The 56,953-nt window shown below is 61.0% G+C and carries 51 protein-coding genes (1 of these 51 cut by a window edge); 22 read left to right on the top strand and 29 right to left on the bottom strand.

The features are described 5' to 3' along the window. Positions 1–178: 178 nt before the first annotated feature. The 4 genes from DYL59_RS13365 to minC form a co-directional block, all read right to left on the bottom strand. Positions 179–814, bottom strand: a complete 636-nt coding sequence (locus tag DYL59_RS13365; protein ID WP_005789965.1) for an RluA family pseudouridine synthase — start codon at positions 812–814, stop codon at positions 179–181. Between the two features lie 196 nt (positions 815–1,010). Further along, positions 1,011–1,265, bottom strand: coding sequence for a cell division topological specificity factor MinE (minE, locus tag DYL59_RS13370; RefSeq protein ID WP_010208824.1), 255 nt, complete (start codon positions 1,263–1,265; stop codon positions 1,011–1,013). Positions 1,266–1,268: 3 nt separating this feature from the next. Continuing rightward, positions 1,269–2,081 (bottom strand): septum site-determining protein MinD, encoded by an 813-nt coding sequence (minD, locus tag DYL59_RS13375; protein WP_034099397.1) that lies wholly within the window; start codon positions 2,079–2,081, stop codon positions 1,269–1,271. Between the two features lie 201 nt (positions 2,082–2,282). After that, positions 2,283–3,020, bottom strand: a complete 738-nt coding sequence (minC, locus tag DYL59_RS13380) for a septum site-determining protein MinC (protein WP_135289613.1) — start codon at positions 3,018–3,020, stop codon at positions 2,283–2,285. A 119-nt stretch (positions 3,021–3,139) separates the two neighbouring features. On the opposite strand from minC, the gene DYL59_RS13385 reads away from it, so the two are divergent. Then, entirely contained in the window at positions 3,140–4,075 is a 936-nt protein-coding gene (locus tag DYL59_RS13385; protein ID WP_135289614.1) for a lipid A biosynthesis lauroyl acyltransferase, read from the top strand. A gap of 30 nt (positions 4,076–4,105) precedes the next feature. After that, a complete protein-coding gene (locus DYL59_RS13390; RefSeq protein WP_135289615.1) occupies positions 4,106–5,230 on the top strand; it encodes a patatin-like phospholipase family protein in 1,125 nt (374 codons plus the stop codon). A 122-nt stretch (positions 5,231–5,352) separates the two neighbouring features. On the opposite strand, the gene DYL59_RS13395 is transcribed toward DYL59_RS13390, so the two are convergent. From DYL59_RS13395 to puuE, 7 genes are all read right to left on the bottom strand, one after another. Beyond that, a complete protein-coding gene (locus tag DYL59_RS13395; protein WP_135289616.1) occupies positions 5,353–6,138 on the bottom strand; it encodes an outer membrane protein OmpK in 786 nt (261 codons plus the stop codon). A 229-nt stretch (positions 6,139–6,367) separates the two neighbouring features. Beyond that, positions 6,368–7,717 carry a nucleobase:cation symporter-2 family protein gene (locus tag DYL59_RS13400; protein ID WP_135289617.1) on the bottom strand — a complete coding sequence of 450 codons (1,350 nt, stop codon included), beginning with the start codon at positions 7,715–7,717 and terminating at the stop codon, positions 6,368–6,370. 178 nt (positions 7,718–7,895) lie between these two features. Then, positions 7,896–9,179, bottom strand: a complete 1,284-nt coding sequence (locus tag DYL59_RS13405; RefSeq protein WP_135289618.1) for a urate hydroxylase PuuD — start codon at positions 9,177–9,179, stop codon at positions 7,896–7,898. A gap of 51 nt (positions 9,180–9,230) precedes the next feature. After that, positions 9,231–9,734, bottom strand: a complete 504-nt coding sequence (locus DYL59_RS13410; protein ID WP_135289619.1) for an ureidoglycolate lyase — start codon at positions 9,732–9,734, stop codon at positions 9,231–9,233. Between the two features lie 148 nt (positions 9,735–9,882). Further along, positions 9,883–10,878, bottom strand: a complete 996-nt coding sequence (gene alc, locus DYL59_RS13415) for an allantoicase (protein WP_135289620.1) — start codon at positions 10,876–10,878, stop codon at positions 9,883–9,885. A 41-nt stretch (positions 10,879–10,919) separates the two neighbouring features. After that, the gene (gene uraD, locus DYL59_RS13420) at positions 10,920–11,435 is read right to left on the bottom strand and encodes a 2-oxo-4-hydroxy-4-carboxy-5-ureidoimidazoline decarboxylase (RefSeq protein ID WP_135289621.1); all 516 of its coding nucleotides are present in this window, start codon (positions 11,433–11,435) and stop codon (positions 10,920–10,922) included. After that, the gene (gene puuE, locus DYL59_RS13425) at positions 11,432–12,358 is read right to left on the bottom strand and encodes an allantoinase PuuE (protein WP_016976357.1); all 927 of its coding nucleotides are present in this window, start codon (positions 12,356–12,358) and stop codon (positions 11,432–11,434) included. The genes uraD and puuE overlap by 4 nt, the downstream gene beginning before the upstream one ends. Before the next feature lie 398 nt (positions 12,359–12,756). On the opposite strand from puuE, the gene uraH reads away from it, so the two are divergent. Next, on the top strand, positions 12,757–13,110 hold the full coding sequence (gene uraH / locus DYL59_RS13430) for a hydroxyisourate hydrolase (protein ID WP_135289622.1): 354 nt from the start codon (positions 12,757–12,759) through the stop codon (positions 13,108–13,110). A gap of 157 nt (positions 13,111–13,267) precedes the next feature. After that, positions 13,268–18,619 carry a dermonecrotic toxin domain-containing protein gene (locus DYL59_RS13435; protein WP_135289623.1) on the top strand — a complete coding sequence of 1,784 codons (5,352 nt, stop codon included), beginning with the start codon at positions 13,268–13,270 and terminating at the stop codon, positions 18,617–18,619. Here the strand turns inward: DYL59_RS13435 and DYL59_RS13440 are convergent. The 3 genes from DYL59_RS13440 to DYL59_RS13450 form a co-directional block, all read right to left on the bottom strand. Continuing rightward, a complete protein-coding gene (locus DYL59_RS13440; RefSeq protein ID WP_135289624.1) occupies positions 18,558–19,184 on the bottom strand; it encodes a LysE family translocator in 627 nt (208 codons plus the stop codon). The genes DYL59_RS13435 and DYL59_RS13440 overlap by 62 nt on opposite strands. 10 nt (positions 19,185–19,194) lie before the next feature. Next, complete coding sequence (locus tag DYL59_RS13445; RefSeq protein WP_135289625.1) at positions 19,195–20,541, bottom strand: NCS2 family permease; 1,347 nt, start codon at positions 20,539–20,541, stop codon at positions 19,195–19,197. Between the two features lie 160 nt (positions 20,542–20,701). Beyond that, entirely contained in the window at positions 20,702–21,136 is a 435-nt protein-coding gene (locus DYL59_RS13450) for a MarR family winged helix-turn-helix transcriptional regulator (RefSeq protein WP_135289626.1), read from the bottom strand. An 81-nt stretch (positions 21,137–21,217) separates the two neighbouring features. Between DYL59_RS13450 and DYL59_RS13455 the strand changes: the two genes are divergently transcribed. Further along, positions 21,218–22,384, top strand: coding sequence for an aminotransferase-like domain-containing protein (locus DYL59_RS13455; RefSeq protein ID WP_135289627.1), 1,167 nt, complete (start codon positions 21,218–21,220; stop codon positions 22,382–22,384). Between the two features lie 10 nt (positions 22,385–22,394). Beyond that, positions 22,395–22,997 carry a glutathione S-transferase family protein gene (locus DYL59_RS13460; protein ID WP_135289628.1) on the top strand — a complete coding sequence of 201 codons (603 nt, stop codon included), beginning with the start codon at positions 22,395–22,397 and terminating at the stop codon, positions 22,995–22,997. A gap of 45 nt (positions 22,998–23,042) precedes the next feature. Here DYL59_RS13460 and DYL59_RS13465 read toward each other — a convergent pair whose 3' ends face one another. Continuing rightward, complete coding sequence (locus DYL59_RS13465) at positions 23,043–23,939, bottom strand: LysR family transcriptional regulator (protein ID WP_135289629.1); 897 nt, start codon at positions 23,937–23,939, stop codon at positions 23,043–23,045. A gap of 111 nt (positions 23,940–24,050) precedes the next feature. Here DYL59_RS13465 and DYL59_RS13470 point away from each other — a divergent pair, with 111 nt between their 5' ends. From DYL59_RS13470 to DYL59_RS13480, 3 genes are read left to right on the top strand one after another with little or no spacing between them, the layout of a single operon-like run. Continuing rightward, positions 24,051–25,343 (top strand): CitMHS family transporter, encoded by a 1,293-nt coding sequence (locus DYL59_RS13470; protein ID WP_135289630.1) that lies wholly within the window; start codon positions 24,051–24,053, stop codon positions 25,341–25,343. 1 nt (position 25,344) lies between these two features. Then, the gene (locus DYL59_RS13475) at positions 25,345–26,667 is read left to right on the top strand and encodes an acyclic terpene utilization AtuA family protein (protein ID WP_135289631.1); all 1,323 of its coding nucleotides are present in this window, start codon (positions 25,345–25,347) and stop codon (positions 26,665–26,667) included. Beyond that, positions 26,664–26,981, top strand: coding sequence for an AtuA-related protein (locus DYL59_RS13480; protein WP_135289632.1), 318 nt, complete (start codon positions 26,664–26,666; stop codon positions 26,979–26,981). The genes DYL59_RS13475 and DYL59_RS13480 overlap by 4 nt, the downstream gene beginning before the upstream one ends. A 123-nt stretch (positions 26,982–27,104) precedes the next feature. Here DYL59_RS13480 and DYL59_RS13485 read toward each other — a convergent pair whose 3' ends face one another. From DYL59_RS13485 to DYL59_RS13505, 5 genes are all read right to left on the bottom strand, one after another. Next, positions 27,105–27,476, bottom strand: a complete 372-nt coding sequence (locus tag DYL59_RS13485; RefSeq protein WP_135289633.1) for a glutathione S-transferase N-terminal domain-containing protein — start codon at positions 27,474–27,476, stop codon at positions 27,105–27,107. Positions 27,477–27,578: 102 nt separating this feature from the next. Continuing rightward, positions 27,579–28,124, bottom strand: coding sequence for a GTP cyclohydrolase I FolE (gene folE, locus DYL59_RS13490; RefSeq protein ID WP_003236739.1), 546 nt, complete (start codon positions 28,122–28,124; stop codon positions 27,579–27,581). 78 nt (positions 28,125–28,202) lie between these two features. Then, a complete protein-coding gene (locus DYL59_RS13495; protein ID WP_017735883.1) occupies positions 28,203–28,760 on the bottom strand; it encodes a Smr/MutS family protein in 558 nt (185 codons plus the stop codon). Between the two features lie 75 nt (positions 28,761–28,835). Next, positions 28,836–29,156, bottom strand: coding sequence for a hypothetical protein (locus DYL59_RS13500; RefSeq protein WP_135289634.1), 321 nt, complete (start codon positions 29,154–29,156; stop codon positions 28,836–28,838). Positions 29,157–29,292: 136 nt separating this feature from the next. After that, positions 29,293–29,883 carry a cysteine hydrolase family protein gene (locus DYL59_RS13505; protein ID WP_135289635.1) on the bottom strand — a complete coding sequence of 197 codons (591 nt, stop codon included), beginning with the start codon at positions 29,881–29,883 and terminating at the stop codon, positions 29,293–29,295. Positions 29,884–30,123: 240 nt separating this feature from the next. Between DYL59_RS13505 and prmB the strand changes: the two genes are divergently transcribed. Then, entirely contained in the window at positions 30,124–31,032 is a 909-nt protein-coding gene (gene prmB / locus DYL59_RS13510; protein ID WP_135289636.1) for a 50S ribosomal protein L3 N(5)-glutamine methyltransferase, read from the top strand. Between the two features lie 73 nt (positions 31,033–31,105). Here the strand turns inward: prmB and DYL59_RS13515 are convergent, their stop codons facing one another. After that, positions 31,106–31,912, bottom strand: a complete 807-nt coding sequence (locus DYL59_RS13515) for a hypothetical protein (RefSeq protein WP_135289637.1) — start codon at positions 31,910–31,912, stop codon at positions 31,106–31,108. 99 nt (positions 31,913–32,011) lie between these two features. Further along, positions 32,012–32,971, bottom strand: a complete 960-nt coding sequence (locus DYL59_RS13520) for an alpha/beta hydrolase (RefSeq protein ID WP_135289638.1) — start codon at positions 32,969–32,971, stop codon at positions 32,012–32,014. A 142-nt stretch (positions 32,972–33,113) separates the two neighbouring features. Between DYL59_RS13520 and aroC the strand changes: the two genes are divergently transcribed. The 4 genes from aroC to DYL59_RS13540 all read left to right on the top strand — a co-directional run bounded on the left by aroC (position 33,114) and on the right by DYL59_RS13540 (position 36,435). Further along, complete coding sequence (gene aroC / locus DYL59_RS13525; protein WP_017735877.1) at positions 33,114–34,205, top strand: chorismate synthase; 1,092 nt, start codon at positions 33,114–33,116, stop codon at positions 34,203–34,205. Positions 34,206–34,263: 58 nt separating this feature from the next. Continuing rightward, a complete protein-coding gene (locus DYL59_RS13530) occupies positions 34,264–35,427 on the top strand; it encodes an MFS transporter (RefSeq protein ID WP_135289639.1) in 1,164 nt (387 codons plus the stop codon). Then, entirely contained in the window at positions 35,424–35,954 is a 531-nt protein-coding gene (locus DYL59_RS13535; RefSeq protein WP_135289640.1) for an acireductone dioxygenase, read from the top strand. Before DYL59_RS13530 ends, DYL59_RS13535 begins: the two co-directional genes overlap by 4 nt. A 211-nt stretch (positions 35,955–36,165) precedes the next feature. Further along, positions 36,166–36,435, top strand: coding sequence for a response regulator transcription factor (locus tag DYL59_RS13540; RefSeq protein WP_135289641.1), 270 nt, complete (start codon positions 36,166–36,168; stop codon positions 36,433–36,435). A gap of 59 nt (positions 36,436–36,494) precedes the next feature. Here DYL59_RS13540 and DYL59_RS13545 read toward each other — a convergent pair whose 3' ends face one another. After that, the gene (locus tag DYL59_RS13545; protein ID WP_010208870.1) at positions 36,495–36,773 is read right to left on the bottom strand and encodes a DUF3509 domain-containing protein; all 279 of its coding nucleotides are present in this window, start codon (positions 36,771–36,773) and stop codon (positions 36,495–36,497) included. 354 nt (positions 36,774–37,127) lie between these two features. Here DYL59_RS13545 and DYL59_RS13550 point away from each other — a divergent pair, with 354 nt between their 5' ends. From DYL59_RS13550 to DYL59_RS13570, 5 genes are all read left to right on the top strand, one after another. Further along, entirely contained in the window at positions 37,128–38,954 is a 1,827-nt protein-coding gene (locus DYL59_RS13550) for a long-chain-acyl-CoA synthetase (RefSeq protein WP_135289642.1), read from the top strand. Between the two features lie 111 nt (positions 38,955–39,065). Continuing rightward, positions 39,066–39,581, top strand: coding sequence for an ankyrin repeat domain-containing protein (locus DYL59_RS13555; protein ID WP_135289643.1), 516 nt, complete (start codon positions 39,066–39,068; stop codon positions 39,579–39,581). A gap of 41 nt (positions 39,582–39,622) precedes the next feature. Continuing rightward, on the top strand, positions 39,623–40,153 hold the full coding sequence (locus DYL59_RS13560) for a hypothetical protein (protein WP_135289644.1): 531 nt from the start codon (positions 39,623–39,625) through the stop codon (positions 40,151–40,153). A 68-nt stretch (positions 40,154–40,221) separates the two neighbouring features. Then, on the top strand, positions 40,222–40,413 hold the full coding sequence (locus tag DYL59_RS13565; protein WP_003172956.1) for a PLDc N-terminal domain-containing protein: 192 nt from the start codon (positions 40,222–40,224) through the stop codon (positions 40,411–40,413). Positions 40,414–40,827: 414 nt separating this feature from the next. Beyond that, on the top strand, positions 40,828–42,915 hold the full coding sequence (locus DYL59_RS13570; RefSeq protein ID WP_135289645.1) for an LTA synthase family protein: 2,088 nt from the start codon (positions 40,828–40,830) through the stop codon (positions 42,913–42,915). A gap of 53 nt (positions 42,916–42,968) precedes the next feature. Here DYL59_RS13570 and DYL59_RS13575 read toward each other — a convergent pair whose 3' ends face one another. Continuing rightward, complete coding sequence (locus DYL59_RS13575) at positions 42,969–43,121, bottom strand: DUF3309 family protein (RefSeq protein ID WP_015885095.1); 153 nt, start codon at positions 43,119–43,121, stop codon at positions 42,969–42,971. A gap of 319 nt (positions 43,122–43,440) precedes the next feature. Between DYL59_RS13575 and DYL59_RS13580 the strand changes: the two genes are divergently transcribed. Continuing rightward, a complete protein-coding gene (locus DYL59_RS13580; protein ID WP_135289646.1) occupies positions 43,441–44,256 on the top strand; it encodes an SDR family oxidoreductase in 816 nt (271 codons plus the stop codon). Positions 44,257–44,509: 253 nt separating this feature from the next. Beyond that, a complete protein-coding gene (csrA, locus tag DYL59_RS13585) occupies positions 44,510–44,707 on the top strand; it encodes a carbon storage regulator CsrA (protein WP_135289647.1) in 198 nt (65 codons plus the stop codon). A gap of 6 nt (positions 44,708–44,713) precedes the next feature. Here csrA and DYL59_RS13590 read toward each other — a convergent pair whose 3' ends face one another. The 4 genes from DYL59_RS13590 to DYL59_RS13605 form a co-directional block, all read right to left on the bottom strand. Further along, positions 44,714–44,941, bottom strand: a complete 228-nt coding sequence (locus DYL59_RS13590) for a YheU family protein (protein WP_003192759.1) — start codon at positions 44,939–44,941, stop codon at positions 44,714–44,716. A gap of 69 nt (positions 44,942–45,010) precedes the next feature. Next, the gene (locus tag DYL59_RS13595) at positions 45,011–46,195 is read right to left on the bottom strand and encodes an osmoprotectant NAGGN system M42 family peptidase (RefSeq protein ID WP_135289648.1); all 1,185 of its coding nucleotides are present in this window, start codon (positions 46,193–46,195) and stop codon (positions 45,011–45,013) included. A gap of 148 nt (positions 46,196–46,343) precedes the next feature. Continuing rightward, positions 46,344–48,077 carry an N-acetylglutaminylglutamine synthetase gene (ngg, locus tag DYL59_RS13600; protein ID WP_135289649.1) on the bottom strand — a complete coding sequence of 578 codons (1,734 nt, stop codon included), beginning with the start codon at positions 48,075–48,077 and terminating at the stop codon, positions 46,344–46,346. A gap of 3 nt (positions 48,078–48,080) precedes the next feature. After that, positions 48,081–49,853, bottom strand: a complete 1,773-nt coding sequence (locus DYL59_RS13605) for an N-acetylglutaminylglutamine amidotransferase (RefSeq protein ID WP_135289650.1) — start codon at positions 49,851–49,853, stop codon at positions 48,081–48,083. 309 nt (positions 49,854–50,162) lie between these two features. Between DYL59_RS13605 and DYL59_RS13610 the strand changes: the two genes are divergently transcribed. Then, a complete protein-coding gene (locus tag DYL59_RS13610; protein WP_135289651.1) occupies positions 50,163–54,995 on the top strand; it encodes an NEL-type E3 ubiquitin ligase domain-containing protein in 4,833 nt (1,610 codons plus the stop codon). Between the two features lie 3 nt (positions 54,996–54,998). Here DYL59_RS13610 and mnmC read toward each other — a convergent pair whose 3' ends face one another. Then, positions 54,999–56,953, bottom strand: the 3' portion of a protein-coding gene (mnmC, locus tag DYL59_RS13615) for a bifunctional tRNA (5-methylaminomethyl-2-thiouridine)(34)-methyltransferase MnmC2/FAD-dependent 5-carboxymethylaminomethyl-2-thiouridine(34) oxidoreductase MnmC1 (RefSeq protein ID WP_135289652.1). Its footprint extends 34 nt past the window's final position; 1,955 of the gene's 1,989 nt are visible here — the last part of the coding sequence; its start codon lies beyond the right edge, outside the window — the gene reads right to left on this strand; it ends in the stop codon at positions 54,999–55,001.

A 56,953-nucleotide genomic window follows, 5' to 3' on the forward strand; every position in this document is an offset into this window, starting at 1 on the left:
AGTAGGGGAGGCCTTGAGAAAGTCGATCAGGCCATGATTCAACGCTTCGCGCATAAATAGCTCCAGACAGCAATGCGCGGAGTTTACCGTATTGGTTTCACTCGGTGTCTAGAACTGACGCAGAACTAAATGTGGGAGCGGGCAAGCCCGCTCCCACATTCGGATTGTATTGCCAACCTCAAAATGGGGCTGGGCACTCGAAGCGCAAACGCTCGCCGCTTTGCGGGTGGGTGAAGCTGAGCATGCTCGCATGCAGACACAGGCGCGGCCACGCAGCCAGGGCTTGTTCGTGGGCATACAGGCCATCCCCCAACAACGGGTGGCCGATGGAAAGCATATGCACCCGCAACTGGTGCGAACGCCCAGTGATCGGCGTCAGCTCAACGCGGCACCAATCGCCACAACGCTCCAAGACCTTCCAGAAGGTCAGCGCATGCTTGCCGAACTCGTGGTCCACCACATGGCGCGGCTTGGTCGGCGGGTCGTAGCGCAGGGGCAGGTCGATGCTGCCGCTGTCCAGTTCCGGCTGGCCCCAGGCCAGGGCGGTGTAGGCCTTTTCGGTCTCGCGGTCGTGAAACTGGCGGGACAGTTCGCGGTGCGTATCGGCATCGCGGGCCAGCAGGATGATCCCTGAAGTTTCCCAGTCCAGGCGATGGACGATGCGGGCTTCGGGGTAGCCGTTTTCCTGCAGGCGGGTGATCAGGCAGTCCTTGTTGTCGTCGGCGCGGCCAGGCACCGAGAGCAGCAGGGTCGGCTTGTTCACCACCAGGACAGCGTCGTCCTGATGGAGGATGTGGATGTTGGACAACGGCATTAAACAGCCTCGTAACAAACGCCAACGGCGGCTCCGCTAAACCTGCCTTCCTTGTAGGAGCGAGATTGCTCGCGAAAGACTCTAGGCCACCGCGTTCATCCAGGATGTGCGCGTTAACGTTGACGATCTTCGCGAGCAAGCTCGCTCCTACAGGAAAAACCGGACAGCGGAGCCGCCGTGGCGGCCGCCTGTTCGCTTAACGATCAGGCAGGGTGATATTGAGTTCCAGAATCGAGCAGCTGCCGTCGTTTTCCAGGGCGACATGTACATCGTCGTTGCCGATATTGACGTACTTGCGGATCACTTCGACCAGTTCCTTTTGCAAGGCGGGCAAGTAGTCCGGCGTGCTGCGTTGGCCGCGTTCGTGCGCCACGATGATCTGTAGACGCTCTTTCGCTACCGACGCGGTCGTAGGCTTTTTGTTGGCGCGAAAGAAGTCGAGAAATTTCATTGTTTAGTTGCCTCCAAAGATACGCTCGAAGAATCCCTTCTTCTTGACATCGAGGAAGCGATGTTCCACGGACTTGCCCAGCAGGCGGTCGACGGCATCGCTGTACGCCTGGCCGGCGTCGCTCTGGTCGTCGAGGATGACCGGAACACCCTGGTTGGAGGCCTTGAGGACCGCCTGGGATTCTGGAATCACACCCAGCAGGGTCACTGCGAGGATTTCCTTCACGTCTTCAACACCCAGCATTTCGCCGTTGCTGACGCGCTCAGGGTTGTAGCGGGTGAGCAGCAGGTGCTCCTTGATCGGGTCCTGGCCTTCTTCGGCGCGCTTGGATTTGCTGGCCAGCAGGCCCAGCATGCGGTCCGAGTCACGTACCGAGGACACTTCCGGGTTGGTCACCACGATGGCTTCATCGGCAAAATACATCGCCAGGTGAGCACCGGTCTCGATGCCGGCCGGGGAGTCGCACACCACGTATTCGAAGGTTTCCTTCAGTTCGGCCAGGACTTTGCCTACGCCTTCCTTGGTCAATGCGTCTTTGTCGCGGGTCTGGCTGGCGGCCAGTACGTACAGGTTCTCAAGGCGCTTGTCCTTGATCAGGGCCTGCTGCAGGTTGGCTTCGCCGTTTACCACGTTGACGAAGTCGTACACCACACGGCGTTCGCAGCCCATGATCAGGTCGAGGTTACGCAAACCGACGTCGAAGTCGACGATGACTGTCTTGTGGCCGCGCAGAGCGAGGCCGGTACCGATAGCGGCGCTGGTGGTGGTCTTACCCACACCACCCTTGCCGGATGTAACCACGAGAATCTTGGCCAAGGTGTTTCACCCCTAAGGAAAAAGGACTTTTCGGTCCCTGAAAAACATCTCTTGGAACTCGCTGCAGGCGGACAGCCTTCGTAGGAAAAAGATGTGGTTTCCGTGAGGGAAACGCCAACTTCCAATTATTCCTACGCAAGTAATGCCGGTTTCGCTGTGCTATCAGAGTCTAGAGATGCTTGGAAAATGCGGCAGTATCCGTTAAAGACGGATGATGTTCAACACATCGCCCGACAGGCTGACCTGCACCCCGGCCCCCCACAGCGGATCACGGCGCAAATCTTCTGAAACCTTGTACTGGCCTGCGATGGACACTAGCTCAGCGCTCAATTGCTGGCAAAAAATACGGGCCTTGGTATCACCCTTGATGCCGGCAAGAGCGCGTCCGCGCATCGGGCCGTATACATGGATGTTGCCATCGGCAAGAAGTTCCGCCCCCGGACTGACCGAGGACACCACCACCAGGTCACCGCCCTGGGCGTAAATCTGCTGCCCGCCCCGTACGGGAGAGGTGATGATCTTTGTGGGCTTGATCGTCGGTTCCGGTGGTTTTTCCGGTTTTTTCTTCTCTTCCCCGACCAATGGTTCCAAAGGACGCTCGCGCGCACCCGACGGTGGCAGTACTGGCAGTTCAATGGCGATGGCCGCGGCAATGTCTTCGATGCGGCTGGCACGAATCGCCAGGGTGCGCAGGCCATGGGAGCGGCACACGCGCATCAGGCCAGGCAGGTCGATAAGGCCCTGGCCGGCGGGCAGTTTGTCCAGGGCCAGCACCAGCGGGGCATTGTTGAAGAAGTTCGGCGCCAGGGCGACCTTGGCGGCGAGCTGGCGGTCCAGGGCTTCCAGGTCGTTGCGGGCCAGTTCCAGCACGGTGATGGCGAGCATGCTGCCTTTCAGCTGGAACACGGGATCTTGGTCTAGCGGTTCGGTTTGGCTCATGGTCGGCAAAAGCGGCTTGTCACGAAAAGTGTCGAGACTTATAACGAGAACATCCACTGGCCGCAAGCCGAGTCGAACCGTTGTAGAATGCGCGGCCCTTGTCTTTACCGGAATCTGTAATGGATCGCCCGCGTTTTCGAGCTGTATTTTTTCACCCGCGTTTTTGGCTGTTATGGCTGGGACTCGGCCTGCTGTGGCTGGTTACCCAGTTGCCGTACCGTGCGCTGCTGGTCATCGGCCGCGTATTGGGTGCGGGAATGTACCGTGTGGCCGGCGAACGTCGCCGCATCGCTGCGCGAAACCTGGAGCTGTGCTTCCCGGAAAAATCCGCCCAAGAGCGTAAACATTTACTTAAAGAAAACTTTGCCTCCACCGGCATTGCCTTCTTTGAGATGGCCATGAGCTGGTGGTGGTCGCGCCAACGCCTGGCGCGCCTGGCCCATGTCGAAGGCCTGGAGCACCTCAAGCAGGCCCAGTTGGATGGCAAGGGCGTGATCCTCATGGCCCTGCACTTCACCACCCTGGAAATCGGCGCAGCCTTGCTGGGGCAGAAGCACACCATCGATGGCATGTACCGCGAGCACGGCAACCCGCTGTTCGACTATATCCAGCGCCGTGGCCGCGAGCGCCACAACCTCGACTCCCTGGCCGTAGAGCGCGAAGACGTACGTGGCATGCTCAAGCTGCTGCGTGCTGGCCGTGCCATCTGGTATGCACCGGACCAGGACTACGGCGCCAAGCAAAGCATTTTCGTCCCGCTGTTCGGCATTCAGGCCGCTACCGTGCCCGCCACCAGCAAGTTCGCCAAGCTGGGCAAGGCACTGGTGGTGCCGTTCACCCAAGAGCGCCTGGCCGATGGCAGCGGTTACCGCCTGGTGATCCATCCGCCGTTGACCGACTTCCCTGGCGAAAGCGATGAGGCCGATTGCCTGCGTATCAACCAGTGGGTAGAAGCCTCGGTGCGCCAGTGCCCCGAGCAGTACCTGTGGACCCATCGGCGCTTCAAGAGCCGGCCACCGGGTGAGCCCAAGCTGTACGAAAAACGCCGTCGATAAGACCGACCTTTCCCCACATGGAGTGACGCGATGCGCCCAGCTGAACCGGTTACAGGCTTGATTCTTTCCGGCGGCGGGGCGCGAGCGGCGTATCAGGTGGGGGTCTTGGCGGCGATTGCCGAGCTATTGCCGCCGGGGGCTCCCAACCCGTTCCCGGTGATCGTCGGCACCTCGGCCGGCGCCATCAATGCGGTGAGCCTGGCCAGCGGGGCCATGGACTTCACCGCCGCGATCCAACGCCTTACCGCGTTCTGGCAGGGCTTTCGCAGCCACCTGGTGCTGCGCAGCGACTGGCCTGGGGTGATTCGCCAGGCCGGTCGTTTCTTTATTCACAGCCTGCTGGGCTTGGGGACACAAGTGCCCGTGGCGCTGCTCAACAGCACGCCATTGAGGGCATTGCTCAAAGACAAGTTGCACCTGGACTGTATCGACGAAGCTATCCGCAATAAGCATTTGCATGCGGTAGCGGTGACGGCATTCGGTTATGAGTCCGGGCAAGCGGTGACCTTCTATCAGGGCGGCGGCACCATCGACGCCTGGTTGCGCCATCGGCGTATCGGGGTGCCCACGCAGTTGTCCGTCGAACACCTGTTGGCCAGTTCTGCCATCCCCTTGCTGTTCGCGCCGGTTAAACTCGATCAGGAATACTTCGGCGATGGCGCCGTGCGCCAGTCAGCCCCCATCAGCCCAGCGCTGCACCTGGGGGCCAGCCGGGTGCTGGTGGTGGGCGTCAGCGGCAACCCCCGGGGCAACGAACCGGCGGTGCAACGCACCTTTACGGGCCAGGAGCCGAGCCTGGCGCAGATCGGCGGGCACATGCTCAACAGCACGTTCATTGACAGCCTGGAAAGTGACATCGAGCTGCTGGAGCGCTTGAACCAATTCAGTCACGTCGCGCCTGGCCTGACGGCGGTGGATGTACTGGTGATTGCACCCAGCCAGCCCATCGATGAAATTGCCGCGCGGCATCGCCAGGAATTGCCGGCAGCGTTGCGCTTGTTTTTGCGTGGGCCGGGGGCGACCAAGACGAGTGGGGCGGGGGTGTTGAGTTACTTGCTGTTCGAGGCGGGGTACTGCAGCGAGTTGATCGAGCTGGGGCGGCGGGATGCGTTGGCAAAGCGCGAGGAAATCATCCGATTCCTCGGTTTAGCCTGATCCCCTGTAGGAGCGAGCTTGCTCGCGAAAAACTCAAGGACACCGCGCTCATCCAGGGTGCGCGCGTTATCGTTGACGATCTTCGCGAGCAAGCTCGCTCCTACAGTGGGGCCAGCGAATGCTTAGAAGTGGTACTTCACCAAAAAGCTCGCCGTGTCCTGGTTGGTCTTGAACGCGCCCGTATCTTCGATGCCGTACTTGTTCTTCCAGTAGTCGTATTCAAAGCCCACATACAACTGCTTGTCGCCCCAGTGCAGCGCCTTGCCCAGGTCATATTTGACCTGTGGGTTGAAGTGCAGGTTGGCGTGGTAAGTGCCACGGGCGTTCTTGTCGTTGTCTGTCACCCAGTCCATGAAGCCGTCGATCAGCACATCGGAGTTGCCGACGGGAATCGTGTACGACCAGACCGGCGTGATCTGCCACACACCGTCACCCGGGCGATTGCCTTCGGTCTGGCGCTGGTAGAAGTTCAGCTGGAAGTAGTCGAAACCGGGGATGTTCAGGTCGAAGCCCGGACCCAACAGGTACGACTCGTTGTCGCCTTCGCCGAACTCATAGGTGAAGGCCAGCAACACGTCCTTGATCGGGCCGAAGGACAGGTCCTTGTCAAAGATCTTCCCGAACGACAGGCGCGGGCTGATCTCGCCGTAGTAGGTGCTCGGCCCCGCATTGCCGTCTTCCTTGCCGTTGTAGAAGATGCGGTCGACAAACACGAAGTTGTCGCCGTACTTCCAGGCATCGGCGTGTTCGAACGTGACGGTTTGCTGGATCTGCGGGTTGACGGTAAAGCTCTTGCCCCACAGATAGGTCAGGCTGTTGTTTTGCCACTGCAACAAATCACCGGCCACGGCTTGGCCACCGGCCAGCAGGGATCCCGCCAGCATCAGGCCTTTGAACATAGGTTTCATTCGGTGCTCCCGAGTTAAAGTTTTATGTTTTTTCTAAGCTGGCGCTCTGGTGTGGCGCCTTTGGAATCGCTGAAAAACTCGTCTGATTGGTCAGCTTTATTGCTACAGCAAAAGCCGCGCCAAGGCGGTCAAAAGACCGTCGATTCAAGCGGGCGCGGAGAATACTGGCTCCCACGTCTGGGCTCAAGTGCGCCGTTACAGCGCGCACAGGGCGACAATGGGGCATGCCTCAGGTGTGGGCGTGCTCAACAGCGGGTCGTTCAGCACCGCCAAGGATGTTGAACAGGATATTCAGCGACAACGCGCTGAGGGTGGCCATGGCGATGCCACTGTGGGTGATCGGGCTCATCCACAGCGGCAATTGCGCGAAAAACTCCGGGCGCACCACGGGAATCAGGCCCATGCCGATGCTCACCGCCACCAGCAACTGGTTGCGGCGGTCGGCGATATCGGCTTCCTGGAGGATCTTGATGCCGGTGGCTGCCACCATGCCGAACATGGCAATTGCCGCACCACCGAGTACCGCCGGCGGAATTGACGCCACCAGCAGTGCGGCTTTTGGTAGCAGGCTGAGCACAATCAGAAACACCCCGGCCATGATCGTGACCGAACGGCAGCGCACGCCGGTCATCTGCACCAGGCCGATGTTCTGCGCAAACGAGGAGTGGGTGAACGTATTAAAGAAGCCGGCCACGAATGATGCGCCGGCATCGCACAACAGGCCACGGCGCAGCATCTTGGGTGTGACCTCCTGGCCGGTGATCTTGCCCAGCGCCAGGAACATCCCAGTGGACTCGACAAAAATGATCACCACCACCAGGCACATCGACAGGATCGGCGCCAATTCGAATTTGGGCATGCCAAAGTGCAGCGGCGTCACCACCTGCACCCACGGCGCCTGGGCCAGGCCGCTCAGATCGACCATACCCAGCATGCCGCACAATACGTAGCCCAGGCCCATGCCGATCAGCACCGAGATGTTCACCCAGAAACCGCGCATGAAACGGTTGATCAACAGGATGGTGCCCAGTACCAAGGCGGCAATTGCCAGGTAGATCGGCGAGCCGAAGGTGGCCGCTGCGCTGCCGCCACCGGCCCAGTTCACGGCCACGGGGAACAGCGATAAACCGATGGCGGTGATGACGGTGCCCGTCACCAGTGGCGGGAAAAACCGCACCACCTTGGACATGAACGGCGCGATGAGCATGCCGAAGAACCCGGCGGCGATGGTCGCGCCGAAAATGCCCTGCAAGCCGATACCGGGCATGCCGGCCATGGCCACCATGCTGCCAACGGCGGCGAAACTGGCGCCCATCATCACCGGCATGCGAATGCCCACCGGGCCAATGCCAAACGACTGCACCATGGTGGCGATGCCAGCCACCAGCAGGTCGGCGTTGATCAGAAAGGCAATTTCTTCACGGCTGAGCCCTGCGGCCTGGCCAATGATCAGGGGCACGGCGACGGCGCCGCCGTACATCAACAGGACGTGTTGCAGGCCTACCAGAATCAGTTGCAAGAGGGGCAGCCGCACCATGGCGGGTGCGGCAGGAATCTGCGGTTCGGCTAACTCGGTCATGCAACACCTCGGATCTTTTTTATTTTTGTATGGTTTGGAACGCAATGTCTAAATCACCACAAATCCCCTGTGGGAGCGGGCTTGCTCGCGAATGCGGTGGGTCAGTCAGCTCGAATGTTGAATGACACACTGCTTTCGCGAGCAAGCCCGCTCCCACATGGGGTTCTGCGTCAGGCCGTCAGTTGGTACGGGCTCCTTGATTGATCCAACTGCCAATCAAATCCCGCTCCTGCTGGGTCATCTGGGTGATGTTGCCCAGCGGCATGATCTGGCTGGCCACGGCTTGCGCCTGAATGCGCGCCGCCTGCTGCTGGATCTGCGCCGGAGTATCGAACATCACGCCCGCCGGCGCGGTGCTGAACAGCGGGCTGGTGGGCTTGGCCGAGTGGCATACGGTGCAGCGTTGCTCGATCACACTGTGTACCTGGCCGAAGTCGGTGCTGGCCTGGGCGGGTGCAGGTTCGGCTGCAGGCGCTGCGGGTGCGGCTGGTTTCAGGCCTCCGCCCACTGCGGTTTCCGGCAACGGTTGGTACTCAATGGCCGCTGGTGCCTTGGCCACTTCTGCCACAGGTTTGGGGCCCGTCACGTAGGCCAGGCTGATCATCGCCAAGGCGCCCACCGGCAGGGTCCACGCGTACTTCTGGCTGTTATGCCGGGTGTTGAAGTAGTGGCGCACCAACACCGCCGCCACCGCGATACCGGCCAGGATCAGCCAGTTGTATTGGCTGCCGTAGGTGCTCGGGAAGTGGTTGCTGATCATGATGAACAGCACTGGCAAGGTGAAGTAGTTGTTGTGACGAGAGCGCAGCAAGCCCTTGGCCGGCAGCGCCGGGTCTGGCGTGCGGTTCTCGGCAATTGCCGCCACCAGTGCGCGCTGCGCCGGCATGATGATGCGGAACACGTTACCCACCATGATGGTGCCGATCACCGCACCCACATGCAGGTAGGCGCCACGGCCACTGAACACCTTGCTAAAGCCGTACGCGGCGGCAATCAACAGCACGAACAGGATGAAGCCGAGCAGGGCAGGGCGCTTGCCCAGGGCCGAGTCGCAGAGGAAGGAGTAGATGAACCAGCCGGCGAACAGTGAGCCGATGCCCAGCAATACGCCTTCGGGGCCGCTGAGTGTGCTGCCGGGGGCGAGCAGGTACAGCGTCGGGTTCCAGTAGAACACCACGCACAGCAGCGCAATGCCCGACATCCAGGTGAAATAGGCTTCCCATTTGAACCAGTGCAGGTTGTCCGGCATGGTTGGTGGGGCCAGTTTGTATTTTTCCAGGTGGTAGATACCGCCACCGTGGATCGCCCACAAGTCACCGGCCAGGCCGCTCTTGGGGTTGACGCGATTGAGGTTGTTTTCCAGCCAGACGAAGTAGAAAGAAGCGCCGATCCACGCGACGCCCGTGATCATGTGAACCCAGCGCACGCTCAGGTTCAGCCATTCCATCAAATGTGCTTCCACAGTCTTTACCTCTCGCCTGTCACCCTTGTTGTCGGGTGATCAGACCTTCTCTTATTGGTGGGGGGCGAGGATCAAACGCTCATCCTCTTTGAAAAAATGCTCATCGCAGTTATTGCCTGTGCCACTGCGATCAACCACCAGGAAGTCATCCCGCTTTTCGATCGTCAGCACCGGGTGGTGCCAGACGCCGCGATGGTAATTAATGCCCTGCCTGCCGTTGGTAACGAAGGCGCGGACCAAGCCCGATACAGGTTCATCGCCAAGTGGCGCGACCACGATCAGAAAGGGGTTGCCGAGCAGCGGGATGAAAGCCTGGCTGCCCAGCGGGTGTCTCTCCAGCATGCACACGGTCAGCGGCATGTCCTGCGCGTCGGCGCGGAAAATGCTGATGATGGCGTGGTCTTCCGGTTTAGCGGTTTCGACCGTGCCCAATTTGTGAAAGCGCATGGTCGACCCGTTGTTGATCATGAAGTGATCGCTGCCATCGGTTTCGATAACGTCTCCGAATGGGGCGAAGGCTTCTTTGGTCAGGGGTTCGATCACTAGTGTGCGCATGGCTGTCTTCTTAATCTGTTTGATTGTTGATGGTTCACTGTAGGAGCGAGCTTGCTCGCGAAAAACTCCAAGGCACCGCGTTTATCCAGGGTGGGCGCGTTATCGTTGGCGATCTTCGCGAGCACGCTCGCTCCTACAGGTTCAGCGCTTACTTGGCGACTTTACCGAGGACGCGCAGGCGACTCACGCCCCCATCCGGGAACACATTCAGACGGATGTGGGTAATCGGCCCCAGTGCCTTGATCTGCTCGGCGAAGCTGTGTTCGGCGTGCATTTCCAGCTTCTGTGCCGGCAGCAGTTCGCGCCAGAACAGCGATTGGGTTTCGATCTGGCTGTCGGTGCCGCCCTTCACGAAGGCGCCCTGGATCGAGCACGTGTCCGGGTAGTTGCCCTTGAAGTGCAGGGTGTCGACGATGATCTTCTCGATCTCGCCTGGGTGGCCCAGCGCCACGATCACCCAGTCATTGCCCGGTGTACGGCGACGTGCGGTTTCCCAGCCGTCGCCCATGTTGATGCCACGGCCTGGGTTGAGGATGTTGCTCATGCGCCCGAAGTGTTCATCGGAACACGCCAGTGCACGGCCGCCATTGAGGGCCGAAGCCAGGTCGACTTGTTCGTTGTCGCCAATCGACGACCAGTCGCGGAACGGAATGCCGTACACACGCAGACGCGCCACGCCGCCATCCGGGTAGATGTTGAAGCGCAGGTGGCTGAACGCCTTGTCGTTGCTGATCTCGTGGTAATGGTGGCTGTTGCCCTGCAGCTCGACGGCCGACAGCACTTCTTCCCACTGGGTGTTGTCATCCGGGTCACCCGAGGCCAGGAAGCAGGCTTCGAGGGAGGCCGACGGCGGGAAGTTGCCGGTGAAGAATGAAGTGTCGATGTCCACGCCTTTGATTGAGCCCGGCACGCCCAGGCGGATCACCGCGCTGTCGTAGCCTTCAAAGCGCTTGCGGCGTGACTCCCAGCCGTCCATCCACTTGCCGTTGTCATCGAAAACGCCCTCCTTCCACACGGCCGGGGTCGGCTGGAACAGGCGGTTGGCGTCGGCGAACCAGTCGTCGGTCACCGACAGGATCTTGGTGCCCAGGCGGGCGTCGGCCAGGTTGACGAACTTCTCGAACGGTAGGAGTTGCGCTTTCATTCTTCTTGTCTGCCTTGAATAGAGTGGCTGGGGATGGTCGTTTAGAGGGTCAGTAAACGGAACAACGCGATCTTGTTGATCTCGGCCAGTGCGCATTTGAACTCGGCTTCCACCGAGTTGTGAATGCGCGTTTCGAACGCGGCCAGGATCTGATGCCGGTTGCTGCCTTTTACCGCCATGATGAAGGGAAACTTGAACTTGGCCTTGTAGGCATCGTTCAGCTCGGTGAAGCGTGAGAACTCTTCGGCCGTGCATTGGTGAATCCCCGCGCCAGCTTGCTCATCGGTGCTGGCTTGGGTCAGTTGGCCCTGGACGGCAGCTTTGCCCGCCAGGTCCGGGTGAGCGTTGATCAGGGCCAGCTGGCTGGTGTGATCGGCGCTCAACAGGATGTCGCTCATGCGCTGGTGCAGGGTTTCGATCTGGTCGATCGAAGGGTCCTGGCCCAGGTCGAAGGCCTTTTCGGCCACCCATGGCGAATGTTCGTAGATATCGGCGAAGGCCGCGACGAACTCATCGCGGCTCAGGGTCGAGGGTTTGAGGGTCTGGAAGGCGGTCATTTGGCTGCTCCCTTGAACGGGTGGGTGTCGTGCCAGTGACGGGCAATGTCGACGCGGCGGGTGAACCACACCTGCTCATGGCCTTTGACGTATTCGATAAAGCGCTTCAACGAGGCCAGACGCGCAGGGCGGCCGATCAGGCGGCAGTGCAGGCCGATGGAGAGCATTTTCGGGGCCTCGGCACCTTCCGCGTAGAGCACGTCGAACGCGTCTTTGAGGTATTCGAAAAAGTCATCGCCCTTGTTGAAACCCTGCACCTGGGTAAAGCGCATGTCGTTGGTGTCCAGGGTGTAGGGGATCACCAGGTGCGGCTTGCCGGTGGGGTTGTTGGGCTCCCAGTAGGGCAGGTCGTCGTCGTAGGTGTCGCAGTCATAGAGAAAGCCGCCTTCCTCCATCACCAGCCGCCGCGTGTTGGGGCCGGTGCGCCCGGTGTACCAGCCCAGTGGGCGTTCGCCGGTGAGTTCGGTGAGGATGCGGATGGCTTCGAGCATATGCTCGCGCTCCTGGGCCTCGTCCATGTATTGGTAGTCGATCCAGCGGTAGCCGTGGCTGCAGATCTCATGGCCGGCCTCGACCATGGCACGGATCACATCCGGGTGGCGCTGGGCGGCCATGGCCACGGCGAAGATGGTCAGCGGAATGTCGAATTCCTTGAACAACTTGAGAATGCGCCACACGCCGGCACGGCTGCCGTATTCGTACAGCGACTCCATGCTCATGTTGCGTGCGCCTTGCAGCGGCTGGGCCGAGACCATTTCCGAGAGGAAGGCTTCGGACTCTTTGTCACCGTGCAAGATATTGCGCTCGCCGCCTTCTTCGTAGTTGAGTACAAAAGACAGCGCAATGCGCGCCTTGCCCGGCCAGTGGGGGTGAGGAGGGTTACTGCCGTAACCGATCAGGTCGCGTGGGTAGTCAGCGCTCACTGCAGTCTTCCTTCTTGTTCGTCGTGTTAGCGATGAGTGATTGTATACAACTTATCGCAAACTTTGTAAGCCTGCATTTCTGCATTTTTTATCCAGGCGTCTGGAATAAACCCTTGCAAGAAACCTGCCCAGTCGGTCAGCTATAGGCAGGAATAATTCCCCTGTAGGAGCGAGCTTGCTCGCGAAAAACCCGAGGGCGCCCCATTTCGTCCTGGAGTCTTGTGTTACCGGTCACGATTTTCGCGAGCAAGCTCGCTCCTACAAGGGAATGCGGGGCTGTTGAATTTATTGTGTACAATTTTTTTAAAAAGTGTCTTAATCAGCCATCGCCCGCTTCTTCACTGCCCTGAAAAAGTGCGGTTCTCTCTTCTACTGACTTCGGGAGGCGCATAGACGCCATGGGACGTTTGACTACACACGTTTTGGACGCCGCACACGGCTGCCCTGGCAGCGCGATCAAGGTTGAGCTGTATCGCGTCGAAGGCGCGCAACTGGAGCTGGTTGCCACCACCCTGACCAACAGCGATGGCCGCTGCGATGCGCCGCTGCTGCAAGGCGAGGATTACCGCAGCGGTGTGTACCAACTGCAATTCAGCGCTGGCGACTACTACCGCGCCCGTGGTGTGCAATTGCCGGACCCTGCCTTTCTTGACGTGGTCGTCCTGCGCTTCGGCATCAGTGCCGAACAGGATCACTACCATGTGCCTCTCCTGATTTCGCCCTACAGCTACTCCACTTATCGCGGTAGCTAGCGTCACCTCGCTTCACACCCCCAAAGCTCTTCGTTGGTTTTTCGCCCGCCCACACTGCGGGCTTTTTTTTGTCCGGGATTTGCCTGGGCAACTATGTAGCGCACGGTGCACAAGGGCAAACCCTAGGCTCGGCTTTTCTTGCAGAGAAGACATTGCCATGAGCACTGATATCCTCGACAGCGACTCGCCGGCCTGGGCTGGGCAGCTCGTTTTCGACGACCCCGGCACCACTTTCGAAGAGCGCCAGAAGGCGATTCGTCTATTGCTGGCACGCCGCATCAACAGCGTGAGCCAGCCCAGCCTTACCCTCAACCTGATGCATGCCGCGCATGTGCGGTGTGTCGAAGCGTCGAAAGTCCTTCGCCATCTATTGAGACGAGCGCCTCGAATACTGCCGGTGATCCGTCATGCCTTGCGCGACGCTTTTGCCATGGACCCGGACCTCCTGTTGTTTACCGAACCGCTGGCGCCCCAGCCGGCCCGACATATGAACAGCTTGATCGATCGTGCCCTGGGTTTGTTTGCCCACCCTTTCGTACCGATCAATCTGCATCACTTCACCGGCTTGAGTGTCCGGGGCAACCCCACCTGCACGTTGCCCTACAACGCCCGCGAAGCGCTGGAGCGTGTCAGCGGACTTGGCTTGGCGGCGCTGCTTGACCGCGGGGAGCAGGACTACTGGCAGGCATTGGCCAATGGGTCCTGGCTGTCACGCCGTGGGCGGTGGGTGGCATTGCGCAGCAGCGTATTTGCCGACCACGCGTTTTTGGCACACCAGCTGTATCAACTGTCGCAGGCGGGTTATGCCATGGTCAGGCAACTGATCGATGCACCGACCGCCCAGGCCCGCCAACGTGCCGGTGGCGCGTGGGCGACGCTGCGGGTCGGCGAGGTGCTGTGGTCCCATGCAACGAGTGGGGGACTGGCGATTCCTGGCGCCTTGCATCTGTACCGCGACCTTTGGGCAGACTCGCCCCAGGTGGTGTACTTGCCCAGCTTGCGGCGCCAATTCCATGAGTTCAGCTCCTGGCGCCAACTGCTGGCCGAGCTGCCTGCGCTGATCAATGAGAGCTTGCTGGGCATTGCCTGGCAGTACCTGCCGCTCAAGCGGGGGGCAAAGGCAGGTGCAGAGTTGCTGCAACCTGGCCGGGCACTGAGCGCCGATGCCTTGGCACACAGTGCAAACGCTTTGCTGGACCAACAACGTGCCAACGAGTGGGGGTGCGTGCTGTCGATCGATTACATGGCACCGGTTGCCCCTGGGCAGGCATCACCGAATCGCCACGCCGCACGCTTGCTGCGGTTTATCGAAAAAAATCGTAAGCACCTGGCCGGCCGAACGCTCTTTGACGATGAGCTTGAGGAAGTGTTGGCCTGGGACGCACGACGCCGCCGAACACAAATAAACTTCGCCGGCCTGTCGTCCGACCTGGCGCTTAGAACCCGTGAGGAGGGGGTGGCGCGTTACGAAAAACGCTTGCTGACCTTGCTGGATGCTCAAGATTCGACCTTACAGACCCAGGCCTACCAGGCCTTTCTGGCGCTGGAAAAAAAGCATCAGACCCATGCCCGGGCGGTCACCCAGTGGGCGCACGCTGAGGGTGGGCACCTGTTGCACAAAGCCTTCTGGCTCGAACGACCGGATGGTCAACGCAAGCGCGCATCGCTGCTTATCTGGGCCCAGCGCCAGGCATTGCGCAGCGAAGCACAGTTGGAGCGCACCCTGAAACTGATCAAGCAGTCGCATTTGGAGAGGCTGCTTGAGGTGCTCGATAAACCCCTGGCCTCTGAGCGTGGCAACAGCGACACACGAGTGTTGCGGGTGTCTGTGGTCGGCAATGACAGCCGTGTGCTGGCGCTGGCGAGCGAGGGGCGGCAGCACACCCTGTACACCCTCTTGGGCCTGTTTGTGGTGACCACCGCCCGCGCAATGGTCGCGCCGGCTCTGGGCCAGCCGGTGGTGTTGGTGGCCAGCGGTGCCCAAGGCGGGCTGGCAGTGTTTGACAGCCTTGACGCCCTGTCTCATGGGCTGCGCGCCAGCCTGGCCAGTCGTGATGGTTCGGGCCTGTGGCAGTGCATCGGGCGCGATGTGCGTGAGGCCGCGCGCATGGCGGTGGCGGGGCTGGCACCTGATGAGGTGCTTGAGGTGGAGTACACCGTCATGGCGCAGGATGTGATGCAGGAAGATTTCAAAGCGTTGATCGAACACTACGCAAGGCTGGACAAGCTGATTGACGATGACGTGCGTTTGTTCAGCGCCATCAGCGACCCAGTGGTGTGCCATCTGCAATTGATCCAGGAACTGTCTGAACACTTGCAGGTGCCAGTCAACGAGCAGCGTGCGCTGGCGATGGTGAATGTTGATTTCACGCGCTTGATGGCGGGCCAGGCCAAAAAGCAACCGGCCTGGCTGGTGGCGGCGACGTTACTCCAGCGCAAGCGTTATCAGCGTTTGGAGCGCCGCTACCTCTCCAGTGCCTTGGCGCTGGAGAGTCGTGTGGGGCAACTGGTGCCCGACTTTTATGCCTTTGCCCGCGAGCGTTTGGTGAAGCATTTGATTCAGGATGGTTTCAAGGTCGCTCAGGGCGAGCAGGCGGCGAGCGACGAACTGGATATCGATAAACCCCTATTGAGCCTGCCTGACGACGTCACCTCTTACTATGACGGGTGGGCCGCCCATTCCCCTCCGGGGGATCGGCAAGTCAGAAAGGTCGTCAGCCGCGAACGCACCACCTTCAGCCTGCTGCAATTGGCCTTGCATAACCTCGACCCCTTGGCGCCCTGGACGGTGTGGCGCCTGAACCGTGCGCGTTATTTGGAGCCTGCATGGGAGCGGCGTTTGTCTGCGCAGTATTTGCTCAAGATGGTGTCTTCCCTGGACATTGCCGGCACCTACCTGCGCCTCGTCCAGCGCGCATTTTATCCGCTGCCCAGCGCGCCCACCGGGCTCTCGCAAGCGCTCGTCCAGCGGGCAACCCTGCACCTTACCCAGTTGCAGGTCTTTTCGGCGGCGCTGCAAGGGCTGTCCGACCCGGCGCAGCGCCTGTTCAATACGGTGATGGCTGCGCATGATCCGGCGGGCCTGGTACAAAACGGCGTGCGTGCGGTCCTGCATTTTATCCGCCTGCGCGGCTACACCCTCAAACATGATCGCCACATTACCGGTGTGCTGGTGATGGTCGATCAGGTCTCGCAGCGCTGCCTGGTGTACTGGCCCACCGCATCGGGTTTCCCGGTACTCAGCGAGTATGGCAGTTGGCAGGTGGCCAAGGATGCATTGAACCGTGAGGGAGCAGCACCTGAGAACGTCAAGGCGTTGTCGCAGCTGGTCGCACCGGGATGGGAAGTAGAGGCGATGTCCAGTTACCCAGGCTGCGTTCCTGCCTCGAAACGTGCTGCGTCGCGCTTGACCCCCATCGTCAACTTGCCTTGGGCTATGCCCGGGCTTTTTGTGTACTCGGTCGGCGAGGCGATTGCGCGTTTCATCGCAACCTTCAAGATCAAGCACAACGTGCCGGTTGCCGAGCCGCGAGCCGTCGAGGCGCAGATCCAGGAGCAGATAGCGGCTGCGCCGATGGATTGGCTGGATTTTGTCAGTACAACCCATTGCGACGCCGTGGCACTGCTCAGTCATGGCCGTGTGCTTGAGGCGCAGCGCCAGGTGCACGCCTATGCCAACAGTGCCGACACGCTGGCACAGTATCGTGAGCAACGCCTGGGCATGCAGTGGGACGCTACTGTGCGCGGGCTTTTGTCATTCGTTCCCGTGCTGGGCTTGGGGGTCGGTATTTATGAGGTATTGCTGGCGGCCAGGCGCTACCACCAAAGCGGTAGAGGTGAAGAGGCCGTCGATGTGGCGTTCATGACGGTGATGGCCTTTTTCGAGATTTTGAGCTCATTCCTGCCGTCTCCCAAGTCGTTGATAAAAGGCGGGACGTTAGTGGGGGCAGCGGTTGTTCGGGGAAGCCTTCGCCAGTTGCAGCGACGATTGGCGTTGGCCGGGAAAACCGTGCCCAGGCCGCCGGTTGCGACCCGTCCGGGAAAGATGCTGGAGCGATTCAAGCAGCCCTTTTCCCGCGACGGTGCGATAGCCCTGAAAGGCCGGGACGAGAAGGGCGTCTATGCCAAGAACGGCGAGCAGTTTTTTGTCGATGGAGAGTCTGCCTATAAGGTGTACCAGCGCTCTGGCGAGCCGTTTTTGCGCCTCAAAAGCCCGGTGGGTGATACGCAAGGTGAACTTGTCCTGCATATCAGGCAGGAGCGCGACTGGTTGCTGGGAGCCGACTCTGCACCGCCCTCGCCACAACCCGGCCCCAGTTCCGGACGCCTTCAGCCTTTTCGCAGCCAGGGTGCCACGCATTGGGTGCCGCCCTCCTGGGAGGCACTGGAGCAGGCCATGGGCCAGGCTTCGATCGATCCCATGCGTTTTCGATCCTGGGCGATTACAGCGCCGCTGACATTGACTGAGCTGTTGCCTGAGCAAAGGATTTTTGAGGTTGCCGACACGTCGGCACGACGCTACAGCGTGGTACACCATGAAGGCTTGCACTACCGGGTGCTGCCCTCGGGTGCGGATGTTTCGCCGCGTAAACTGATGTTTGTTACTCGCAACCAGCCGCTGGAGCATGCCGCCTCGCTGGATATTGCTTACTGGTTGGAAGTGGGGTTGTTCGACCAACCCATCCCGGCCACGTTCGGTGCCAACGGGCAGTGGGTATTTCGCCGGCCCTTGTTCAGAGAGTCGTTGCGCGTCTCATTGGTGCGGGCGTTTCCTTCGATGACAGCCAACAGTCGCACGTTTCTGATTGCGCGGTTGCTGGAGTTGTCCGACCCCAGCCATTCCCTCACTGCCACCCATCTGCTCAGGCTCAGGGTTACGCTCGACCGCTGGCTGTTGCCGAACGCAGTGGGGCGTACCGATGATTTGCTGAGGCTGTTACGGCCCCATCACAGTACAACGCGCAGCAGTATTTTTATCGGCAGTGAGCGCACCACCCCAGCTTTCGAGCGTGTGGATTTCACCGTGCATGAGATGCCGCACATGTCCCTGCGACTTGTCGGCCGAACCAACCTGAACGAGCGTTCGCTTGCCATGCAAAAGGAGGTTCGAAGGGTATTGGAGCAACAGGGGTTTGTGGTCCACGATCTTTACAAGACGCCTGGGGCAGCGGCGTGGCTGGATTTCAGTTGCACTCATCCGCAGTCCGACAACCACTACTACGTGCTCACGCGTTGGGCGAACTCAGCCAGCATCAAGTTGCATTCAGTCAACTTGATGCAAATGACCGATGAGTGGTTTGAACTCAAGCTTGCCAAGCGCGGCTACGACAGCGCGTATATACCGATCAAGCGCGCCATGGACGAACAGCGTTTGGTGAAGATCGTTGCGGGTATCCAATGGACACCCACTGCGCCACCCACGGTCTTTTTTGTGCGGTTTGGCAGCCTCAAGCCCGGAAAATCGATGCCGCCCCCGCCGCGCCAAAAAAGGCCGCACTCACCCGGTTGAACCAGCCCTGGCCGCGACTGCTGCGCAAGTATCGCGCCGCACTATGGGCGCTGAGGCCGTAGAACAACTTGCACAGCAGATCCAGCAGGGTCCAGGTGACAATCATGATCAGCAACTGGGGTAGGAACGGCTGTTGGCCGCTGAGGAATTGCGGCAGGAACGCGGCGAAAAACAGGATGTCCTTGGGGTTGCTGGCCCCCAACACAAACGCGCGGCCAAACAGCGTGCGAAACCGTGGAACCGGCGCGCTGTACGGCACCTCGGCGCTACGTGCCGGTTGGCGCGATTGCTGCCAGCTCTGCCAGGCGAGGTAGAACAGGTACGCCGCGCCGACGATCTTCAAGGCACTGAACAGTTGCTCCGACGCCAGCAGCAGCGCGCCCAGGCCCAGTGCCGAGGCACTGAGCAGGCAGATCGAGGCGAACACCCCACCGAGAAACGCTGGATACGAACGGCGCAGGCCGTAGTTCAGACTGTTGCTGATCATCAACAGAGACAGTGGCCCTGGGATCAGGATCACCACCAATGCCGCGCCGCTGAACAGTAGCCAGGTTTCCAGGTTCATCTGTTACTCCTTATAGAAATATGAATTTGGCGATGAAAATCGCGCACAGCACCCACAGGCTCACGGAAATCTCACGGTACTTACCGGTGCCCGTCTTGAGCGCCACGTACGTGATAAAGCCCAGGGCGATCCCGTCAGCAACCGAGAAGGTCAGAGGCATCATGATCGCGGTGACAATTGCCGGAATGCTGTCGGTGGCTTCATCCCAATTGATGTGGGCCATGCTTGCCATCATCAGCATCGCCACGTAGATCAGCGCACCGGCGGTGGCGTACGCCGGGATCATGCCGGCCAGCGGTGCGAAAAACATCGCCGCCACAAACAGGACGCCCACCGTCACCGCAGTCAACCCTGTGCGGCCGCCAGCGGCAACACCGGCAGCGCTTTCCACGTAGCTGGTCACTGGCGGTACACCGACCATGGCGCCGAACACGCTGGACGCACTGTCGGCCTTTAACGCGCGGGACAGGTTATCGATCTTGCCATCGGCATTGACCAGGCCGGCCCGTTGCGCGACGCCCATCAGTGTACCTGCAGTGTCAAACATGTGTACAAAAAGAAATGCAAATACAACGCTAATCATGCTGACATTGAATACACCTTTCACATCCATGGCCATCCAGGTCGGTGCCAGGCTTGGGGGTGTGGAGACCATGCCGTTGTAATGCACCAGGCCAAGGCCCCAGCCGGCCAGCGTCACAGCGATGATGCTGATCAAGATTGCGCCGAACACGCGGTGGTAGCTCAAGATGGCGATGAGCAAAAAGCACACGGCCGCCAGCAACGGCGCCGGCTCATGCAACGAGCCCAGCTTGATCAACGTGGCGGGGCTGTCGACGATGATCCCGGCGGTTTTCAAGCCGATCACGCCAAGGAACAAACCGACCCCCGCGCCCATGGCATGGCGCAGGCTTACCGGAATGCTGTTGAGCAGCCATTCACGCACCCGCGACAAGGTCAGGCCCATGAACAACACGCCCGAAATAAACACCGCACCCAGGGCGGTTTCCCAGGTGTATCCCATGGTGCCGACCACGGTGTAGGTGAAAAACGCGTTCAGGCCCATACCCGGTGCCAGGCCCACTGGCCAGTTGGCGTACAGGCCCATCAACAGGCAGCCCAGCGCGGCGGCAATGCAGGTGGCGACAAACGCTGCACCATGGTCGATACCGGCGTCGGCCATGATGTTGGGGTTGACGAAGATGATGTAGGCCATGGTGATGAAGGTAGTGAGGCCGGCGATCAGCTCGGTCTTCACTGTGGTGCCATGCAAGCTGAGTTTGAACAGGCGTTCCAGCCAGCCGTTGCGGGTGGGTTGGAGGTCCAGGGGTGAGGCTTCGGATTTGCGGCTATCCACAGCGAGTACTCCTCAAGCATTTTATTGTTATGGCCGGCGCTTGGGCGCCGTGAGGTACTGGCGGGTTTTGTTGACCAATAGGTCAGGAACTCGCACGAGGCGAATTATGCTTTTGTATACAAATAAAGCAAATAATGTTTTCGAATAGCTTTCGGCAGGGCTAGTTCGCCGCGCTCAATGCCTGATTCACCGCCAGCCATCCGGCTACCGCTTCTTCACCAGCCTCGCTGAACGCCCGTTGCAGCAATTTCACCTGTTCACGACGCAGCGACTGTTCGAAACGCAGGCCTTCATCACTCAGTTCCAGCAGGCGTTTGCGCTTGTCGGTCGCGGACGCAACGCTGCTCACCAGATGCATTTCCTGCAATTGGCGCAGCGGCATGTTCAGCGCCTGCTTGCTCACGCCCAGCAATTCCAGCAGTTCCTTCACGCTCAGCGCGGGGTAGCGCGCGATAAAAAACACGATGCGCTGATGGACGCGACTCAGGCCACGGCGCTCAAGCATTTCGTCGGCTTTGGCGGTAAACGCCTGGTAACCGAAGAAGAACGCTTCCATGGCTTCTTGCTGGGCAGTCTGGTTTTTAAGGTCAAGCATATTGACGTATCCGTGCAAGTCGTCGTAATTTCGGTCAACCAGTTTGACGTATTTCCTACAGTCTTTGCTACCGGTGACCCTATGGCCTTCTCTGAACGTGTTACGCGCCTCAAAAGCTCCTTGATCCGTGAAATCCTCGCGGCAGCCCAGCGCCCGGAAGTGATGTCCTTCGCCGGGGGCCTGCCAGCCGAAGCCATGCTGCCGGCTCTGAATTGGGACGCTATGCCGCTGAACATCGGCCAATACGGCATGAGCGAAGGCGAACCACAACTGCGTGAATTGCTGGCTGCCGAGGCCCGCGCCCTGGGCGTGCCGTGCCAGGCCAGCCAGGTGCTGGTGGTCAGTGGTTCCCAACAAACCCTGGACCTGGCGGCCAAGCTGTATATCGACAAAGGCACGCAGATCCTGCTGGAAGGCCCAACTTATCTTGCCGCATTGCAGATCTTTCAACTGTTCGGCGCCGAGTGCCTCACCGTGCAGTTGGAGGCCGACGGCCCGGACCTGGCTGCACTGCGCAGCAACCTGGAGCGCCACCGCCCGGCGTTCATCTACCTGATCCCCACGTTCCAGAACCCCTCGGCCGTGCGCTACAGCGAAGCCAAGCGCGAAGCCGTCGCCGCGTTGCTCGACGAGTTCGGCGTAACCCTGATCGAAGACGAACCCTACCGCGAACTGACCTTCGACGGCGGCAGCGCCCAACCCATTGCCGGGCGTTTGAAAAAAGCCAGCTGGATCTACACCGGCACCGTCTCCAAAACCCTGCTGCCAGGCCTGCGTGTCGGTTACCTGATCGCCAGCCCCGACCTGTTCCCGCACCTGCTCAAGCTCAAGCAGTCAGCCGACCTGCACACCAATCGCGTTGGCCAATGGCAGGCGATGCAGTGGATCGGCACAGAAAAATACCAGCAGCATCTGGTCGAGCTGCGCGGCTTTTACCGTGAACGCCGCGATGCCTTCCAGTCGGCCCTTGAGCGTCATTTTGCCGACCTGGCCGACTGGCAAGTGCCCCAGGGCGGATTATTCTTCTGGCTGACCTTGAAACAGCCGCTGGACACCCGCACTTTGTTGGCTCCATCACTCGATCAGAATGTCGCGTTCATGCCCGGTGAACCGTTCTTTTCCGAGCCGGACCAGCATCTGGGTTCGCTGCGGCTCAATTTCAGCCATATCGACCCGGCCCGCCTGGACGAAGGTCTCAAGCGCCTGGCCAGCGTGGTCCGTCAAGCACAGCACGCGCAAGCGGCATAAGGGGATCCCCATGTACAAGGTTTATGGCGATTACAAATCGGGCAACTGCTACAAAATCAAGTTGATGCTCAACCTGCTGAACATTCCCTATGAATGGATCAATGTAGACATCCTTAATGGCGACACCCAGACCGCCGAGTTCCTGGCCAAGAACCCCAACGGCAAGATCCCGGTGCTGGAACTGGAAGACGGCACTTGCCTGTGGGAATCCAACGCGATCCTCAACTTCCTGGCCGATGGCAGCGAGTTTTTACCGACTGAGCCGCGCCTGCGCACCCAAGTGCTGCAATGGCAGTTCTTCGAGCAATACAGCCATGAGCCGTACGTTGCCGTGGCGCGGTTTATCCAGTTCTACCTGAACATGCCGCAAGATCGCCTGGAGGAATACCAGACCTGCCATAAGCGTGGCTACAAGGCCCTGAAGGTGATGGAGCGCCAACTGCAGGCCACGCCGTACCTGGTGGGCGAGCAGTATTCGATTGCCGATATTGCCCTGTATGCCTATACCCATGTAGCCCATGAAGGTGGGTTTGATTTGGCCCCGTATCCGGCGGTACAGGCGTGGTTGGCGCGGGTGGCCAGCCATCCCAAGCACGTAGCCATGCTGGACTGATAACGCGGTTCAAATTGTGGGAGCGAGCAAGCCCGCTCCCACATTTTAGTTCGATGTTGTGTCAGATAATTCCTCACTGAGCATATTGAAGCAGCGCTGTGCTGCCGGGCTCAGCCCCATCCCGCTGCGGCTGATCAACCCAATCTCCCGGTTCACCCCCGGGTGATCAATGGGGATGCGCTTCAACCCCTCCAAACTGTCCGCCGCCGACTCCGGCAACACACTGATCCCCAACCCCTGGCGCACCAACGCCAGTACCGTCGACATGTAATTGGCTTCCATCCCTGCGTTCATCGTCAACCGCGTTTCATCGAACAGCGCGTCCACCTGTTCGCGCACACTGCTGTCGCGGCCGGTGAGGATGATCGGTTGGTCCGCCAATTGCGCAAGCGTCAGTTGGCGATGGCGGGCGAGGGGATGATCCAGTGGCAAAAAGGCACACAGGCGATCATTCAGCACGGGGACGAACTGCAGGCCATGGCTGAGGCGTGCACGTACGCCGATGCCAAAATCCACCTCGCCAGAGCGCACCTGGGCATGAATGCGATGGGCCACCAGGTCATGCAGGCGTACCTCGATGCCGGCAAAGCGCTCGCGAAACAGGCGCAGCACTGGCGGCAGTGAACCGGCGCAGACAGACGGCAGGGCGGCGATGGTGACCACGCCACGGCGCAGCGCGGCCAGGTCGCGAGAGCCGGTGACGATGTTGTCCAAGTCCAGCAGCAGTTTTTCCATGGGGCCACGGGCGTCCTGGCCAGCGGCCGTGATGCTCACATGGCGCGGGCTGCGGTCGAGGAGGGCGACGCCGAGCCAGTCTTCCAATTGTTGCACCTGCACCGTCAGTGCCGAAGGCGACAGATGCAGTTCGTTGGCAGCCTTGGTGAAACTGCCAGTGCGGGCCACCGCGAGAAACGCTTGAATGTGTTGGATACTGTTCTTCATTTTGTTTTTCCGAACACTAGCTGGTGAATATTCCAATTTACAAAGACTAACCCGCTTCCAATACTCCAGGGAAAACAATAACCGGCCAACAAGGCCGCTCTGGAGTAACCCATGCTCGCTACCCTGGGTGTCATTACCATCTTGTGCCTGCTCGCTGCCGTCATGAGCAAACGCCTCTCGCCACTGGTGGCCCTGATCGCCTTGCCGATCATCGCCGCGCTGCTCGGCGGGTTCGGTCTGCAAACCAGTGCCTTCATCATTACCGGTATCAAGAACGTCGCCCCGGTGGTGGGCATGTTTGTCTTTGCAATCCTGTTTTTCGGGATCATGACCGACGCTGGCATGCTCGACCCCATCATTGATCGCATCCTGCGCACGGTAGGGACGCGTCCTACACGAATTGTTGTCGGTACCGCGACCCTGGCGCTGCTGGTGCACCTGGACGGCTCCGGCGCGGTGACCTTCCTGGTGACGGTGCCGGCGATGCTGCCGTTGTATACGCGGCTGGGCATCGACAAGCGCATCCTCGCCTGTGTCTGCGCGATGGCGGCCGGGGTCAACTTCCTGCCGTGGACCGGCCCGGTATTGCGTTCATCGGCGGCCTTGCATGTGCCGGTGGCAGACTTGTTCCAGCCGCTGATTCCGGTGCAGATCGTCGGCCTGATCTTTGTGTTCGTCTGTGCCTGGTGGCTTGGCCACCGTGAAGAAAAACGCCTGGGCCTTGGCGCTGGCTCTACCGTGGATGCGGTGCCCCAGCGGGTGCTCAGCGACGACGACATCAAGCTGCGCCGCCCACGGTTGTTCTGGGTCAACCTGATCCTCACCGTGTTGGTGATGGTGGTGATGATCGCCGGCTGGGTCGACCCGGTGGTGATGTTCATGCTCGGCACCGTGGTGGCGTTGTGCATCAACTACCCCAACGTCGACGCCCAGCGTGCGCGCATCGATGCCCATGCCAAAACGGCGTTGACCATGGCCAGTATCCTGCTCGCCGCCGGGGTGTTCACCGGCATCATGCAGGGCACCGGCATGCTCAAGGCGATTGCCGAAGTGGCGGTGGCGCAGATTCCTGCGGGCCACGGCAAGTTGATCCCGGCGGTGGTGGGCTTTATTTCCATGCCGCTGAGCATGTTGTTTGACCCCGACTCCTACTATTTCGGCGTGATGCCGGTGATCGCCGAAGTGGGCAAGGCCCTGGGCGTCGACCCACTGCAAGTGGCCCAGGCCTCGCTGCTGGGCGTACACACCACCGGCTTCCCGGTCAGCCCGCTGACTCCCGCGACGTTCCTGCTGGTGGGCTTGTGCAAGATCGAACTGGCGGATCACCAGCGCTTCACCATTCCGTTTCTGTTTGCCGCGTCGGTGTTGATGACCCTGACTGCGTTGCTGTTGGGAGTGATTTGAGATGAAAACCTTGCGCATCGGTTCTGGCGCCGGCTATTCCGGCGATCGTATCGAACCTGCTGTGGAACTGGCCGAACAAGGCGATTTGGATTACCTGGTGTTCGAATGCCTGGCTGAACGCACGATTGCTTTGGCGCAACAGGCGCGTATCGCTGATCCGCAAGGGGGCTACGACCCTCTGCTCAGTGAGCGCATGCGCCGGGTGTTGCCGTTTGTGGGAGCCAAGGGCAATCGCCGCCTGCGGGTGATCACCAATATGGGCGCGGCCAACCCCGTGTCGGCGGCCGCCGAAGTGCGGCGGATTGCCAGCGAGTTGGGCCTGGATCTCAAGGTGTTTGCCGTGGTGGGCGATGACGTGTTGACGGTGTTGCAGCCCGACTTGGTGTTGGATAACGGTCAGACGCTCGGCTCCCTGGGGCCGCGGCTGATTTCCGCGAATGCCTATCTGGGCGTCGAGGGTATTTTGCAGGCCCTGCGCGCCGACGCCGATGTGGTCATCACTGGGCGTGTAGCCGACCCGTCCCTGTTCCTGGCGCCGCAGATGTTTGAGTTCGGCTGGGCGATGGACGATTGGCAGCGCCTGGGGCGCGGTACGTTGGTGGGGCATTTGCTCGAATGCGCCGGGCAGGTCAGCGGCGGTTATTTTGCCGACCCCGGTTTCAAGGATGTGGATGACCTGGCGCGCCTGGGTTTCCCGCTGGCCGAGATTGATGCGGACGGTGAGGCTGTCATCACCAAGGTCGCCGGCACCGGTGGGCGAGTCAGCCGCGCGACCTGCACCGAACAACTGATTTACGAAGTGCATGACCCGCAAGCCTATTTGACTCCGGACGTGACGGCGGACTTCTCTCAGGTGAGCTTCGCCGACGAGGGCTTTGATCGCGTGCGTGCCCAAGGTGCCGACGGCCAAGCGCGCCCCGAGCAATTGAAAGTCAGCGTGGGCTATTTGGACGGCTGGATTGGCGAAGGGCAGATGTCCTACGGTGGCCCTGGCGCTGTCGCACGGGCGCAGTTGGCGCGGGATGTGGTCCTCAAACGCCTGGAATTGATGGGCGTGAAGATGCAGGACGTGCGTGCCGAACTGATCGGCATGGACTCGCTCCACGGCCCGCGCAGCAGCGTGGAGCCTTGGGAAGTGCGCTTGCGCGTGGCGGCCCGCTGTGAAGAACGCTCTGATGCGGTGCGGGTGGGCAATGAAGTAGAAACCCTCTACACCAACGGCCCGTCGGGCGGTGGTGGCGCTAGTAAGAGTGTGCGGCAGGTGGTGGCGGTGGCGTCGCTGTTGCTGGCGCGTGATGTGGTCAACCCGAGGATCCAGGCATGAAGTTGCACACACTGGCCCATTCCCGCACTGGGGATAAGGGCGATACGTCGAACATCTCGATCATTGCTTATCGGGCTGAGGATTATCCGTTGCTGTGTGAACAGTTGACGGCTGAGCGCGTCGCCGATTTTTTTGCGGGCTTGCTGCCAGCAGGGGCGGCGGTGCGGCGCTATGAATTGCCCTATGTGCAGGCACTGAACTTTGTGTTGCCGGGGATTCTGCGCGGCGGCGTGACCCGCTCGCTGGCGCTGGACGCCCATGGCAAGTGCCTGGGTTCGGCGTTGCTCGATGTTGAATTGTTAACGCCGAACTAAATGTGGGAGCGGCGGTGCGACGATTCGACTTGCTCGCGAATGCGGGGTGTCAGTCACAGATATTTCAACTGACATACCGCATTCGCGAGCAAGCCCGCTCCCACAGGGGAACTGCGTGAAGTTCTAGATGGCGGCAAACCGCTTATCGAGGTAATCGATGATCACCTTGGAGTCATACATCCAGGTGGTCTGGCCGTTTTCTTCGATGCGCAGGCACGGCACCTTGATCTTGCCACCTTGTTCCAGCAGGGTTTGGCGGTCCTGCTCGTTGTTCTTCGCGTCCTTCAACGCCACCGGCACATTCAGGCGGTGCAGGGTGCGGCGGGTCTTCACGCAGAACGGGCAGGCGTGGAACTGATAGAGGGTCAGGTCCTTGGCCGCTTCGTTGACCTGCGCCTGTTGCTCGGCAGGGCGCTGCTTTTTGCGCGGGCGAGTCAGGAAGTCGCCTGCGATAATGATTTGGCCGAGGCCCACCCGGAGTGCTTTGACGAACATGGCTCAAACCTCTTGCCCGATACAGAAGGGGCCGCAGCTTACCTGATTTTTGCGGGCGAAAAAAAACCGGCGATGAACGCCGGCTTTTTCTGACGCAGCCGGTTACTTGATCAGGCTGAGGAATTCGCTGCGGGTGGCTGCGTTTTCGCGGAACTCACCCAGCATTACCGACGTGATCATCGACGAATTCTGTTTTTCCACACCGCGCATCATCATGCACATGTGCTTGGCTTCAATCACCACGGCCACGCCCAGGGCGCCGGTCACCTGCAGCACGGCATCGGCGATCTGGCGGCTGAGGTTTTCCTGGATCTGCAGGCGGCGGGCATACATGTCGACGATCCGTGCGACCTTCGACAGGCCCAGCACTTTGCCGCTCGGGATGTACGCTACATGGGCCTTGCCGATAAACGGCAGCAGGTGGTGTTCGCACAAAGAGTACAACTCGATGTCCTTGACCAGCACCATTTCGCTGTTGTCAGAGCTGAACAAGGCACCGTTGGTGACTTCTTCCAGTGTCTGCTCATAGCCGCGGCAGAGGTACTGCATCGCCTTGGCGGCACGTTTTGGCGTGTCGAGCAGGCCCTCGCGGGAAACGTCCTCGCCGAGTTGGCCGAGGATCGCGGTGTAATTCTGTTCCAGGGACATGAAACTACCTGTGGGATTTTTGCAAAGCGCAAGGTTACGGTGGCGGGCACATCGCTGCAAGCATGACGATTGCACTTGTTATTCGTCGCGCCCTTCCATCATGGTGCGCTTGAGCATCACATACACCGCACCTGCGCCGCCGTGGCGGGCCTGGCAGGAGGTGAAGCCGAGCACCTGGGCGTGCTGGCGCAGCCAAGTGTTGACGTGGCTCTTGATCATGGGGCGCTTGCCGTCCAGCCGCACGGCCTTGCCGTGAGTGACGCGCACGCAGCGGATTTCGAATTTAGTGGCTTCGGCGAGGAAGGCCCACAGGGTTTCGCGGGCTTTTTCCACGCTCATGCCGTGCAGGTCCAGGCTGCCCTCGAACGGGATCTGGCCAACCTTGAGCTTGCGCATCTGGCTTTCCTGCACGCCGTCGCGTGCCCACATCAGCTCGTCTTCGGGGCCGACGTCGATCACGAACTGGTCCGACAGGCCATCCACCGTGGTGGCATCGGTACGCACGGTCGCGGCCTGGCGCAGTTTGGCAATCTGCGCCCGGTCGGCCTTGGGTTTGCCGGTGTCGGCGCGGTCGTGCTTGATCGGCTTGACGCCGCGCAGCTCGTTTTTGAACAGGGAAAAATCGTCGTCTTGCATGTCAGCCTCCGCGAAGGGCGGGCAGTTTACCTAAATCGCGGCGGCCAGGGCGCAGGAAACGCTATCCAAGCGCCATCAGTCGTGTTTTTTCATCAGGTGCGAGGCGATATTCAGCGACAACGGCTGCCGCATTTTCCGACGACTGCGCCGCCATAACCACACGCCCAGCCACAGTACCAGCAGCCCGATCACCAACAGGATAGCCGAGCCACCAGGGCTGGCATTCAGTTCGCCAAGGGCGGGCGAGTGACCAAACAAACCGGCACCACCAGCGCCGGCCAACAACAGTCCTACCATCGCCAGCAGCACGGCAAAACCGGCCACCAGACGCAGACGCCAATTGCTCGGGCCCTTGGGGCGCAAGCGACGAGCATCAAAACCATCGGATATCTTCATTCCGACCTTTCCTCCAGGGTATCGGCCCTTCGACCGGACAATACACAGGTTGTTCCGGGAGCAGAGGTAAATGCGCCAAATGAGAGGGCTTTGCGGATGAGCGGGGCCATAGGCGCGCCGCTCATCCAGCGGTCGATCAGATCAGATCTTTGGTCAACGCGAGGGTGGCGAAGTTGTCGGCCATGATGGCCATTTCGGTCTGCTGCACATGTTCGGCCGTCAGGATGCCGCCTTTGTAGGGCAGGTCGCGGGTGGCACAGGCGTCTTCCACCAGGGTGCAACGAAAGCCCAGGTTCTTGGCCGCGCGCACGGTGGTGCTGACGCTGGAGTGGCTCATGAAGCCGGCTACGATCAGGTCCAGGGAGCCGAGGTCCTGCAAGTGTTTTTCCAGCCCGGTGCCGTGGAACGCGCTGGGCAACAGCTTGCCGATGATGGTTTCGTCGGCGACGGGTTCGAGGCCGGGGATGAATTCGCCGCGCTCGCCCTGGGGGTCGAACAGGCCGCCGACGGTGCCCAGGTGGCGCACATGCACGATCGGGCGCCCGGCGTTACGGGCCGCTGCCACCAACTGCTTGATGTTGTCGACCGCCGCGTCCATGCCCGAGAGGGCGAGTGGACCGCTGAGGTATTCCTTCTGGGCGTCGATGATCACGAGGGTCGCATGGCTGAGGTTCGCTGCTGCGTAACCGCGACCGCTGAGTTGAAACATCGTCTTTGGAACGGACATTCTGGGGCTCCTGTGAGGGGGGCTTTTGCGACATTGTCCACTGGCTGAGCGCTTCTGTGAATCGCTACCATCGTAAGGTACGCCGTTGCTGGCGTGCAGCCATGTCAAGAGGTGAACTTGTTTTACACAATGGTGGCAATTTGGATGAAATCTGACGGATGGTAGAGGGCTTTTCGTACATCGTAGGTCGTGGCGAAGGCTGTTAGAATCGCCAGTCGTTTTTTCCAGGAGTCTGCCCCCGTGATCACTTCCCGCCTGCGCACCTTGCGCGACCACATCCGTTGGGCTGTCAGCCGTTTCCATGGGGAAGACCTGTTTTTTGGCCATGGCACCGACAATGCCTGGGATGAAGCGCGTCAGTTGGTGCTCGGTGCGCTGCACCTGCCTTGGGAAATTGCCGACAGCTACCTGGACTGCAACCTGGAAGAAGAAGAGATCTCCCACGTCCAGCGCTTGCTGCATCGCCGTATCCACGAGCGTGTCCCCACCGCTTACCTGTTGAACGAAGCCTGGTTCTGCGGCATGTCGTTTATCGTCGACGAGCGCGTGCTGATCCCGCGCTCACCGATTGGCGAACTGATCGAAAACCGCTTCGAGCCTTGGCTGGCCCAGCCGCCGGCGCGCATCCTCGACCTGTGCACCGGCTCCGGTTGCATCGGTATTGCCTGCGCTTACGAGTTCCAGGACGCGCAAGTGGTGCTGGGGGACTTGTCGTTCGAAGCGTTGGAAGTGGCCAACCAGAACATCGAGCGCCACGGCGTCGATGAGCGTGTGTACACCGTGCAAGGCGACGGCTTCGATGGCCTGCCGGGCCAGCGCTTCGACTTGATCGTGTCCAACCCGCCGTACGTGGATGCCGAAGACTTCGCCGATATGCCCGACGAATACCAGCACGAACCCGAGCTGGGCCTGGCCTGCGGCGATGACGGCTTGAATCTGGTACGGCGGATGCTGGCCGAAGCGGCGGACCACCTGACCGAGAAGGGCTTGCTGATTGTCGAGGTGGGCAACAGCCAGGTGCACGTCGAGGCGCTGTACCCGGAAGTGGACTTTGCCTGGCTGGACTTCCAGCGCGGCGGGCATGGGGTGTTCATGTTGACGGCCGAGCAGTGCCGCCAGCATCAGGCGGTGTTTGCCGCCAGGGTCTAACCCGACCTTATTGTAGGAATACGGTCAGTGTGGGAACGGGCTTGCTCCCACATTTGATTGCGTTTCAACCCATTTAGCGGTGCGTGGCAATCCAGATCAACAACCCCGCCTGAAACACCGTAAACGCCACCAGGCAGGTGATGGTAAAGCGCAACCCGCTATCCTCGCGCTTGAACTTGGTGACCTTTTCCTCTTCCTTGCGCAGCTTCACTTCGTGCTCCGCCAGGTTCTGCTCGGCCTGTTGCAGCATCTGCGCCGCTTCCAGGATCTCGACGAACTGCACCTTCTCGGTGTTCCAGCTGTCGAGCACATCACTGACCTTGCCCGGTTGCACGTTGCCCTTGAGATGCTGCACATCAGCGTAGGCCACGTCAAAGCCATGGATGCGCAGGAAGTGGTCGCGACGCAGGCGGGTCGCTTCGTTCAGCGCGTCCTTGTTGGACAGGTCAACGCCGTCGATGCGGTAGCCGGCCCCTTTCTTTTTCGCCCACGCGGCCCCTTGCGCCACCAGGAAGCGGCCCAACCCTCGGTTGGCCGGTTCGATTTCCACGCTGGTGCCCGGGCCGAAGTGCGCGCGATGGGTGTCATGGTCGAGCCACACGTCCAGATGGTTCTGCTCGCTGCGCACCCGCTGGCCAGGCAGTTGAATGACCATGCGCAGCAAACTGTGATGTTTGTCATGGCGCTCGGTATAGCCGAACTGCACGAACCGCAACGGCCGTACACCGGTGGCGCGGTCGGTGGCCAGGGGCGCCAGGCGCAGCATCTTGAAATGCTCGGGCTGCACATCCGCCCACGGCAGGGGCGCCACGTCGACGGCCGCGGTGTTTTCAGCCGGGGTGTCGGCGGTGGGTTCCGGTGTTGCTTGAGTGGTTGTCATGCGGCGCGATCCTGTCCTAGCCCAGCAAGCCGACGGCCTTTTTGCTGTCGACACTGGACTTATCGGCCGCTTCTCGCAGGACTAGAGACAAATTGTCGCTTATCGGGGCTGAAGTCCGTCGATAAAGCGCACCACACGGCTGCCCAGTTCGGCAGCCAGGGGCAATTGCGGGTCGTTGTAGGACGCCAATTGCTGCTTCACATCCTTGGGCACGATGCGCATCACATGGTTCATGCCTTCGATTACCGCCAGTTGGGCATCCGGCTTGGCCTGTTTGAGTTGGCGGGCATCGTCGACGCCCACCTGGATATCGTTGGTGCCCTGGATAATCAGTGCGGGCATGTCCAGCTTGGCGAAGGCTGCCGAGGGATCGGCGCGGAACAGGCTGATCAAATAGGGCTGTACGCTCGGTCGGAAAATGCCTTCTAGTGGGCCAGGTACATCCGTATCCACCTGGCCGGCCTTGAGGTGGTCGAGGATCTGCTGACTGCGCAGCAGCAGGGCAGGGGGCATATGGTTGGCCAGTTGCTGGCGGATCACCTGGTCCACCGGGCGGGCGCTGCCGGACAGGGAAATCACCCCGGCCGGCTGCAGGTGCGGCGCAGCCAGGGCGGCGACCAGGGCGCCTTCGCTGTGGCCCAGCACAATCAGCGGGCCCAGGCGCTTGTCGGCCTTGAGCAACTTGCCCCAGGCCACGGCATCGGCCACGTAGGCGTCTAGTGTCAGGTTGCGCTCATCGGGAGTGGCCGCCAGGCTGGCGGCGACACCGCGCTTGTCGTAGCGCACGCTGGCGATGTTATGGCGCGCCAGCACCCAGGCCAGGCGCTTGAGGCTGTCATTGCGCGCACCGTCGGCACTGTTGCCGTTGCGGTCGGTGGGGCCGGAGCCGGCGATGATCAGCACCACCGGCACGGGTTTGTCGGACTGGGGCAGCAGCAGCGAGCCAAAGAGCTCACCGCTGCCGGTGTCCAGGCTGATGGGCCGTTGCAATACGACAGGGGCGGCGTGGGCCACGGCGGTAAACAGGGTCAGTGTGAGTAGCAGAACGCGAAGCATCATCGTGCCATTATCCAGGAGGTGTCGGTTCGACCAATGTCTACCGGGAAGGTTTCGAGGATGAACTAGTCGGTTGGCCCGCGTATACTGGCGCGCTTGGTTATCACCCCTGAGTGATTACAACTGATTTCACGGAGCGCCCTGCATGTCCGGCAATACCTTCGGCAAGCTGTTCACTGTTACCACCGCGGGCGAAAGCCATGGCCCGGCGTTGGTCGCCATTGTCGACGGCTGCCCGCCCGGCCTTGAGCTGTCCCTGGAAGACCTGCAGCGTGACCTCGACCGCCGCAAGCCCGGCACCAGCCGCCACACCACCCAGCGCCAGGAGCCCGACGAAGTCGAAATCCTCTCCGGCGTCTTCGAAGGCCGCACCACCGGGTGCGCCATCGGCCTGCTGATCCGCAACACCGACCAGAAGTCCAAGGACTACTCGGCGATCAAGGACCTGTTCCGCCCGGCCCATGCCGACTACACCTACCACCACAAATACGGCGAGCGCGACTACCGTGGCGGTGGCCGCAGTTCGGCGCGCGAAACCGCAATGCGTGTGGCCGCCGGCGCCATCGCCAAGAAGTACCTGGCCACCCAGGGCATTGTGATTCGTGGCTACATGAGCCAGCTGGGCCCGATCGAAATCCCGTTCAAGACCTGGGACAGCGTGGAAGACAACGCTTTCTTCAGCCCCGACCCGGACAAGGTGCCGGAACTGGAAGCCTATATGGACCAGCTGCGCCGCGACCAGGACTCGGTCGGCGCCAAGATCACCGTGGTCGCCGAAGGCGTCAAGCCGGGCCTGGGCGAGCCGATCTTCGACCGCCTGGACGCCGAACTGGCCCACGCGCTGATGAGCATCAATGCGGTGAAGGGCGTCGAGATCGGCGCTGGTTTCGCCTGCGTGTCCCAGCGCGGCACCGAGCACCGTGACGAGCTGACGCCGGAAGGCTTCCTCAGCAACAACGCCGGCGGCATCCTCGGCGGCATCTCCTCCGGCCAGCCGATTGTGGCGCACCTGGCGCTCAAGGCCACGTCGAGCATCACCACGCCGGGCCGCTCGATCGATGTACACGGCAACCCGGTGGATGTGATCACCAAGGGCCGCCACGACCCGTGCGTGGGCATTCGTGCCACACCGATTGCCGAGGCGATGATGGCCATCGTGTTGATGGACCACTTGCTGCGCAATCGCGGCCAGAACGCCGACGTTCGCGTGACCACCCCGGTATTGGGCCAGCTGTGATGACCCCTTGTAGTGAGCGAGCTTGCTCGCGCTGGGCTGCAATGCAGCCCCCTACAACATGAACCCCGGTCTCCCCTACTGGCGCCTCTCCAGCTTCTACCTCTTCTACTTCGCCCTCTTGGGCGCAACCGCGCCGTTCCTGGCGCTGTACTTCGACCACCTGGGTTTCTCCAGTGCGCGCATTGGCGAACTGGTAGCCATCCCCATGTTGATGCGCTGCGTGGCCCCCAACCTGTGGGGCTGGCTCGGCGACTACACCGGTCGACGCCTGGCCATCGTGCGCTTTGGCGCGGTGTGCACCCTGCTGAGTTTTTCGCTGATCTTTGTCAGCAAGACCTACGCCTGGCTGGCCCTGGTGATGGCCTTGCATGCGTTTTTCTGGCACGCGGTGTTGCCGCAGTTTGAAGTGATCACCCTCGCGCACCTGCACAAACAAACCTCTCGCTACAGCCAGGTGCGCCTGTGGGGCTCCATCGGCTTTATTCTCACCGTGGTCATCATGGGCCGCCTGTTCGACTGGCTGAGCCTGGATATCTACCCGGTGGTGGTCGTGGTGATCATGGCCGGCATCATCGGTGCCAGCCTGTGGGTGCCCAATGCCCAGCCCATTGCCCAAGGCAATCGCCTGGCCGGGGAGGGGTTTCTCAAGCAGCTGCGCAGCCCTGGCGTACTGGCGTTTTACGCTTGCGTGGCGTTGATGCAAATGAGCCATGGCCCGTATTACACCTTTCTTACCCTGCACCTGGAACACCTGGGCTACAGCCGTGGCGTGATTGGCCTGCTGTGGGCGTTGGGAGTGGTGGCTGAAGTACTGATGTTCCTGGGCATGAGCCGCATCCTCACGCGGTTTTCAGTACGCCGGGTGCTGCTGGCCAGTTTTCTGTTAGCGGCGCTGCGCTGGTTGCTGCTGGGCACGTTCGCCGAGTTTTTCTGGGTGCTGTTGCTGGCCCAGCTGATGCACGCGGCCACGTTCGGCAGTTTTCATGCGGCGGCGATTGCCTTTGTGCAACGCAGTTTTGGCGACAAACAACAAGGCCAGGGCCAGGCACTCTACGCCGCTCTGGCCGGTACCGGCGGTGCGCTGGGCGCGCTGTATTCGGGCTACAGCTGGAACCTGTTGGGGCCGACCCTGACGTTCAGCATCGCCAGCGTTGCGGCCCTGGCCGCTGCCGTTATCATCGGTCTTCGATTGCAAGAGCAGAACCAAGGAACCCTTCAATGAGCTATGTCGCCGTCTACTGCGTTGCTACACCGGATACCCCGAACAAGGTCTTGACCCATTTCGAAGACATTGCCGCGACCTTGGCCGAGCACGGCGTGCGCTTCGAGCGCTGGGCGCCTGGCCCGGTGGAGAAGGGCGCCAGCGATGCACAACTGATCGCGGCGTATCGCCCGCAGGTCGACGCACTGGGCTATTCGTCCGTCGAGGTGCTCAGTGTGACCGGCGACCACCCGCAATCGGCTGAACTGCGGGGCCAGCTCCTCGATGAGCATCGCTACAGTGAGGATCAAGCGTGGTTTTTCATCGCCGGCCAAGGCCTTTTCAGCCTGCATGTCGGTGACTACGTGTATGCCGTGCGCTGCGAAAAACACGACCTGTTGGTGATCCCGGCAGGTATCGCGCACTGGTTTGACAGGGGCGAGCACCCACATCTGGTGACCCTGCGCCTGTTCAACACGGCAAAAGGTTCGACGCCGGTGTTCACGGGAGATGATATTGCCCGGCGTTTTCCCGGATTGGACGACTAATTCAGCCATATCAGAAACTTCAATCCCCGCGCGTTTGAAGTTGCTGTGGGAAGAAACTTAAAGTCCTGTAGGGCGCAGCTGTTTATTGCCGGCCCTGCGCCTGGGTACCATTCGTTATGTAACTCTCCTCGGCATCAATGTTTATATCACCTGTCAATAGGAGGAATCCGAAGGGTGATAGGGCATCAGCCAGTCAGAAGGAGAGCACCTCATGAGCGGTTCCAAGGAGTCCTTTCAGCCACCCTATAGCGTGCCCACGGCGATCAGGCGACGCCTGAGTTTGTCGGGCAAGCCCCTGACGCCCGCAGAGCTGGAAATCCTGCGCTGGGCAGCCGAAGGCAAGACGGTCTGGGAGATCAGCCAGATCCGCGCCACTTCCGAAGCCACGGTCAAATTCCACTTGCGCAATATCTACGGCAAGTTGGAAGTGTCCAACCGTGTTCAGGCAATGAATGAGGCGGTTCGACGGGGGCTGTGTTGAACAGATAAAAAAGGGCCGCGACGCTCAATGGCGTCGCGGCCCTTTTTTGTGCCGATCATTTAAGCCGAGTGGTAGGTCGGCAGGGCAAAGCGGTTCTGGCTTTGCAACATCGAAATCTGTGGCAGGTCGCTGGCTTGTTCGGCCAGGTCGCGGCGGATGGCGCTGATGACCCACGTCAGTTGGTCGGCGGTGTGCAACTGTTGGTACGAGATGGAGCGCTTGACCTGTTTGCCTTCGCTGTTGCGCAGGGTCAACAGGATGCCGCCGTCTGGACGTGGCTGGGTGGTGACGTCGTAGTTGGAGAATACTGAGGCGAATTTATCTTGGATCAGGCTCATGTCTATCAGCTCCGTTGGCTCAAGTTGGCAAGCATGGAGTGATAGGTGCAGTGATTGTGCCATCTCGCGACTTATTAAAAAGTCTTTATAAAACAATAACTTAAAAATTTACTCGATTTTCGTTTTCGTGCAATTTGCATGAATGGCCATCATGCATCCTGCATTTTGCGCTGCTGAGCCGGTGCGAATGGGCGCCTCGATACAGATAGAGACTGCCCATGGACGGCTTAATTCCCTTTTTCAGCGCTCGCCCATCGGGATACAAAACATTTCAAATCCCGCGTGTACAGGGCGAGAACGGCTGACGTATTTTCCTGCAAGGCATAACGAACAATAAGAAAAAGGACGTTCCCCATGAGCCACCCGCAAAACGACATGATCACTTGGGGCATGATGCTGCGTAAGGTGCCTGCCATCGTGCGCGCGCTGCCGCGAGTGGTACGCGGCATGCGCGCGGCCAATGTCACCGATCCGGCGCAGCCCTGCGGCCTGGGATGGCACTTCGAACAAGCCACCCTGCGCAACCCCGAGGGCACTGCGTTGTTATACGCAGACCGGGTGCTCAGCTATCGCGAAGCCAACCAACAAGCCAACCGTATTGCCCACCATCTGCAGGCCCAGGGGATCGTCAAAGGCGATGTGGTGGCGCTGTTTATCGAGAACCGTCCGGAATTGCTGCTCAACGTCTTGGCCGTGGCCAAGCTGGGTGGCATCTGCGCCATGCTCAATACCGCGCAAACCCAGGCCGCGCTGGTGCACAGCCTGAACCTGGTGAACCCGGTGGCGATTGTGGTGGGTGCAGAACTGGTGGCGGCCTATGACGCGGTGCGGGATCAAGTGGACATTGCGGTGGAGCGCACCTGGTTCGTTGCCGATCAACAGCCTGGCGCACTGCCTGAAGGGTATAGCGACCTGCTGGCTGCCAGCGCCGAGTGCCCGGAAGACAACCCAGCCAGCACCGCGCAGGTTTTCTTCAATGACCCCTGCTTTTATATCTACACCTCCGGCACCACCGGCCTGCCCAAGGCCGGCATCATGAAGCACGGCCGTTGGACCAAGACGGCCGTGAGCTTTGGCAGCATCGCCCTGGACATGGGCCCGGACGACGTCTTGTATTGCACGCTGCCGCTGTACCACGCCACCGGCCTGTGCGTGTGTTGGGGCTCGGCGATTGTCGGCGCCTCGGGGTTTGCCATCCGGCGCAAGTTCAGCGCCAGTCAGTTCTGGGACGATGCGCGCAGATTCAACGCGACCACCCTGGGCTATGTCGGTGAACTGTGCCGCTACCTGCTCGACCAACCGGTGGGCGAAAACGACCGCGATAACCGCGTGACCAAGATGGTCGGCAACGGCCTGCGGCCCGGCGTGTGGGCGCAGTTCAAGGAGCGCTACGGCGTTGAGCATATTTGTGAGTTGTATGCCGCCAGCGACGGCAATATTGGCTTTACCAACATACTCAATTTCGACAACACCATCGGCTTTTGCCTGCAGCACTGGGCGCTGGTGGACTACGCCCACGACAGCGGTGAACCCTTGCGGGGCAGCGATGGCTTGATGCGCAAGGTGCAAACCGGCGGGCAGGGCCTGTTGTTGGCGAGGATCGATGAAAAATCGCCGTTCGACGGCTACACCGACCCGGAAAAGAACCGCAAGGTGATTCTTACCGACGTGTTCGAGAAGGGCGACCGCTACTTCAATACCGGCGACCTGGTGCGCAGCATTGGCTTTGGCCATGCGCAATTCGTCGACCGCCTTGGCGACACCTACCGCTGGAAAGGCGAGAACGTCTCCACCACCGAAGTGGAAAACGTGCTGCTGCAACACCCGCAAATCGCCGAAGTGGTGGCCTACGGCGTGGAAATCGACAACACCAACGGCCGCGCGGGCATGGTTGCCATTACCCCGAGCGAATCCCTGGCGGCCCTGGATATGCGTGAACTGCTGCAATTTGCCCACGGTCGGTTGCCGCACTACGCGGTGCCGTTGTTCCTGCGCATCAAAGTGAAGATGGAAACCACCGGCACCTTCAAGTATCAAAAGGTGCGGCTCAAGGAGGAGGCGTTCGACCCGGACAAGGCGGGCAACGATCCGGTGTACGCCTGGCTGCCGGGCTCGGATTGTTATGTGCCGGTGACCGGTCAACTGTTGGCGCAGATCCAGGGTGGCCACTTTCGTTATTGAAAGAGGCGTTATTGATTCTGCCTATGGCACCTTTTGGCAAAAAAGCCATGACAGCCGGGAACTCCGTCGCGACACTGGGCGCCCTATAAACACCCCATTAGGAGCCCTCTCATGTCTGACCAACCCAAACAGATGACCGAAGACGAAGCCGCCGAATTTGCCGAACAGGTCTTCGATGTCGCCCGTCGCGGTGATGCCGCCATGCTTGCCGCACTGTTGGCCAAGGGCTTGCCGGCGAATTTTCGCAACCATAACGGCGACACCTTGCTGATGCTCGCCGCCTACCACGGCCATGCCGAGGCCGTAAAAGTGTTGCTCGAATTCAAGGCCGATCCCCTGATCGCCAACGACAAGAACCAACTGCCGATTGCCGGTGCAGCGTTCAAGGGCAACCTCGACGTGGTCAAGGCCCTGATCGAAGGTGGCGCACCGGTGGATGCCGCATCGTCCGATGGCCGCACGGCGTTGATGATGGCGGCAATGTTCAACCGCGTGGAGATGCTCGACTACCTGCTGGGCCAGGGCGCCAACCCCAAGGCCACCGACGCCCAGGGCGCAACCGCACTGGCAGCGGCGCACACCATGGGCGCGGTGGATACGGCGGCGAAGTTGCAAAAACTGGTGTAGGCTTTGCGCCCTCCAAAACCGCCCGCTACAGGATCGCCCCCATGAAAACCGCCCTCGTCGAACTCATCCGTAACATCAGCGCCGGCGTCATGGGCGATGACGAGGTGGCGCGCATCGCCGATGAGGCCGCCCAGGCTTACGCCGACCCGGTGGCGTTTCTGACGGCCAATCCGGATATCAACTACGACGACACCTTCCCGATCCCACTGGGTGAGTGGGTAGTGGTGGGTAGCCTGCCCGACACCGTGCTGTTCCAGGCGGACACCTACGGCGACCTGTTCGCGCAGATCGTCGCGTCATTCGGCCCGGGCGTGGCGTTCAACCTCAAGCCCAAGCAATTGGCCAAGACCGAAGAGCTGACGGCGCTGAACCGCATCCAGATCCAGATGAGCGCCCTCAGCCCGGAAGACGGCGGTTATGTGCTGCTCAACTTCAGCCAGCCATTGGATGACGAGATCCAGGCCGTGCTGGTGTACGGCAATGCCCTGCCGCGCGTGCTGGAGTTGTGCGCCGAAGTCGGCATCAAAGGCGAACCGTCGCTGGAAGCCCTGCGAATTGCCCTACATGTCTGAAATAAAACGGAACCCGCGCCAGGGCTGACTATCCTACAAGTGCATGCCCTCACTATAGGAGCGACACCATGGGTTCCACTTTTAATGGCTTGATCGGGCTGATCATCCTGGCGCTGGATATCTGGGCGATCATCAACGTGTTCAAAAGTGGCGCGAGCACGGGCGCCAAGGTGTTGTGGATCTTGCTGATCCTGCTGTTGCCGGTGTTGGGTCTGATTATTTGGGCCATCGCTGGGCCGCGGGGTAATGTGCGGATTTGAGTACTCACCACTCAGACTGAGTGGGCAGGGTCAATGTGGGAGGGGGCTTGCCCCCGATAGCAGTGGATCAGTCAATATATCTGTGACTGTCACACCGCTATCGGGGGCAAGCCCCCTCCCACTTTTGTTTCCGGTGGCTCCCGGAAAATATGTGTCGAAATATTCGCTGCACAGAATTTTCACAACTCGTTTCGGATAATTCCCACGCTTCGATTTCTTGTCAGAAAGATCTTTTTTGCGTCAGGAAAAACACCATAAAGAAGCGCTAACCCTCAGTAATCAATAGCGTTGCTGGCAGTGATGGGGCACCATTCGCGCCAAAGCGCTGCCTCTCTGTTCCTACACACTTGAGTGTGGGAAGGAAGCCACTGCAATATTTCGCAACTTCAACTTCCCAATGGGTCCTGAAACGACATGGCAAACCCGGACGCCCTGAATCAGCAGCGAGCTTCTAATCGCCTGCTGCAACCGACCGTCAAATCCCATCTGGCCTACACGCTGCTCTGCGCCCTGGTCATGATGGTGATGTTCTCCCTGCTGCGCCTGGCGCTGCTGGTGTACAACCGCGAAATGATCCTCGACACGCCGGCCTCGACCTTCCTGGAAGCGTTCGCCAACGGCCTGCGCCTGGACCTGCGCCTGGTGGTGTACCTGGTCATTCCGTTGTTGCTGGCGCTGTTCAGCGTACGGGCCATGGCAGCCCGCGGGTTCTTTCGTTTCTGGCTGACCCTTGCCTCCAGCATCGCCCTGTTCCTGGGCTTGATGGAAATGGACTTCTACCGTGAGTTCCACCAGCGCCTCAATGGCCTGGTATTCCAGTACGTGAAGGAAGACCCGAAAACCGTGATGAGCATGCTCTGGTACGGTTTCCCGGTGGTGCGCTACCTGCTGGCCTGGGCCGTGGGCACGCTGATCCTGAGCATCGCCTTCAAAGGCGCCGACCGTGCGACGCGCCCCCGTGGCCCGTTCAGCGGCGGCAGCATCAGCACCCGCCAGGTGGCGCCGTGGTACAGCCGTATCGCGGTGTTCGTGGTGTGCCTGTTGATCGCCGTGGTTGCCGCCCGTGGCACCCTGCGCCAGGGCCCGCCGCTGCGTTGGGGGGACGTGTACACCACCGATTCGAACTTCGCCAACCAGTTGGGCCTTAATGGCACGCTGTCGTTGGTGGGGGCGGCCAAGGCGCGCTTCTCCGAGCATCGCGACAATATCTGGAAGGCCACCCTGGACCAGTCCCTGGCCACCCAGACCGTTCGCGACATGCTGTTGCTGCCGTCGGAAAAACTCGTCGATAGCGACATTGCTGCCGTACGCCGTGATTTCACGCCACCGGCCGAGAAAACCCTGCCGATCAAGAACGTGGTCGTGATCCTGATGGAGAGCTTCGCCGGTCACTCGGTGGGCGCCCTGGGCCGCCCTGGCAACATCACGCCGTACTTCGACAAACTGTCCAAGGAAGGCTTGCTGTTCGACCGCTTCTTCTCCAACGGCACCCACACCCACCAGGGTATGTTTGCCACCATGGCCTGCTTCCCGAACCTGCCGGCGTTTGAATACCTGATGCAGACCCCGGAAGGCAGCCACAAGCTGTCGGGCCTGCCGCAGTTGCTCAGTGCCCGTGATTTCGACGACGTGTATGTCTATAACGGCGACTTCGCCTGGGACAACCAGTCGGGCTTCTTCAGCAACCAGGGCATGACCAACTTCATCGGCCGCAACGACTTCGTCAACCCAGTGTTCTCCGACCCGACGTGGGGCGTGTCCGACCAGGACATGTTCAACCGTGGCCTGGAAGAGTTGAAGGCGCGTGAAGGCGGCAAGCCGTTCTATGCCCTGCTGCAAACCCTGTCCAACCACACGCCGTATGCCTTGCCCACTCCGTTGCCAGTAGAGCCCGTCACCGACCGTGGCAGCCTCAACGAGCATTTGACGGCGATGCGCTATTCCGACTGGGCCCTGGGCCAGTTCTTTGAAAAGGCCCGCAAGGAGCCGTACTTCAAGGAAACCCTGTTCGTGATCGTGGGTGACCATGGCTTCGGCAATGAGCAGCAGATCACCGAGATGGACCTGGGCCGCTTCAACGTGCCGATGCTGATGATTGCACCGGGCATGCAGGAGAAGTTCGGCGAGCGTGACCACACCGTGGGCACCCAGATCGACATCGTGCCGACCATCATGGGGCGCTTGGGTGGCGATACCCTGCACCAGTGTTGGGGCCGTGATTTGCTGAACCTACCGCAAGGCGACAAGGGCTTTGGCGTGATCAAGCCGTCGGGCAGCGACCAGACCGTCGCACTGGTGACTGCCGACCGCATCCTGGTATTGCCTAAGGAAATGCCGCCAAAACTGTGGGAATACGAACTGGGCGCCAACCCGACCGGCAAGGTGATTCCTGAATCGCCGGACGAGGCCGCCTTGAAACAGAAGCTTGAGTCGTTCTTGCAGACGGCGACCAAGAGCCTGCTGGACAACACTGCCGGTGTCGTCAACGGCAAGCCGGACTAACTAACCGGCAATAAAAAAGAGGCCTTTTCAGGCCTCTTTTTTTTGCGCGGCGGTTATATCCGACCGAGCAACAACAACACCAGCAGAACGACCAGCACCACACCGAGGATACCCGACGGGCCATAACCCCAATTACGCGAGTGCGGGAATACCGGCAGGCCACCGACCAGCAGGAGGATCAGGATAATGATCAGAATGAGGCTCATGGTTTTCTTCCTTATTAGGCCTTCTGCAAAGACCGGTTATTCAACGATAGGCCTGCACGTTTAAATACAGACGCCTTAACAACTCCGACCGTGGCGCTTTGCAGAAAATTCCTTATTTTTTTTAAAGCAATCGGCAAACTTTGTTATTTCGTTTAATGCGCGCGCTTAGTTGTAAAAGATTGAACTTAGGCTATACGCGGGCATCCGACCCGCTTGCCGGTTTGCGCGGGGCATTCATCACTCTGATGGTGCGTGGGTGTAGGAATAACCTTCGCTACACTGCCGATCACTTCTACCGTGAACCACAAGGCTACTTCCTATGCAAAATCGCATGATGATCACTGGCGCCGGGTCCGGCCTGGGTCGTGAAATCGCTCTGCGCTGGGCCCGCGAAGGTTGGCAGTTGGCATTGTCGGACGTAAGCGAACCTGGCTTGCAGGAAACCCTCAAGCTCGTGCGCGAAGCGGGGGGTGATGGTTTTATCCAGCGCTGTGATGTGCGCGACTACAGCCAACTCACCGCGTTTGCCCAGGCCTGCGAAGTCAAGCTTGGGGGCATCGATGTGATCGTCAACAATGCCGGTGTGGCATCGGGTGGTTTTTTTGCCGAGTTGTCCCTGGAAGACTGGGACTGGCAGATCGCAATCAACCTGATGGGCGTGGTCAAGGGCTGCAAGGCGTTCCTGCCGCTGCTGGAAAAGAGCAAGGGCCGCATCATCAACATCGCGTCCATGGCGGCCTTGATGCAGGGCCCGGCCATGAGCAACTACAACGTGGCCAAGGCCGGTGTGGTGGCGCTGTCGGAGAGTTTGCTGGTGGAGCTCAAGCAGCAGCAAGTGGGTGTGCATGTGGTGTGCCCATCGTTCTTCCAGACCAACCTGCTGGACTCGTTCCGTGGCCCCACCCCGGCGATGAAAGCCCAGGTGGGCAAGTTGCTGGAAAGCTCGCCGATTTCGGCGGCGGACATCGCCGACTATATCTATCAGCGCGTGGCCGAAGGCGAGTTCATGATCCTGCCCCACGAACAGGGGCGGATGGCGTGGGCGTTGAAACAGAAGAACCCGCAGTTGCTCTACGACGAAATGACCAGCATGGCCGACAAAATGCGCGCCAAGGCCCAAGCCGCCAAGGCCTGAATACGATCGCTGGCCGTACACCGAGCATAGGTGGGAGCGGGCTTGCTCGCGAATGCAGTGGTTCAGTTAACACAACCGTGACTGACACGCCGCCGCATTCGCGAGCAAGCCCGCTCCCACATTTTGTAGTGGGTTCTGTCAGGTAAGTTACCTACATATGTAGGTTTTGCCTGTTTTCAACGCAAGGCATTGATGCCTCCCACCTGCAGCGAGCATGGTCGAAGTCCTTTCACAGTTTAAAAGGACAACCGCCATGCTGGTCTTAAGCCGCGCCGTAGGCGAAGTCATCTCCATTGGCGATGACATCGCCGTCCATATCCTTGAGCTGAACGGTAACCAGGTGAAGTTCGGCGTCGAAACGCCCGCCGGGGTGCAGGTGCACCGTGCCGAGGTGTACCAGAAGATCCTCGACCGTCAGGCCACAGAGACGCCGGCCATTACCCATCCGTAAAACCCTTCAGTCAAACAGATGCTTGGGCACATCGTGCTTGAGCATCAACTGGCATTGCTCGCTCTCGGGGTCGAACACAATCAGGGCCTGGCCTTTGGTCAATGCCTGGCGTACCCGCAATACACGGGTTTCCAGTGGCGTGTCGTCGCCGTTGTCGGTGCCGTCACGGGTGACGAAGTCTTCGATCAGGCGCGTCAGGGTGTCGACTTCAAGTGCATCGTAGGGAATCAGCATACAGGCCTCGGGTATCAGATCCCGGCGATGCTACTGCGCCGGGACCCTTGTTACCAGCAGTTGCCAGCCTCAGGACTTCTGGCCGACCAGGCTGTCCACCGACGGCACCCGCGTGTCGCTCTCCATCTGGGTTTCATGTTCCAGCTGATGGCTGAACCGGTCCAGTGAACCCTGGGCCGGTTGCGCGTCACTGGCGAATACCGGCGGGCTGAGAATGTAGGCCCCCAGCAAGCGACTCAGCGCCGCGAGGCTGTCGATATGGGTGCGTTCGTAGCCGTGGGTCGCGTCGCAACCGAAGGCCAACAACGCGGTGCGGATATCGTGGCCGGCGGTCACGGCTGAGTGGGCATCGCTGAAATAGTAGCGGAACAGGTCGCGGCGCACCGGCAGGTCGTTGTCCGATGCCAGGCGCAGCAAATGCCGGGACAGGTGATAGTCATAAGGCCCGCCGGAGTCCTGCATCGCCACGCTCACCGCATGCTCGCTGGAATGCTGGCCGGGGGCGACCGGGGCGATGTCGATACCGACAAACTCACTGACGTCCCAAGGCAGGGCGGCTGCCGCACCACTGCCGGTTTCTTCGGTGATGGTGAACAGCGGGTGGCAGTCGATCAGCAACGGCTCGCCACTGTCGACGATGGCCTTGAGCGCGGCGAGCAGAGCAGCCACGCCAGCTTTGTCGTCCAGGTGACGGGCGCTGATGTGCCCGCTTTCGGTGAACTCGGGCAAGGGGTCGAAGGCCACGTAGTCACCCACGCTGATGCCTAGGGAGTCGCAATCGGCGCGGGTTGCGCAGTAGGCGTCCAGGCGCAGTTCGACGTGGTCCCAGCTCACCGGCATTTCATCCACGGCGGTGTTGAACGCGTGCCCGGAGGCCATCAGCGGCAATACGCTGCCACGGATCACGCCGTTGTCGGTGAACAGGCTGACCCGGCTGCCTTCAGCAAAACGGCTGGACCAGCAACCCACCGGCGCCAGGGTCAGGCGGCCGTTGTCCTTGATCGCACGCACGGCAGCGCCGATGGTGTCCAAATGCGCGGACACGGCGCGGTCCGGGCTGTTTTTCTGGCCCTTGAGGGTGGCGCGGATGGTGCCGCGGCGAGTCATCTCAAAGGGGATGCCCAGTTCTTCCAGGCGCTCGGCCACGTACCGCACGATGGTGTCGGTAAACCCGGTGGGGCTGGGAATGGCGAGCATTTCCAGCAGGACTTTTTGCAGGTAGTTGAGGTCGGGTTCGGGGATGGTTTGGCTCATAAAGACTCCTCTTGGCTTGCGTTGGGGGGTTGCCAATGCCGACGCCTTCGCGAGCAAGCCCGCTCCCACATGGGAATGCGGTCAACCTGTGGGAGCGGGCTTGCTCGCGAAGGCGCCGGCACTGGCACCTCAGTTCTCAAGCACTCAGCTAACTGTGGGGAAACAACAAATCCACAAACCGCTCAGCCGTCGGCTGCGGCTCATGATTGGCCAGTCCGGCCCGTTCGTTGGCTTCGATAAACACATAGTCGGGTTGGTCGGCGGCGGGCACCATCAGGTCCAGGCCCACCATGGGGATGTCCAGGGCGCGGGCGGCGCGTACGGCGGCGTCCACCAGCGTGGGGTGCAGGATCGCAGTGACGTCTTCCAGGCAACCACCGGTGTGCAGGTTGGCGGTGCGGCGCACCGCCAGGGTTTTGCCGCGAGGCAGGATGCTGCTGTAGTCGTAGCCGGCCGCTTGCAAGGTGCGTTCGGTTTCGGCGTCCATGGGGATTTTGCTCTCGCCATCGGTGGCCGCTTGCCGGCGACGGCTCTGGGCCTCGATCAGTGCGCCGATGGAATGATGCCCGTCTCCGGTCACTTCGGCAGGGCGGCGGATCGCAGCGGCGACCACCTCGAAACCGATCACCAGGATGCGCAGGTCCAGGCCTTCGTGGAAGCTCTCCAGCAGCACGCGGCTGTCGAACTGTCGCGCGGCGTCAATGGCGTGCTGCACCTCTTCGATGGTTTGCAAATCCACGGCTACGCCTTGGCCTTGCTCGCCATCGAGGGGCTTGACCACGATGCGCTGGTGCTCGTCTAGAAACTCCAGGTTATCGTCGGCGCTGGCGGCCAGTTGCTGTGAGGGCAATTTCAGCCCGGCGGCCTTGAGCACCTTGTGGGTCAGGCTTTTGTCCTGGCACAGGGTCATGCTGATGGCGCTGGTCAGGTCGCTCAGCGATTCGCGGCAACGTACGCGGCGCCCCCCGTAGCTCAGGGTGAACAAGCCCGCTTCGGCGTCATCGACCTGTACATCGATGCCGCGCCGGTGGGCCTCTTCGACAATGATCCGCGCATAAGGGTTGAACCCCGCCTGCGGCCCAGGCCCAAGAAACAGCGGTTGATTGATACCGTTCTTGTGCTTGATCGCAAAGGTGGTGAGCGCGCGAAAACCGAGCTTGGCGTAGAGGTTCTTGGCCTGGCGGTTATCGTGCAGCACCGACAGGTCCAGGTAGCTCAGGCCACGGCTCATAAAGTGTTCCACCAGGTGGCGCACCAGCACTTCACCCACGCCGGGGCGGGTGCATTGCGGGTCCACTGCCAGGCACCACAGGCTGCAGCCGTTCTCCGGGTCGTGAAAGGCTTTCTGATGATTAAGGCCCATCACGCTGCCGATCACTGCGCCGCTGTCTTCATCTTCTGCCAGCCAATACACCGGGCCGCCTTGATGGCGTGGCGTGAGGCGCTCCACGTCGACCGGCAACATGCCGCGCCCCTGGTAGAGCTGGTTGACTGCCAGCCAATCAGCGTCGGTGTGCACCCGGCGGATACGAAAGCCGCGAAACACACGGGTGGCCGGGCGATAGTCGGTAAACCACAGGCGCAGGGTGTCGGACGGGTCGAGGAACAACTGCTGCGGATCGATCCCGAGGATCTGCTGGGGCGCTGCCACGTAGAGGGCGATGTCGCGCTCGCCAGCTTGTTCGTTGAGCAGTTCCTGGGCCAGGCTCGCCGGGTCGGGGAAGGTATGCCCGATCAGCAACCGCCCCCAGCCGCAATGCACGGCAATGGGGTCTGCGCTCAGCGGGCTGCCGTCTTCGGCAAGCCGGGCTTGCAGGCGCTCGTAGGACGGCGCCTGGCCCTTGAGCAAGCGTTGGCTGTAAGCCGCTGCATGGGGTTTCATCGATCAGATTCCTTGTTCGCTGAGCCACAGGTTCAGCGCCGCCAGTTGCCACAGCTTGGAGCCGCGCAGCGGAGTCAGTTGGCCTTGCGGGTCGGTGAGCAGGCGGTCGAGCATCGCGGGATTGAACAGGCCACGATCCTGGCTCGGGTCCAGCAGCAACTCACGTACCCAGTTGAGCGTGTCGCCCTGCAAATGCTTGAGGCCAGGCACCGGGAAGTAGCCCTTCTTGCGGTCGATGACTTCACTCGGGATTACCCGGCGCGCGGCCTCTTTCAAGACCTGCTTGCCGCCGTCCGGCAGCTTGAACTTGCCCGGCACGCGGGCCGACAGTTCCACCAGGCGGTAATCCAGGAACGGTGTACGCGCTTCAAGCCCCCAGGCCATGGTCATGTTGTCGACGCGTTTGACCGGGTCGTCCACCAGCATCACCGTGCTGTCCAGGCGCAGGGCTTTGTCCACGGCGGCGTCGGCGCCGGGCATGGCGAAATGTTCGCGTACGAAGTCACCGGCGGCGTCGTTGGCGGTCAGCCATTTGGGCGCGACGGTGGCCGCGTAGTCGTCGTAGCTGCGGTCGAAAAACGCATCGCGATAAGCGGCGTATGGATCGCTGGCGCCGTCCACTTGCGGGTACCAGTGGTAACCGGCGAACAACTCGTCGGCGCCCTGGCCGCTCTGGACCACCTTGCAATGCTTGGCCACTTCCCGCGACAGCAGGTAGAAGGCGATGCAGTCATGGCTGACCATCGGCTCGCTCATGGCGCGGAATGCGGCTGGCAGTTGCTCGATGATCTCGCTTTCAGCGATGCGCAACTGGTGGTGTTGGGTGCCGTAATGCTTGGCGATCAGGTCCGAGTACTGGAACTCGTTGCCCGCTTCGCCGCCGGCGTCTTCAAAGCCGATAGAGAAGGTCGACAGATCTTGCACGCCGACTTCCCGCAGCAGGCCCACCAGCATGCTTGAATCCACACCGCCAGACAGCAGCACGCCCACATCCACCGCTGCACGTTGGCGAATGGCCACGGCTTCGCGGGTGCTGTCGAGCACGCGGTCGGTCCAGTCTTCCAGGCTCAGGTTTTTTTCGTCCTCATGGGGGCCGTAGGGCAGGGTCCACCATACTTTCTGCTCGGTCTTGCCGCTGGCGTCGATGCGCATCCAGCTGGCCGGTGGCAGTTTTTCAATGCCCGCCAGCAAGGTGCGTGGTGCAGGCACCACGGCATGGAAGTTCAGGTAATGGTTGAGCGCCACCGGATCGAGGATCGGGTTGATATCGCCCCCTTTAAGCAGCGCCGGCAATGCCGAGGCAAAGCGCAAACGCTGGCCGGTGCGCGACAGGTACAGGGGTTTCACGCCCAGGCGGTCACGGGCAATAAACAGACGCTGGGCATCGCGCTCCCAGATGGCAAACGCGAACATGCCGTTGAGCTTGGGCAGCAGTGCTTCGCCCCAGGCGTGATAGCCCTTGAGCAGCACTTCGGTGTCGCCGCCGGAGTAGAAGGCGTAGCCCAGGGCTTCCAGCTCTTCTCGCAGTTCCGGGAAGTTATAGATCGCGCCGTTGAAAGCCAGGGACAGGCCCAGTTGGGCGTCGACCATCGGTTGGGCCGAGCCGTCCGACAGGTCCATGATTTTCAGGCGTCGATGGCCCAGGGCAATCGGCCCCTGGGCATGAAAGCCCCAGGCGTCGGGGCCACGGGGGGCCAAGTGATGGGTGATGCGCTCAATCGCAGCCAGGTCGGCAGGTTGGGCATCGAAACGTAATTCTCCAGCTAATCCGCACATAAATTCCTTACCGGTTTTTCCGTTGGGGAGGGGGAACACTCAATACGCCCGGAGGGCGCGTACCCAGAAACTGACACGGGGCTATAGCGGGAGTTTTAGATCGATAAGTTATAAGGCAAATAGCCTTACGTGCTGGCGCAGGCCTTCAAGCGCCGTGCGGGCCGGCAGCAAAGGGCGGTACATAGCGCTGGGATACATGTGTAAATCCGGTCAGTCCGGCGCCCGGACACGCCGATATTCGAATGCATTTTTTTCCAAGTCCCGCTTAGGGTTTGTCCTTGATCTGCAGCACAACAGGGACGCTACCCCATGACCGAAAATCGCAATTTAGACGAAGTCACCGATCCCGTGACTGAAGATGAACGCCTGACAGTCCTGCTGGACAAGACCGGCGATCTGGACAAAGCCCGGGTCTTGCACCAGACCTTGCCGCCCTGGCTGGTGGACGCCAAGCCCGCCACGCTGGCGGACTTGCAGCAAGCCCATCGCGACAGCCAGCAGCCGCGCCTCCAGGTCAAGGCGTTGTTGGCCCATATACAACCGCTGCATGAGTTTTGCGCCGAGCGCTTGCACGCCTTTCTGCTGAGCAAAGGGGTGGCGGAGGTGGACGTGGTACACGACCAACTGGAGGTGCCCACCGGGCATATCACCAGCGTCACGCCTGACCTGGTCGGCACGATGATTGAAACCTCCACCTGGCACAAACGCAGCCTGGTGGAGGCGGCCATGCTTAACTTCGACCTCGCTCAGACCAGGCGTGGCGGCATGTCGTCGTCGGCGGTGATTCGTTCGGCCGTGACGCACAAGCCGCTGCCAGGGCTTTCGGTGCAACAGTTCGTCAATTATTGCCGTGAGCTGGATCTGGGAGCTGCCTACCAGCGCCACCTGTGTGAGGTGTTTGGTGTAGGGCGCCTGGGCGAAGCGGCTGAGGCGGCGGATCTGAGCTACAACACGGCGGCGGTGAATATTGGCCTGTCCAAAGCCTTGGATATGCAGATCGACCTGCACATCGCATGCGCCAAGGAGGATGTAAGTGCTGCAACGGCAGTGCGCTTGCTGAAAATGCTCAAGGCCGACCGTCCGGCCAGTGAGCTGGCATTCCTTGCACCCTCGGAAAAACCCCTGATCTGGCAAGGCCTGAACATCGATGAAGCGTGCCTGTGGGGCACGCTTGTGGTGAGCAGCGATGATCCAGGCACGCTCGGGACGGGCTCGTTTCTGGTGTATATGCCCAACGAGCCGTTCAGGCCCTGGTATGAATACGAGACGTTGGAAGACTTCAAGACTTACCTGCGCTTGAAGTTGCAGATGGCGCCCTACCGGCGTTTTTTCCAGGGGGGCCTGGATGAATATGACCGCCTCGGATTTTTGCAACGTTTTGATCAGCGCAAGCAGTTGGGGCGCATCGAACCGGTGCCGGTCAAGGGCAGTTTTTCCGACTTTTATTTCAAAGCCTGCACCGGAAAGATCCAGCGCGACACCCTGGCATTGGCCGTGCCCACCGCACTGGTGGACGAGCAGGCCGACCAGGAGCGCTGGATGGCCTATCTGGAAGCGGGCCTGGATGTACTGAATGTGGCCGCATTTTTTGTGCCCGTACTGGGCCAGTTGATGGTCGGCGTGGCCGTTGGGCAAATCCTCGGTGAGGTGTTCGAGGGCGTCGAGGACTGGTCCCATGGCGATGAGGCCGAGGCCCTGCAGCACTTGATCAATATCGGCGAAAGCCTCGCGGCCATGGTGGCGTTTGCGGCAGGGGGGCGCATTGTGGGTGCGCTCAAGTCCGGGGTGGTATCCACGCGGTTTTTCGACGAGGTGGAGGCCATTACGCGCACCGACCATCGCCCGGCACTCTGGCGGCCCCGTCTGGCACCCTATCGCCAGGTGTTGGCCGATGGCGAACCGTGGGTGGCCGACAGCAAAGGTATTGTGCAGGCGAAGGGGCAGTCGTGGATCAACATTGGCGGCGCAGCCTACTCGATTGGCTTTGACCCGAATATCGGCCGTTGGCGCATCAACCATCCGCGTCGTTTGACGGCCTACCGTCCACCTCTGGATCACAACTACCGGGGTGGCTGGAAACATGCTTTCGAACGACCTGAACAATGGCCGGACCTGACGTACAACCTTGTCCGGCTTGACCCTAGCCTCGAAGCGTTGAGCCTGCCGCAAGTGCGTACTATTGCGCGGATCACCGACACCAGCGTCGCCAAGGCCCAGCACTTGGGGATGGAACACGAGGGCCTGCCCCAGCGTTTCCAGGATTGCGTGGTGTACTTCAAGCAGCATCGCAAGGTGGCTGACTTGATCGGGCAGCTGGAGCGCGGCGAGTCCCCCCAGGCGCACACCGCGCGCACGCAAATGCTGGCGATACCGTTGATGCCAGGCTGGCCTGCCGGGCGGTTTATCGAAGTGCTGGATGATGAATACAACTTGCTCGAGAGTTATCCGGATCTGAGCCCGTTTGACTATGAGGACTTGAGTGTCCACATCACCCAGAGCCAGCTCAACGAGGGCCGGGTAATACCGACCGTGCTGGAGGCGCTGAGCGATGAGGAGCGTAGCGGCCTATTGGGTGAAACGGTGACGCGGGAAGAGGCGCAGCCGTTGTTCACGCGCCGGTTGCTGGAAACCCTCAACGCTCGGCAACAGACCTTGGCGCAGACGTTGTATGAAGGTTTGGACGGCGAGGCCAAAGGCGTATTGCGAGCGCTGAAGGACAGCCATCCGCAACTCTCCAACCGTATGGGCTGGGAACTGGTGAGCGAAGCCCCCGAAGCGCAGCGCCAACACTTGCGCACCACCCACCGTGTGCCGTTGTCATTGGCCGAACGGGCGCGCAACGCGTGGGAACACACACAGCAGGATCGTGCGTTGACGGGCTTGTATCTGCCGGAGCTGGCAGTACCCGCGACCCAGCGCATTGCTCTTGGCGCGATGCAACAATTATCAGGTTGGCCCAGTGACCTGCTACTGCAATTGCGCCAGCAGAGTGAACGCGGCGTGCTGCTCGCCGAAGCGGGGCCGCCATCGGCCTCGACGCAACGCACGCTGGTACAGACGCCTGAAGGCTTCCAGGCCTTCGACGAGACCAGTCAGCCCTTGGCCCCGGTGAAGGGCGGCCCCTATGGGTTCTATCAGGCTGTGCTGGATGCATTGCCCGCCCGCCAACGCGCCACGTTGAAGTTGCAGGGCGACTGGGCGCCGCAGCAGTTGCTTGGCCGCCTGCGCGACCACACCTATGAGCAGCGATACCGCGTGGCGAGTTATATGCGACCTGAACGGCCCCCCGTCGACGCGCCCGCTATTCCGTGTGTCCAGGCGGCGCCGCCCGAGTTGTCAGCGCTGCCTTCGGCACTGATGCGCAAGCTGAGAAAGCTCTTTCCATTACTCGATGATGTTCAACGGTCCGGCCTCATCCAGAGCGCGAAGCCTGACCACCTCAGTCAGGCCAGGGCTGTGGAGGCGCTTGAGCAGCAGTTTGCAGCCCTGCATCGCGCGCTGAAAATCTGGCGCAGCGACCGTTCGGCTTTCAGGCCTCAGCGCTCACCGCTGTGGGATTACCGATTAAGCCGGTACCAAGTGGCCAAAGCCCTCGAAAACGGGTGGCGGTACATGAGCGACGCTATCGATCACCATGCCATACGCGTACCGAGCCTGACCCTGGACGGCATGCTACATACCCCCCTGCCCACATTGCCGGCGCAGGTCAGCTTCGAACATGTGCAACTGCTGTCCCTCAGGAACATGGCCCAGGACGACTCCGTTGCGTACTTTCTCAAGCATTTCAAAGGGCTGACCAACCTGAATCTGGCGCAGAACAACGTCACTCGATTGCCCGAGGTGCTGGCCCAGATGCCACAGTTGGAGCACCTGTGCCTGGCCGACAATGCCCTGCAACTGACCGAGTACACCCGCGCCACGCTGGCGCAGATGCGTAGCCTGCAGGTGCTGAACCTGAGCAATAACCCGCTGCTGAACGCACCGGATGTCAGTCGCATGTTCGTGTTGCGCGAAGTGATATTGCGCGACTGTCGGCTCAAGGAGTTCCCAAAGGGAGTATCGCGCCTGCCTTACCTGGAAAACCTCGACCTGCGGGGCAATGACATCCGTGCGCTGCCCGAGTGGTTGTTCGAGGTGCCGCGCAGCTATGCCCAGGCGGTCAACCTGCGCCACAACCCGCTGGATGCGCGCAGCCTGCAGTTGTTGCATGACTACCGTGTCAACCACGGTGTGGGCATGGGCTACCTTGAAGATGACATCACCCGCCTAACTGAGCAAAAGGCTCGCGAGCTTTGGCTTGCCGACAATCGTGTGGCCGATTATGCCGACAAAGACCGCACTTGGGGCGGGCTCAGGGATGAGCCAGATTCCGACGGATTGTTCAACCTGTTGGCCGAGCTGGGGGGCACAGCAGATGCCAGCCAGGTCCGTGAAGACATGACGCGACGGGTATGGCGCGTACTGGATGCCACCAGTAGCGACGCCAGGCTACGCCAAGAGATCTTCGAGCGTGCGGCAACCCCGTTGAATTGCGACGACGCGGCGGCGGTGAGTTTCAGCAACCTTGAGGTGCTGGTGGAAATCAGCCAGGCATCCCGGCTCGCCGAAGGTGGACAGATGTCGGCGGCACAGTTGTTGAGGCTGGCGAGGGGGTTGTTTCGTCTCGATCAACTGGAACGCCTGGCCTATAACCACAGCTTGGAGCACCCCAGTGTCGACCCGTTGGAAGTCAGCCTGGCGTTCCGAACCGGGCTGGCCAACCGCTTTGAACTGCCCGGGCAGCCCAAGCACATGCGGTTTGCCAATCTGGGCGGTGTGACCACGCAAAACCTGAGAGACGCGGAGGCCCAGGTCAAAACAGCAGAGCTGTCGCCTCGCCTGCTGAATTATCTTGTGGAGTTGCCCTTTTGGGCGAAGTACCTCAAGCGCACCCACGCGGCCCGCTTCGAGGCCTTGAACGCTCCCTCGGACGAGCGCATGAACGCGGTGTTCGAGCAAAGCCTCGTGCTGGATGATGCCAGCTACCGCGAGCAGACCCACAGCGTGATGCAGGAACAGAAGAGCGTGGAAAAGGCCGAGATGATACGCCTGACCCAGGAGGCGCTGAGGCAGGGCGACCAGGGTGGATGCCTGCGGCCTTAGGCCTTAGGCCTTGGCCGCAGGCCCCCGGATCAAGTCGCGCAGGGCGAACCGGTTGGGGTGGCAGGCTTGGGCAACACTGCGGGGCAACGGCAGCGGCTCGTTCTCCAGCCACGCCGCCAGCAATTCTGCGCACAACGGCGCCGTGATCAACCCGCGAGAGCCGTGGCCACTGTTGATATAGAGGCCGGGCAGCCAGGGGCAGGGGGTGAGAGGCACTTGGCGGGCGTCCTTGCGTAGCGCCCCATAGGCCAGATCGAACGCTTCGCGCTGGGCCAGCGGCCCCACGATAGGCAGGTAGTCCGGGCTGGTGCAACGGAACGCGGCGCGGCCGTCGAGCTGTTCGGGCAGTAGGGTTTCGGCACCCAGCCGCTGCAGCAGGTCTGCGGAAATCTCCCGCAGCATCTCCAGGTTGCCGGCATGCTCGGCGGCGGTGGGCGTGAGGTCATCGCTTTTAAAGTCGAAGCTGGCGCCCAGGGTGTGCTCCCCCAGACGTGCCGGGGCCACATAACCTTCGGCGCACACCACAGTGGCCAGCGCGGCACTCGCCGGGGTCTGGGCCAGTCGGGTGATTTGCCCGCGAATACGCTTGAGGGGCAGGTCCGCGCTGTCCGCAAAGTGCTTGATATCGGCAGCCCCCGCCAGCACGACGACGCTGGCGCAGGCGAGCAGGGTGGAGCCATCACGGGCCTGCCATTGGTTGTCGACGTGTTGCAGTTCGATTGCGTGATGATGGGGATGCACAGTGATCAGCGGATGCGCCGCCTGCCATTGGCATAGCGCCGGTGGATGCACCCAGCCGCCTTCGGGGAAGAACAGCCCGCCATGTTCCAACGCGATGCCGGCGTGCTGCTGGGCTTGGTCGCGGTCCAGCAGGTGCAACAACCCTGGCGCAAACGCAGCGACCAGTTGCGTCTGGCGCTGGGCTTCCTTGGCATCGAAGGCCAGTTGCAGCACGCCGCAGCCATCCCAGTCGACCCCGCGATGCAACTGCTCCAGCAGGCGCCGGGTGTGGCCGAAACCGCTGAGGATCAACTGCGACAACGCCGTGCCATGGGCCGAAAGCTTGAGGTACAGCACGCCCTGGGGATTGCCCGAGGCTTCCTGTGCCAACTCGGCGTGACGTTCCAGCAGGCTGACACGCCAACCACGGGCGGCAAGGCTGGCGGCCGTGGCGCAACCGGCCAGGCCGCCGCCAATGACCATGGCGTGGCGTTCGCCGGCCAGTGGTGCCGGGCGGGCGAACCAGGGTTTGGTGGCTGGCGGCGCGGGCGTTTGCTCGGGCCAACCGAGGAATTCGCCGCGCAGAATCTCCCACTTGTGGCCGATGCCCGGCGTGCGCTTCATCTTGAACCCCGCCGCGTTGATCAGCCGGCGCACCCAGCCAGTGCTGGTAAACGTGCTGATGGTCGAGCCGGGCGCCGCCAGGCGTGCCAGTTCGGCGAACAGCTCGGCGGTCCACATGTCCGGGTTTTTTGCCGGGGCGAAACCGTCGAGAAACCACGCATCGACCTGGGCATCCAGTTGGGGCAATTGCTCCAGGGCATCGCCGATCAACAGGGTCAGGGTCACGCGGCCGTTGTCCAGTACCAGGCGTTGGAACCCTGGGTGGATGGCAATGTATTGGGCCAGCAGTTGATCGGCAAAGGGTGCAAGCTCGGGCCAGAGGGCGAGGGCGCGTTGCAGGTCGGCGTGGCTCAGCGGGTACTTTTCCACGCTGACAAAATGCAGGCGCGCACCGGCCACGGCGTGTTGTTCAAACAGCTGCCAGGCACACAAGAAATTCAATCCGGTGCCAAAGCCGGTCTCGCCAATCACCAAGCGCCCGTCTGCCGGCAGGGCGGCAAAACGCACCTGCAAACGGTTCTGTTCGAGGAACACATAGCGGGTTTCTTCAAGGCCCGACTGGTCGGAGAAGTACACGTCGTCGAACACCCGCGAGTGCGGGCGGCCTTGGTCGT

The sequence above is a fragment of the Pseudomonas kairouanensis genome (assembly GCF_004682055.1).
In the GTDB taxonomy this organism is placed as follows: Bacteria; Pseudomonadota; Gammaproteobacteria; order Pseudomonadales; family Pseudomonadaceae; genus Aquipseudomonas; species Aquipseudomonas kairouanensis.

Excerpts from the sequence above, each read along its gene's own strand:
- DYL59_RS13570 (WP_135289645.1), top strand. The coding sequence starts at position 40,828 with ATGGCAAACCCGGACGCCCTGAATCAGCAGCGAGCTTCTAATCGCCTG.
- DYL59_RS13440 (WP_135289624.1), bottom strand. The coding sequence starts at position 19,184 with ATGAACCTGGAAACCTGGCTACTGTTCAGCGGCGCGGCATTGGTGGTG.
- DYL59_RS13505 (WP_135289635.1), bottom strand. The coding sequence starts at position 29,883 with ATGTCCGTTCCAAAGACGATGTTTCAACTCAGCGGTCGCGGTTACGCA.
- DYL59_RS13520 (WP_135289638.1), bottom strand. The coding sequence starts at position 32,971 with ATGATGCTTCGCGTTCTGCTACTCACACTGACCCTGTTTACCGCCGTG.
- minC (WP_135289613.1), bottom strand. The coding sequence starts at position 3,020 with ATGAGCCAAACCGAACCGCTAGACCAAGATCCCGTGTTCCAGCTGAAA.
- minE (WP_010208824.1), bottom strand. The coding sequence starts at position 1,265 with ATGAAATTTCTCGACTTCTTTCGCGCCAACAAAAAGCCTACGACCGCG.
- DYL59_RS13565 (WP_003172956.1), top strand. The coding sequence starts at position 40,222 with ATGGGTTCCACTTTTAATGGCTTGATCGGGCTGATCATCCTGGCGCTG.
- DYL59_RS13495 (WP_017735883.1), bottom strand. The coding sequence starts at position 28,760 with ATGCAAGACGACGATTTTTCCCTGTTCAAAAACGAGCTGCGCGGCGTC.
- DYL59_RS13390 (WP_135289615.1), top strand. The coding sequence starts at position 4,106 with ATGCGCCCAGCTGAACCGGTTACAGGCTTGATTCTTTCCGGCGGCGGG.
- DYL59_RS13540 (WP_135289641.1), top strand. The coding sequence starts at position 36,166 with ATGAGCGGTTCCAAGGAGTCCTTTCAGCCACCCTATAGCGTGCCCACG.
- DYL59_RS13385 (WP_135289614.1), top strand. The coding sequence starts at position 3,140 with ATGGATCGCCCGCGTTTTCGAGCTGTATTTTTTCACCCGCGTTTTTGG.
- DYL59_RS13560 (WP_135289644.1), top strand. The coding sequence starts at position 39,623 with ATGAAAACCGCCCTCGTCGAACTCATCCGTAACATCAGCGCCGGCGTC.
- DYL59_RS13465 (WP_135289629.1), bottom strand. The coding sequence starts at position 23,939 with ATGAAGAACAGTATCCAACACATTCAAGCGTTTCTCGCGGTGGCCCGC.
- DYL59_RS13595 (WP_135289648.1), bottom strand. The coding sequence starts at position 46,195 with ATGAGCCAAACCATCCCCGAACCCGACCTCAACTACCTGCAAAAAGTC.
- DYL59_RS13535 (WP_135289640.1), top strand. The coding sequence starts at position 35,424 with ATGAGCTATGTCGCCGTCTACTGCGTTGCTACACCGGATACCCCGAAC.
- DYL59_RS13455 (WP_135289627.1), top strand. The coding sequence starts at position 21,218 with ATGGCCTTCTCTGAACGTGTTACGCGCCTCAAAAGCTCCTTGATCCGT.
- DYL59_RS13395 (WP_135289616.1), bottom strand. The coding sequence starts at position 6,138 with ATGAAACCTATGTTCAAAGGCCTGATGCTGGCGGGATCCCTGCTGGCC.
- DYL59_RS13410 (WP_135289619.1), bottom strand. The coding sequence starts at position 9,734 with ATGCGCACACTAGTGATCGAACCCCTGACCAAAGAAGCCTTCGCCCCA.
- ngg (WP_135289649.1), bottom strand. The coding sequence starts at position 48,077 with ATGAAACCCCATGCAGCGGCTTACAGCCAACGCTTGCTCAAGGGCCAG.
- DYL59_RS13580 (WP_135289646.1), top strand. The coding sequence starts at position 43,441 with ATGCAAAATCGCATGATGATCACTGGCGCCGGGTCCGGCCTGGGTCGT.
- csrA (WP_135289647.1), top strand. The coding sequence starts at position 44,510 with ATGCTGGTCTTAAGCCGCGCCGTAGGCGAAGTCATCTCCATTGGCGAT.
- DYL59_RS13485 (WP_135289633.1), bottom strand. The coding sequence starts at position 27,476 with ATGTTCGTCAAAGCACTCCGGGTGGGCCTCGGCCAAATCATTATCGCA.
- DYL59_RS13475 (WP_135289631.1), top strand. The coding sequence starts at position 25,345 with ATGAAAACCTTGCGCATCGGTTCTGGCGCCGGCTATTCCGGCGATCGT.
- DYL59_RS13480 (WP_135289632.1), top strand. The coding sequence starts at position 26,664 with ATGAAGTTGCACACACTGGCCCATTCCCGCACTGGGGATAAGGGCGAT.
- folE (WP_003236739.1), bottom strand. The coding sequence starts at position 28,124 with ATGTCCCTGGAACAGAATTACACCGCGATCCTCGGCCAACTCGGCGAG.
- DYL59_RS13550 (WP_135289642.1), top strand. The coding sequence starts at position 37,128 with ATGAGCCACCCGCAAAACGACATGATCACTTGGGGCATGATGCTGCGT.
- DYL59_RS13575 (WP_015885095.1), bottom strand. The coding sequence starts at position 43,121 with ATGAGCCTCATTCTGATCATTATCCTGATCCTCCTGCTGGTCGGTGGC.
- DYL59_RS13555 (WP_135289643.1), top strand. The coding sequence starts at position 39,066 with ATGTCTGACCAACCCAAACAGATGACCGAAGACGAAGCCGCCGAATTT.
- DYL59_RS13435 (WP_135289623.1), top strand. The coding sequence starts at position 13,268 with ATGAGCACTGATATCCTCGACAGCGACTCGCCGGCCTGGGCTGGGCAG.
- DYL59_RS13365 (WP_005789965.1), bottom strand. The coding sequence starts at position 814 with ATGCCGTTGTCCAACATCCACATCCTCCATCAGGACGACGCTGTCCTG.
- aroC (WP_017735877.1), top strand. The coding sequence starts at position 33,114 with ATGTCCGGCAATACCTTCGGCAAGCTGTTCACTGTTACCACCGCGGGC.
- DYL59_RS13610 (WP_135289651.1), top strand. The coding sequence starts at position 50,163 with ATGACCGAAAATCGCAATTTAGACGAAGTCACCGATCCCGTGACTGAA.
- DYL59_RS13530 (WP_135289639.1), top strand. The coding sequence starts at position 34,264 with ATGAACCCCGGTCTCCCCTACTGGCGCCTCTCCAGCTTCTACCTCTTC.
- DYL59_RS13500 (WP_135289634.1), bottom strand. The coding sequence starts at position 29,156 with ATGAAGATATCCGATGGTTTTGATGCTCGTCGCTTGCGCCCCAAGGGC.
- DYL59_RS13450 (WP_135289626.1), bottom strand. The coding sequence starts at position 21,136 with ATGCTTGACCTTAAAAACCAGACTGCCCAGCAAGAAGCCATGGAAGCG.
- uraH (WP_135289622.1), top strand. The coding sequence starts at position 12,757 with ATGGGACGTTTGACTACACACGTTTTGGACGCCGCACACGGCTGCCCT.
- DYL59_RS13545 (WP_010208870.1), bottom strand. The coding sequence starts at position 36,773 with ATGAGCCTGATCCAAGATAAATTCGCCTCAGTATTCTCCAACTACGAC.
- DYL59_RS13460 (WP_135289628.1), top strand. The coding sequence starts at position 22,395 with ATGTACAAGGTTTATGGCGATTACAAATCGGGCAACTGCTACAAAATC.
- DYL59_RS13470 (WP_135289630.1), top strand. The coding sequence starts at position 24,051 with ATGCTCGCTACCCTGGGTGTCATTACCATCTTGTGCCTGCTCGCTGCC.
- uraD (WP_135289621.1), bottom strand. The coding sequence starts at position 11,435 with ATGACCGCCTTCCAGACCCTCAAACCCTCGACCCTGAGCCGCGATGAG.
- DYL59_RS13605 (WP_135289650.1), bottom strand. The coding sequence starts at position 49,853 with ATGTGCGGATTAGCTGGAGAATTACGTTTCGATGCCCAACCTGCCGAC.
- DYL59_RS13515 (WP_135289637.1), bottom strand. The coding sequence starts at position 31,912 with ATGACAACCACTCAAGCAACACCGGAACCCACCGCCGACACCCCGGCT.
- DYL59_RS13590 (WP_003192759.1), bottom strand. The coding sequence starts at position 44,941 with ATGCTGATTCCCTACGATGCACTTGAAGTCGACACCCTGACGCGCCTG.
- alc (WP_135289620.1), bottom strand. The coding sequence starts at position 10,878 with ATGAAAGCGCAACTCCTACCGTTCGAGAAGTTCGTCAACCTGGCCGAC.
- DYL59_RS13400 (WP_135289617.1), bottom strand. The coding sequence starts at position 7,717 with ATGACCGAGTTAGCCGAACCGCAGATTCCTGCCGCACCCGCCATGGTG.